Genomic DNA, 57,671 nt, shown 5'->3' on the forward strand with positions numbered 1-57,671 from the left:
GAAGGAATCAGCTTATGTACAGGACGGGGGATTTGGCACGTTGGCTGTCTGACGGATCAATCGAGTATGTCGGCCGACGTGATCACCAGGTGAAAATTCGGGGACACCGCGTGGAGCTAGGCGAAATCGAAGCGCAATTACGAGAGTATGGTGCCGTTAAAGACGCGGTCGTCCTTGTGCGCGGCGAAGGGGAACATAAGTATCTGAGCGCTTACGTCGTCTTTGCTGGCGAGGCAAATGCCGCAGAGCTGCGCACGCAGCTCGCTAATGTTCTGCCCGATTATATGCTCCCGTCCAGGTTTATACCGCTTAATGCAATTCCTTTAACGGCCAATGGCAAAGTAAACAGAACTGCACTGACCGAACAGGAAGGCTTCGTGACGCTGGAGACGGAACATATCTCCCCGCGTAACGAAACAGAAGCAAGGCTCATTGAAATTTGGCAGGAGCTGCTAGGCATCGAAACGATTGGTATCAGCTCCAACTTCTTTGCGTTGGGTGGTCACTCGCTTAATGCGACTCTCTTGCTGACCCGCGTGCGGAAAGCGTTTGGGGTTGAATATGCCCTGCGCGAGTTTTTCGCCGGACCGACAATCAAGGAACAGGCCGAGAGAATTCGCCAAGCGGGAGGAAAAGGGCAGGCTTTAATACCGCAAATCGCTGCCAGCGATTATTATGAAGCATCTTCAGCCCAGAAGAGGCTGTATGCGATTACCCAATACGAGGGTGCTTCGACCAGCTACAACATGCCGTCCTTGTTCAAGATAGAAGGAGCGCTTAATGAGGACCGTTTGAGAAATGCGGTGCAGCGAATTGTTGATCGGCACGAAGTATTGCGCACCACATTCGTCATCCAAGATGGCGAATTAAAGCAGTGTATCCATCAGAACGCGGTCATTACAATCGAGAAGGAGCTTATTGAGAAGGAACAAGTTTCATCCTATGTAAGGGCACTCATACGTCCCTTTGATCTAAGCGAGGCTCCGCTGCTTAGGGTCGGACTGCTCGAGTGTGAAGACCGTACGCAGCTGTTATGGATTGACCGTCATCATATGGTGTTCGATGGGTTGTCCATGAATGTGTTTATGCAGGAACTGATTGACAATTACGACGAAGGCGCTGCACCCGACGCACTGCCGGTGCAATATAAGGATTTTGTAGCGTGGACCAACGGTCGAATGCAGGAATCGTTAGCGAAGGACGAGTCATATTGGAGCGAGCGTTTATCCGGTGAGCTGCCAGTTTTACAACTTCCTGTTGATTATCCCCGCCCGTTGACGAGATCGTTCGAGGGGGCGCGGCAGCCTTTCTCCGTTCATGGCGAACTAACCGGTATTTTGCGGAAATTGGCGGAACGGGAAGGGGCAACGCTGTATATGGTGCTATTGGCCGCCTTCAACATACTGCTTGCCAAGTACTCAGGACAAGAAGATGTGATCGTTGGTTCTCCAATTGCGGATCGCCCGCATACGGATCTTGAGCAATTAATCGGAATGTTCGTAAATACGCTGCCGATGCGCAATGCACCTTCGGCGGACAAGTCGTTCGTTTCTTTCTTGGCGGAGGTCAAGCACCATACGCTCGCGGCATTCGAGCATCAGAATTCACCCTTGGAAAGCCTGGTGAGCAATCTCGCGATTGAAAGGGATGTGAGCAGAAATCCGCTCTTTGATGCGATGCTTGTCTTTCAGAATTTGGCATCGTCGAAGTGGGCGTCGAAAGACGCGGCCTTTGCCGCATATCCGCTCGATTTCAGCGCGGCAAAGTTTGATCTGACGTTTGACGTGATGGAACAAGCGGAAGAATTGTACTTTGAAATTGAATATTCAATCCGATTGTTCGCGCCTGAGACGATTGAACGAATGGGGCGGCATTATATTCAACTGCTCGAATCCTTGGCAAATAGGCCAGATTGTCTCATCGGCGAGCTGGATATGGTCACGGAAAAGGAAAAGCAGCAGCTATTAACGGACTTTTGCGGCGTTCCGAATAAGTATTCGGTTAAAACCTTGCACGAGTTGTTTGTTGAGCGCGCTATGGCGTATCCGGACCGTGTAGCGATTGAGTTCGGAACGTGCTGTATGACGTATGGGGAGCTTGATGCCAAATCCAGTGCGCTCGCTCACAAGCTGCGTGAAAGCGGCATTGGATCCGATCAGATTGTGGCTATTATGGTAGAGCGGTCTTTTGAGATGATCATCTTTATTATTGCTGTCTTGAAAACGGGGGCTGCCTATCTCCCTGTTGATCCAGGGTTCCCAGCCGAACGCATCAGCTTCATATTGTCCGACAGTGGCGCGAGAATGCTGCTCGTTAAGGATAGACCGGCGATGGGCATATCTGCTCAGGTTCCGGTACTGGCCGTTCATGAATCTGAATTGACGGCAGTATACAGCGATTCGTTCGCAGCCCACCCTTCGTCCCAAGCTGCGGCTGCTTATGTGATGTATACATCGGGATCGACTGGAAATCCGAAGGGGGTAATCGTGAGGCATTCCGGCGTAGTTAATTTGCTCACGTATTTGGAGCAATGCTATCCGCTGCAGGAGTCCGATGCTTTTCTTTTGAAAACGACTTATACCTTCGATGTGTCCGTCACGGAAATATTCGGCTTTTTCTTCGGCCATGGGCGGCTGGTTATATTGGAGCAAGGGGCGGAGAAGGACCCGCAGCGGATTATGGAGGTTGTTAAGCGCTGTCGGATCACGCATATTAATTTCGTGCCTTCGATGCTCAGCATTTTTCCGTTTGAATCCGAACAGATACGGATGATGGAAACGTTGGACTATGTGTTCGTTGCCGGAGAAGCAATGCCGATGGATCTGGTTCGCCGGTTCTGTGGTGCGCTACCGGGCGTTTCACTGGAGAACTTGTACGGGCCTACAGAGGCGACTATTTACGCAACGGGATGTTCGCTTGACGCTACATGCCAGCATCACGTTTCCATCGGCAGGCCTGTAGCCAATACACAGACTTATATCATAAGCCCTTCTGGACAGCTTCAGCCGATCGGACTGCCTGGAGAATTGTGCATCGGTGGCGACGGTGTAGCGATAGGTTATTTGAATTACCCAGAGCTGACCGCTCGGAAGTTCGTGGCGAATCCATACACGAACGATGGGCTGCTATACTCTACCGGAGATCTTGCGCGCTGGTCGGCAGACGGCACGATCGAGTATCTGGGCCGAATGGATCATCAGGTCAAGATCAGAGGATATCGCATCGAGCTTGATGAGATTCGTCAACGGTTGATCGAGCTGGAGACGGTCGAAGATGCGGTTGTTGTAGCTCGTTCCACTGATAATGGGCAGTCTTATCTATGCGCGTATTATATTGCGAAGCAGCAGTGGACGGTGAAAGAGCTTCGGAGGAGATTGCTGGAATATCTTCCGGACTACATGGTTCCTGCTTTCTTTATATCAATGGAGCAGTTTCCTCAAACGAGCAGCGGCAAGATCGATCGCAAGCAGCTGCCCGACCCGGATGGCAGCTTGGATACAGGGGAGGATTATGTCGAGCCCCGCAGCGAACTCGAAAGGCTTCTGTGTGATTACTGGGAGGAAATTCTTGTATTGGACAATGTCGGTGTGCTGGATGATTTCTTCGCTCTCGGTGGGGATTCAATTAAAGCGATTCAAATCGCTTCCAAATTTAATGGAAACGAACGGGGGTGGCGACTAGGTGTCGGTGACGTGCTCACGCACCGCACGATAGAGCGAATCGCGTATCACGTCAAGACGAACCAAGAGCATGTTGGATATGAACAGGGGCTAATCGACGGCGATAAACAGCTGACGCCGATCGAGCACTGGTTCTTTGCAAGAAAACTGACTGAACCCCATCACTTTAATCAATCGATCATGCTGGAGTGGAGCAAGGAGTTTAATATCGTACGGCTGGAAGAGGCGTTCAAGCAGTTAATCGCTCATCATGACGGGCTGCGTCTCAATGCGGATTTACGCGCCCGCTCGCTCTTCTTCAATAACAATCATCTCCATGTACCGTTTAAGATTGCTTATTATGACTTATCCGGACAAGGAGATTCTGCACAGCTTGCCGTCGAAGAGGCTACGCAGGTGATCAAATCAAGCTTTCACATAGAACGGGATTTGTTGATCAAAGTTGCCGCATTCGATATGGGCCAGTCTGAGAGACGGTTGCTGATTACGGCGCATCATTTGCTGACCGACGGCATTACATGGCGTATTTTGCTTGAGGACTTGGCTTACGTTTATGGAGAGCTGGAGATGGGCAGGAAGCCGTCCCTGCCGGACAAGACAGCCTCCCTGCTCGATTGGCAGGCTTATGTAGAGGGAGTATCCGTAGCCGGCACTCATCGCGAGGAAAGGGCTTATTGGGAGGAAGCGCTGCTTCACTCGTTCAGTCTTCCTCTGGATGCGGAGACGGATGAATGGATAATTGCGAAGCAGCAGACGATACGGGGGGCATTGGATCCTGCCCGTACGCGCCTTCTTCGCGGCGAGTCCAACCGTGCTTTTAATACAGAAATTACCGACTTGCTTCTGACGGCGCTCGCATGCGCAGTTCATCAATGGACGGTAGCCACCGACCTCGTTGTTATGCTGGAAAATCACGGTCGTTATACGGAAGCTTTGGATGTCTCCCGGACGACGGGATGGTTTACGACAATGTATCCGATGCGATTGCAGTTGATAGGCGAAACGTTGAGCGAAAGGATAAAAGGAATTAAACAGCAGACGCGAATGCTGCCGCATGACGGAATTGGCTTTGGTATTTTGCAATATTTGGATAAGGCGCTCCCCGAAGACAACGGGAATTTGACGGAGCTTCGTTTCAACTACTTAGGGCAGTTTGACCAGGAATTCAACAATGGGCTTTTCGGCTTTACCAATATGAGTGCAGTCGGGGAAATCGGAGCAGGGAATCCAATGTCGGCCAAGGTTGATGTGAACTGCATGATCGTAGAGGGCATCTTCTCTTATGAAATTGCTTACCATGGTACAGCAATGAGGGAAGAGACGGTGCTTGTCTTCGCGGAATCATTCATGAATCATTTGGAACAAATCATTGAATATACGATGTCTCAGGAAGAAGTAGAGTTTACTCCGTCTGACTTTGAACAAGCCGATCTTGATCAGAACGCGCTTGACTTGTTATTTCAATAGACGGCCGGCTGCTAAAGGAGCTTCTCCTTTAGCAGCTTGCTAGCTCTAAAATTCTATATACGGAAAGATGAGATCCAACAGTTGATGCAATCAGGGGGACTTAAAGCCATGTCAGGCATGCAATTAGATAAGCGTAACGTGGAAGATATTTTATCATTGACTCCTATGCAGCAGGGGATGCTGTTTCATTATATTCAAAATCCGGAAAGTGACCTGCATTATCAGCAAATGAGCATGAAATTGCGTGGAAAAGCAGATGCAAGCACGATTGAACAGGCTTGGAACGCAGTCATCGCCTGGAATGAATCGCTGCGTACCGTATTTCGGTGGAAGAGGCTAGAAAGCCCGATTCAAATAATTTTAAAAGAGCGTCCCATCGAAATGCGCCAGCATGATTTAACGCGCCTTTCGATAGAGGAAAGGGAGGAGCAGCTAGAGCGAATAAGGGAAAAGGAGCTTCGCGAAAGGTTTAATTTGGAGGAAGTGGCTTTTCGTGTTACCTGGTGCAAGCTAGAACGTGATTTATGCGAGATGATTGTTAGCAATCATCATATTTTGTATGACGGCTGGAGCAATGCGATTCTTTTGAAGCAGTTTTTTTCGACGCACCGGGCGCTTGTAGCCGGAGAAACATTGCGGAAGCCAATGAAGAATCACTATAAAGAATACATTAAATATTTGCGCGGCCTCGATAAGGAGAGCCAGCATAAGTATTGGTCCGATACGCTAGCCGGTTGGGAGGGCGGCGTTGTACTGCCGCATTCCGATGTTGCCAAGGGACAAGAGACATTTCTGCCCGGCCATTATACCTTCAAGCTGGACAGCGGGATGGCCGCAGCGTTGGAAGCATTCGTAAAAACCCGGAAAATTACGCTTGCCTCCGCGCTCTACGGCGCATGGGGCCTCGTCTTGCAGCAATACAGCGACCTGGATGATGTCATTTTAGGCACGACGGTTTCCGGCAGGAACAACGACGTCAAAGATATTGTTGAAATGGTGGGTCTATTCATCAATACATTGCCTTTGCGGGTGAGAACGACTCCGGATATGTCATTAATTGATTATTTGGAAGCGATCGGTCGTACGATGACGGCGAATATCCTTCATGAAAGCAGCTCCCTGGCCGAGATCAAGCAGTGTGCGAACGTGAATGTAAATGAATCTTTGTTTAACTCCATTATGGTCATCGAAAATTTTCCGCTGACCGATGTGTTTAGCGACGATTATGCGTTACAGATGGTTTCCTTTACCGATTTTGAGATGACCGTATTTGATCTGACTTTAGCAGTAGCGGTTTACGACGGAATCGAGTTCAAGATCAAATTCAACCGTTGCGTAATCGATGAAGCGACTATAAAGCGTATTGTGGTCCATCTATACAATGCCATTGAATTGCTGATCACGGCTGCCGACCAACCAATCGGTCAAATCAGCTTAATCAATCAGGAAGAGGAGCGTATGCTCCTGCAGGCATGGAACGAAACGTCTACGCCGTATCCGCGCGAGCTGACGCTGCACGCGCTGTTCGAGCGTCAGGTCGAGAAATCGCCCGATTCAATTGCTGTACAATTTGGCAGTCAAACGGTCACCTTTCGAGAGTTGAATATGCAAGCGAACCGGTTGGCGAAGCGTCTCCGTAATGCCGGAGTACAGGTCAATGAAGCAGTAGCTTTGATGGCTGAACGTTCGATCGACATGATTGTGGGCATTCTCGGCATCTTGAAGGCTGGCGGGGCCTACATGCCGATTGATCCGGAATATCCGGAGGCCCGCATTGCTTACATGCTGGAGGATTCAATGGCCAAATGGATGGTCGCACAGTCGAAGCTTATGCAGGGGCGGTCGTTCGAAGGCGCCGTTTTGCTCATCGATGATCCTATCGAATCGACCGGCGCAGGCGAATCTATGAATGAGTCGTCAAATGTTCAGGCTTCTGATTCGCTGGCTTATATCATTTACACGTCAGGATCTACAGGCAGACCGAAAGGAACGCTGATTCGCCATTTCAATGTTAGCCGGGTCGTGCTTGACACCAATTATATCGATTTACGGCATGACGATGTCGTGCTGCAATTGTCCAACTATGCCTTTGATGGGTCGACATTTGATATTTTTGGCGCATTGCTGAACGGTTCGAAATTGGTTCTAGTGCCTAAAGAGACAGTGATCGACGCTGCCGCGCTGGCGGCTGTCATCACAGAGCAGCAGGTTACTGTGTTCTTCCTTACGACTGCCCTTTTCAACACATTGGTGGACATTCAGTTGGACGGTTTTAAGCATGTTCGCAAAGTGCTGTTTGGAGGCGAGCAGGTTTCTCTCAAGCATGTGCAACGCGCTTATGAAGTTCTCGGGGCTGGAAAAATTGTTCATGTATACGGGCCGACGGAAAGCACAGTATACGCGACGTATTACGTTCTGAACGAAATAGACCCGATGCTGGAAACAATCCCGATTGGACTGCCAATTAGCAATACGACTGCGTACGTGCTGGATAGCAAGCTGCGTCCCGTTCCGGTCGGTGTGCCGGGAGAGCTATATATTGGCGGCGATGGTTTGGCGGCGGGCTATTTGCATAATGAAGAGCTTACGAATGAGAAATTCGTCCATCATCCGTTCATCGCAGGGGAGAAGATATATCGCACCGGCGATTTGGTTCGCAGGCTGCCAGACGGCAATATCGTCTATATAGGGCGAATAGATCATCAGGTGAAAATTCGCGGCTTTCGCATTGAACCGGGCGAAATCGCCGATCGGCTTAACCGGCACGACTCTGTACAGGAGGCGATAGTGACAGCCTATAAAGATGAGCGGGGCGCCTCCTTGTTATGCGCTTATTTCGTTCCGTGCGGAGACTGGACAGCTGCTGAGTTCAAGCGCTATCTCGCGCAATCTTTGCCTGAGTATATGATACCGGCACAATTCATGCCGCTTGCTCATATGCCGCTGACGCCGAACGGCAAGGTAGACCGTAAAGCATTGCCCGTGCCGACAAGAAATGCATCCACTGACACCGCAGCAGCGCCGCAGACGGCTACCGAGAACAAGATGTATCTCATTTGGCAGCAGATTCTTGAGGTTGAAGCATTCAGTCCAACGGACAGTTTCTTTGATTTAGGCGGACACTCGCTTAAAGCGATGAGGCTTGCTGCGCGCGTATGGAATGAATTTAATCTGTCCGTGCCGCTGAAAGAGCTGTTCGAGCGACCGACCTTGCAGCAGTTCTCCGCTTGGATTGACAAGAGAGAAGCGGAGGATGCCTTTGTGTTCAAATCTGCGGAGGATGCCGACTATTACCCGGCCTCTTCCGCTCAGAAGCGACTATACGTCCTTCGACAATATGAAGGTGCAGATACGAGTTACAATATTCCGTTTGTGTATAAAGTGAAAGGTTTCCTGCATCAGGAGCGATTGTCCACAGCGGTTAGGCAGCTTGTACGGCGGCATGAATCGCTCCGCACCTCCTTCCAGATGATAGATGGCGATCTGGTCCAGTACATACATGAGGAAGCCGAAGCGGTGATCGAGTATAAGGAAGCGAATATCGAACAGGCTGACGAAATGTTGAGAAGCTTTATGAGGCCGTTTGATTTGGCAGCGGCTCCGCTCATGCGCCTACTGGTTATCAAACAAAGCGACGAACAATGGTACTTGGCTTTCGACATTCATCATATTGTAGCGGACGGTGCGTCCATTGAGCTGCTGCTGCAGGAGCTGTTTGCCCTATATGAAGATCGGGATCTTCATAAGCTAAACCTGCAATACAAAGATTATGCGGTATGGCAGCATGAATGGAGGAAATCCGTCCATTATCAAAAGGAAGAGCAATTCTGGCTGAAGACGCTTGGCGGTGAAGTTCCGGTGCTTCAGCTAGCAACCGATTATGCCAGACCACGCACACAAAAGTTCGAGGGCAAGCGGTTACGGTTTGAAATTGGGGAACATTTAGTAAGCCAGTTAGAACGAGTTTCGGTCCAGCACGGGGCTACTATGTACATGACGCTATTGTCCGTATTCAAAGTGCTGCTGCACAAATACTCGGATCAAGAAGACATTATTGTCGGTACACCGGTAACAGGCAGAATTCATCCAGATTTGCATTCGGTATCGGGCATGTTCGTCAACACGCTGCCAATTCGCAGCTTCCCGCGCGGAGGCAGCACCTTTGTCCAACTGCTTGATAACGTGAAGGAGCAGGTTATCCAAGCTTACGATCATCAGAGCTATCCACTGGAGGAATTAGTCGAGCATCTTGGGATTCAGAAGGATCTAAGCCGCAATTTCTTATTCGATGTTATGTTCTCCTATCTCAATAACGATGTAATGGATATTCGAGTGAAGGATCTGGAGCTAACGGCTTGTTTCTTTGAAACGTATACAGCGAAAGTCGATCTTACGCTCACCGTATTGGAACGTTCCGATTGTCTAGCCTGCGAATTCGAATACAGCACGGACTTGTTCGCTGAAGAAACGATACTGCGCATGCAAACCCATTTCCTGAAGCTGATTCAACAGCTTACAGAAAACGCGGAGGCTGAATTATCAGAAATTTATGCGGTTACCGATTCGGAAATCAGCGAACAGTTGGAGCAGCTGACGCAAACGCGGACTGCTTATGGGAAAGAGCGGACGCTGGCGGAAATGTTCGAGGAGCAGGTGCAGCGCAATGCGGGCAAGACGGCTCTTGTCTTCAAGGGAAGGGAGCTAAGCTACGGGGAGCTTAATGCGCTGGCCAACCGGGCGGCTCATCGCTTGCGTGAGCGCGGGGTCAGGGCAAACACAATCGTGGGGGTGCTGAGCGACAGGTCGCCGGAGATGATCGTCTCGCTGCTGGCGGTGCTGAAGGCAGGCGGAGCGTACTTGCCGATTGATCCTGAGTATCCGGAGGAGCGAATCCGGTACATGCTGACGGATAGCGGAGCCGCCTGGCTGGTGAGCCGAAGGCATCTGGCGGATCGCGTGAAGAAGAATATCTCGCTGATTACGATAGAGGAGGCTGTGGCGGATGACGGCTCGCTGGATACGAATCCGGAGCCGGTGAACGGCTCGGAAGACGTAGCCTGTGTCATCTACACGTCCGGCTCCACAGGCAAGCCGAAGGGGACGTTGGCGAAGCACGCAAACATTAGCCGTGTCGTGAAAGCGACGAACTACATCGAGCTGACAGAGGAGGACAAGCTGCTGCAGCTGTCGAACTACGCGTTCGACGGCTCGACCTTCGATATATATGGCGCGCTGCTGAACGGTGCGACCTTGGTGCTGCTGGAGCGGGAAGCGCTACTGGACATGCGCAAGCTGACGAGCGTGATCCGCGAGCAGGGCATTACCGTGTTTTTCATCACAACGGCGCTATTCAACGTGCTGACGGATGTGGACCCGTCCTGCCTAGCCGGCGTTCGGAAGGTGCTGTTCGGAGGAGAGAAAGTATCGGTTCCGCATGTGAGACAGGCGCTGAAGGTTATGGGAGCCAGCAAGCTGATTCATGTATATGGTCCGACGGAAAGTACCGTATTCGCGACGGCGTATCCCGTTGCAGCAATAGAAGAAGGCGCGGCAACAGTGCCGATTGGCAAGCCGATCTCGAATACGGAGGCTTACGTGCTGGACAGCAGACTGCGGATACAACCGCGGGGTGTGCCCGGGGAGCTGTGTCTGTCGGGAGCGGGACTGGCGAAGGGATATTTGAACCAGCCGGAGTTGACGGCGGAGGGGTTCGTGGACCATCCGTATGCGCCTGGCGAGAAGCTGTACCGGACAGGGGACCTGGTCCGACTGCTGGAGGACGGCAATATCGAGTATATCGGGCGGATGGACCAGCAGGTCAAAATCCGCGGCTTCCGCATTGAGCTGGGAGAGATCGCCGCTTGTTTGCGGGAGCACCCGTCTGTACTGGAAGCCTATGTGAGTGCAATTGCTGATGAGGCAGATCAATCGTATTTGTGCGCTTATTATACGCTCGGGTCCGAGTGCACACATAGAGAGCTTCAAAGCTATTTGCGTAACAATGTGCCGGATTATATGGTTCCGGCACGTATGGTGGAGCTCGACCAGTTCCCGTTAACCTCGAATGGCAAGGTAGATCGCAAACGGCTGCCTGTTCCTGATGTGCTGCAAGGGCAGGAGGAGCTCTATCAGGCTGCGAGCAACGATACCGAAAGAACGATTACCGCTATATGGGAAAAAATGTTTAACATCAACAAGGTTGGAGTTCATAATAACTTCTTCGAACTTGGGGGCAATTCCCTGAAGGCGGTCGTTCTGTCGTCGCACTTGTTCAAGGAATTTGGTACGGAAGTGTCGATTCAAGCGATTTTCCAGCGTCCGACCGTTTGCGAGCAGGCCGCATATATCAACAGCTTGGAAACCAGTACGTTCGAGCCTATACGACCGGCTGCCCTTGACCCTAACGGCCTGTATCCTGCGACCTCGAGCCAGAAGAGGCTGTATGCTGTTCATCAGCTCGAAGGAAATTTATTAAGCTACAACATGCCGGTAGCATTGAGCTGGAACGGGAGTCTTGACCCTGATACGTTGAATCGGGCGTTCCTCCTCTTAATCAATCGGCATGAATCATTGCGGACTTCCTTTGAGTGGCAGGACGATGAACTGATGCAGCGCGTACATGACAATGTGTCCTGGAATTTGCCTGTATGGGACGCCGATGGGAAGGATTGGCGCGAGCTTGTAGCAGCCTTTGTGCAGCCCTTTGACCTGGAACAAGCCCCTCTGTTGCGTGCAGGTGTGATTCGGCTTCATTCAGAGCGTCATGTCCTGCTGCTGGACATGCATCATAGCATCTCGGACGGGGTTTCCTTGCAGATTTTCGTCCAGGAGCTAATGCAGCTTTATTATGGCAAGCCGTTGTCTGACTTGCCGATACAGTTCAAGGACTTCGCGATATGGCAGGAGCAGCGGCAGGATGGCGAAGCGATGAAGCTGGCGGAGTCCTACTGGCTGGAATCTTTCCATGGAGATATCCCGCTCTTGGAGTTGCCGACGGATCATCCGCGCCCAGTAGTGAAGCGGCATAGAGGAGAGCGGATTCGGTTCAATCTGGAGCAAGCGCATTCGGACCGGCTGAGGAGCATCGGGCTGAAGCAAGGTACCACTCTAAATATGATCCTTTTGGCAGCCTATAGTCTGTTTATTGCCAAGTACACCGGGCAAGAAGATATTGTAATCGGCACCCCGTGGGAAGGAAGAGATTACCCGGGGCTGAACGGTACGCTGGGCATGTTTGTTCAGACCCTGCCGATACGAACCTATCCTCGCTCGGCAATGACGTTCAACGGATTTCTTGAAGAAATTCGCAGTCAGGTACTGCAGGCGGCCGAGCATCGCGCGTTCTCTCTGGATCAGTTAATTGAGAAGCTGAAGCTTCAGCGGGATACGGGACGCAACCCTCTGTTCGACACGATGTTTGCGCTGCAAAGCGTGAATATGGAGAAGCTGGAGACATGCGGGGAAGCGATTGAATGGTTGGATTTGGAAACCGGCATAGCTAAGTTCGATCTCTTGCTTACAGCGAATGAGCATGACGGCGGCATCGCATTTGAACTGGAGTTTGATACGGATTTGTTTTATCGCGCAACCGCAGAACGGATGTCGGCACATTTGCTGCAGCTATTCCAAGACATTGCAGTCAAATCCGACTGCAAATTAAGCGAGATTACGATGCTTGGCGATGTTGAAAAGGAGCGATTGTTGACAGATTTCCAGCCGGTAGGCGGGCAATATCCAGCACAGCAAACGCTCCAAGAGCTGTTTGAGATGCAGGCTGCCCTTCTGCCTGACTCGATCGCCGTCCAACATGGAGGCAGCAGGATTACGTATGCCGAGTTGAATGCCAAGGCTAACCGGCTGGCTCTGGCTATACAGGCTCGGGGCCTGCAAAGGCAAGCGGTCGTAGGTTTGATGCTAGACAGATCGATTGATATGGTCGTAGCTATTCTCGGCGTGTTGAAGGCTGGCGGCGTTTATTTGCCGATTGACCCCGAATATCCTGCGGAGCGAATCGAATACATGTTGGCGGACAGCGGGTCCCAATGGCTATTGACGGAACGGTGCCAGTCAGTACCGGCTAGCTTCGCCGGACTGTGCTTCTATTTAGACGAAGAGGAGCTTGCTCATGGGGATGCGGCGAACTTGCCCGTTAGCAGCACGTCTGATGACCTGGCATATATTATTTATACCTCCGGGTCTACAGGAAGAGCGAAGGGGAATATGGCGACGCACGCTAACATTAGCCGTGTAGTTTGCGAAACGAATTACATTGAGCTGACATCCGACGACAAAATTTTGCAGTTGTCCAACTATGCTTTCGACGGCTCGACCTTTGATATTTACGGCGCCTTACTGAACGGAGCGGAATTGGTGCTTATCGATCGCGACGACTTGCTGAATTTGCAAAATCTGTCGGCGATTATCCGGCGTCAGGAGATTTCGGTGTTTTTCGTCACGACGGCTTTATTCAATACGTTGGCGGACCATGCGCTTGATTGCTTCGTTCGTGTGCGGAAGATTTTATTCGGGGGAGAGCGAGTATCCGTCCCGCATGTGAAAAAAGTGCTGGAGTGGATCGGACCGGGAAAATTGATCCATGTGTACGGTCCGACGGAAAGCACCGTATTCGCTACTTATTATCCGGTTGATTCCGTGTCAGATGATGTGACGACAATTCCGATCGGCAAACCAATTGCGCAGACGGAAGCTTACATTATGGATGCAGATTTGAATCTGCTGCCGGTTGGTGTTAAGGGACAGCTTTGTCTCTCTGGTGAAGGTCTTGTAAAAGGATACTTGAACAACCCGGAGTTAACTGCGCAAAAATTCGTCAATCATCCGTATAAGCCGGGTTCCAAGCTATATTTGACAGGGGATACGGCGAAATGGCTGCCAGACGGCTGCCTAGAGTATATCGGCCGGATGGACCACCAAGTGAAAATAAGAGGTTATCGGATCGAGCCCGGGGAGATTACGGAAAGGCTGCTTCAGCACGAAGATATCAAAGAGGCCATTGTGCTGTCTCGTGCCGATGAAAGGGACGAGTTGTATCTATGCGCCTATTACGCAACCCGGCAGCCTATTCGACAAGTCGATCTGCAGGCATTCCTTCGTGCGACTTTGCCTTCTTATATGATACCGGCGGTTATGATGGAGCTGGAGCGCTTCCCATTAACAGCCAACGGCAAAATCGATCATCGCGCGCTGTCTATTCCAGAGCGGGGGAACAGCGATGATTATGCGACTCCTTCAACGGTCACCGAGCTGCGCCTTGCTGGAATGATTCAGGATATATTGAGAATCGAGCGGATCGGGCTGCATGACAACTTCTTTGAAGCAGGCGGCCAATCCTTGAAAGCGATGGTTCTTGCGTCTCGCGTACAGCAGGCGTTTCAAGTGTCATTATCGCTGAAACATATATTCAAGCATCCGACACTGCAGGAAATGGCTGCGCATATCGATGCCGCCGCGGAGACGGAGTATCATTCCATTCCGAAAGCGGACAAGGCGCTGGATTACCCGGTTTCCTCGGCTCAGAAGCGAATGTTCATCATTCATCAAATGAATCCGGACAGTATTCTTTATAATATGCCGGTTGTATATGAAGTCAAAGGGAGTATGGATGCTTCGCGGCTGCAGGAAGCGTTCCATCAGTTGACCATGCGCCATGAAAGTCTGCGGACGTCCTTCCGAATGTCAGGGCAAGAGATCGTGCAGCAGATCGATTCATGCGCAAGCTTTCAGCTGGAGCTGGTGGATGCGGTGGACGAAGAAGAATCAAGCCTTCGAGCGAGGATCGCGGAGTGGGTTCGCCCCTTCGGTTTAGGCCAGGCTCCGCTTGTGCGTGGATTCGTCATCCGTATCGCACAAGACAGACATTTGCTAGTTCTCGATATGCATCACATTATTTCGGATGGTCTTTCGTTTAACTTGTATGTGAACGATTTGCAAAAGCTGTATCGCGGCGAAACATTACCGGAACAACGGCTTCAATATAAAGACTATGCGGTATGGCAGCATAATCGTATCGGCAGTAAGGAGCAAAGACGCGAGCAATCGTTCTGGCTGGAGACCTTGGCAGGTGAGCTGCCTGTGCTTGAATTGCAAGAGGACTTGCCTCGTCCTCAAATCCAGCGCTTCCGCGGCAGCCGGATCCGAACGACCCTCTCTTCACGGCAAACGAAGCAGCTCACAATGCTGGCGAGCCGGCAAGGTCTTACTCCTTTTATTGCGTTATTTGCAATGTATAACATCCTATTGCACAAATATTCGGGGCAAGAGGACATCATCATCGGAACGCCTGTAGCCGGTCGTGTTCATCCGGATTTGGAAAATATAGCCGGAATGTTCGTCAATACTTTGCCGTTAAGAAATTATCCTGTACCGGATAAAACGTTCGCTCAATTCGTGGATGAGGTCAAGGCTCGGGTGTTGGACGCATTTGCCCACCAGCATTACCCGCTGGAGGAGCTGATAGAGAAGATAGGCGTTCACCGCGATCTTAGCCGCAATCCTTTATTTACGACGATGTTCGTGTGGCAAAATATGGACAGGATTGCGGCCGCTCTGGATGATGCGGCGCTGACGCCATATTCGATTGATAATCAAACGGCTAAATTCGACCTGACTTTGGGGATCACTGAGCAAGACGGAGAGCTTGGCTTGGAATGGGAGTACAACAGCGATATTTTCGTCCAAGAGACGATAACCCGCCTTGCCCGCAATTTCGAGCACTTGGTGGATGCTGTGCTGCAAGACCCAGAACAACGGATAGCGGAAGTTGAATGGGTGTGCGATGAGCAGCGCAGTCAAATTATAGAGACGTTTAATGGAAATAAAGGCGATTTTCCTACGGATCAAACCATTCAGCAGTTCATGGAACAGTCAGCGGCCCTTGATCCGCATCGTATTGTACTCGTTGATGGGGAGCTCAGCTATACCTGCGGCGCTCTTAACGAACGCGCCAACCGTCTTGCCCATTTGATTCGCAGCAACGGTGTCGGCCCGAACGATATCATAGCGATTATGGCGGGCCGTTCTGCCGAAATGGTTGTCGCCATCTTGGCTGTTCTAAAGGCGGGCGGAGCCTACCTTCCGATAGACCCGGTTTCACCGGTTGAGCGAACGGCTTTCATGCTCCAGGATAGCTGTGCATCGTTGCTGCTCATACAAGAAGCATACAGGAGCATGATTCTGGACCACGGCAAGCCGGTGATTGTGCTGGACCCTGAATCCGGCTATTCTGACCAGGCAGGCAATCCAGTGGCGATCAACAGCTCTGAGGATTTAGCGTATATTATCTATACTTCGGGCTCCACAGGCAAACCGAAAGGCGTAATGGTCAAACATCGCAGCGTCGTCAACACGATGCTTGCACTTGAGGCCGATTATCCGCTCAGGAGCGGTGACTCATATATGTTCAAAACAACGTACACCTTTGACGTATCCGTTGCTGAGCTATTTGGTTGGATATTCGGACAAGGGCGGCTCGTCGTACTGCCGGAGGGCGATGAGAAGGATCCGGGTGCAATTCTGAATGCCATTCAGAAGTATTGCATTACGCATATCAACTTCGTGCCGTCGATGCTGCAGTTGTTTCTGCGCAATGCAAGCCAGGTGAAAATTTTTAACATGCTGACGTACGTATTTGCTGCCGGGGAGGCGCTGCCGAAAGAATTGGTTGAGAAGCTCTATGCGCAATCGGATCATGTCATGCTTGTTAATTTATACGGACCTACCGAATCGACGATTTATGCGACGCAATACACCGTTGAACGGAATTTGCAGGGAAGGGTGCCAATAGGCAAGCAGCTTCGGAATGTAACGGCCTGCATTATGAACAAACATAACCAGCTTGTGCCAATCGGTGTGCCGGGCGAGCTCTGCCTGGCGGGTGAAGGTCTTGCTATCGGATATCTCAACAATACGGAGCTAACGGACGAGAAATTTACGCCCCATCCATTCATGCGAGGCGAACGGTTGTATCGAACCGGAGATATGGCAGTATGGCGAACGGATGGGATGATCGAATGTTTGGGAAGAATCGATCATCAGGTCAAAGTCCGGGGCTACCGAATCGAGCTTGAAGAAATACAGTCCAGGCTTATGGAGGCCGAAGGAATCTCCGATGCCATCGTAATGGCATATTTGGATGAGCATAAGGAGTCTTATCTATGCGGCTATGTAGTGGCGAGCCGTGAATGGACGCAATCGGAGCTGCGCATGCAACTGATAACCCGTCTGCCAGCGTATATGATTCCGTCTTATTTCGTGCAGATGGATAAGATGCCGTTGACGTCAAGCGGCAAAGTCAATCGTAAAGCCTTGCCGCCAGCGAACAGGGCTCACGTCCGGAACGATGGTCCGCAAGCCGATTTTGCAACGGAAACTGAAAAGCGGCTGGCAATGCTCTGGTCGGAAATTCTTTCAGTAGAAGTCGCAGGGGCTTATGACGACTTCTTCGAGCTTGGCGGGCACTCCTTGAAGGCGGCTTTACTCACGGCCCGCATCTCGGAAACGATGGGGCTGTCGCTGCCGCTGCGCGTTATATTCGAAAAGCCGAAGCTAAAGCAGTTGGCTGAATGGATTGACGAATCGGAGCGGCAGGTGCAGGAACGAATTGTCCCGGCGCCGCCGAGCGAGTTGTACCCGGCAACGTACAGTCAGACCCGATTATTTGTCCTGAACCAGTTTAATCCGCTCAATATGAGCTACAACATGCCTTGTATCATGCTGGTGAAGGACGTGCTGGATCAGGAGCGCATATATAAAGCCTATGCCGCTTTGATCGAGCGTCACGAAATTTTGCGCACCTCCTTCGAGATGGACGGTGCACGCTTGATGCAGCGGATACACGCGGATATAGAGCCTGACTATCGTTACGTGATTGCAGCGAATGGCGTAGAGCCGGAATCACATATTAGATCCTTTATCCGTCCGTTCGAATTCAATCGAGACTCGTATGTACGCTTGGAAGTGATCCGGCTTTCGCAGGCAGAGCATTTGCTGATGATCGACATGCATCATATAATCTCGGATGGCATCTCGCTGAACGTTTTTGTACAGGAACTATTCGATCTTTATGAGGGTCGGGAGCTGCCGCCTGTTGCATTGCAGTTCAAAGATTATGCGGTTTGGCAGCAGCGGAGGTTGGACGGCGACGATTACGCTCTGCAGGAAAGCTATTGGGCCGCGCTCTTCCAGGACGAGGTTCCGCTACTTCAATTGCCGACCGATTATGCGAGGTCTGCCGTACAGCAATTTGATGGGGGACGGCTGTTCGTCAAGCTGAACGAATCGTTAAGCCATGCGGTCAATCGTCTGGCTATCGACGAGAATGTGACGCTGTTCATGCTGCTGCTGTCGGTCTACTACACCCTGTTGCACAAATACAGCGGACAAGAAGATATAGTCGTTGGCGTTCCTTCCTCCAGCCGACCTGACAGCGAGCTTCAGCGAACAATAGGAATGTTCGTTAACACGTTGGCTATTCGGGCAATGCCGGAGGATCATAAAACATTTAGGACGCTGTTGGCCGAAGTGAAGGAGGCAGTCGTTCAAGCGCACGAGCATCGGGAATATCCGTTGGAGAAGCTGATCGAGCGTCTTGGTTTGCAGCGCGATATGGGCAGAAGTCCATTGTTTGACACCATGTTCACGATTCAAAGCGCGGAATCGGACGTGAGAACGGCATCGACGATAACATGCGAGTCATTCGAGTTCCAACACGATTATTCCAAATTCGATCTTACGGTCGGCGTTATGTACAAGGACGGTATGTTGACAATGGAATGGGAATACAACACGGCACTGTTCAAGCGGAGCACGGTTGCGCGCATGGCGGGGCATTTTGTCCGCCTGCTTGAACAGATCGTGCACTGCCCGGAGCTGCGGTTGAGCGAGGCCGATATCGTGACGGAGCAAGAGCGGGAGCAACTGCTGCGGACGTTTAACGATACAAGCATCGCCCACCCGACCGAATCCATGGTCCACGAGCAATTTGAACAGCAGGCGGAGCGTGTGCCTAATCGGCCGGCGGTCGTCTGGCGGGAGGAGATGTGGACATACCGCGAGCTGAACGAACGGTCAAACCGGATCGCGCACGCGCTTCGTCGACGGGGAGCGGCGCCGGATGCGATTGTCGGCATTTTGATGGAGCGCTCACCGGACATGATAGCGGGGATGCTCGGCATCTTGAAGTCGGGAGCGGCGTATATGCCGATTGACCCGGAATACCCGGCAGAGCGGATCGCCCACATGCTGAGCGACAGCGGAACGAAGCTGGTGCTAACGCACCGGGGACTGATGGAGAGACAGATGTTCGTCGGAACGACGCTGGATCTGACGGCCGAGGAGCTGAATGAAGAATCAGCAGCCAATACGGCTCCGCTGGGCGGCACGGAACGGCGGGCATACGTCATCTACACATCCGGGTCGACGGGGCAGCCGAAAGGCGTAGCGGTGGCGCATCGTTCTCTGACCAACCTGGCATGCTGGCACAACCGGGCATTTGAGGTGACGGAAGCGGATCGCAGCACCAAGTTTGCGGGGTTCGGCTTCGACGCATCGGTGTGGGAGGTATTCCCTTACCTGATCGCGGGCGCATCGCTTTATGTCATTCATGATGAGATCCGGCTGGACGTCCGGGAGTTGAATGCGTACTACGAGCGCAATGGCATTACGCTCAGCTTCCTTCCGACGCAATTTTGCGAGCAGTTCATGGAGCTGGATAATCGCTCGCTACGGGTGCTGCTGACGGGAGGAGACAAGCTGAAGACGTACCGGAAGCGGAATTACCGGCTGGTGAACAACTATGGCCCGACGGAAAATACGGTAGTCGCGACCAGCAGTCCAGTGGAGAAGCTGGAGTGGAACTTGCCGATTGGCAGGCCGATTGACAATGTGAGGGCGTATATCGTCGGCCGTACAGGGGGGCTTCAACCGATCGGAGTACCCGGAGAGCTGTGCCTGGCGGGAGACGGGCTGGCGCAAGGCTATTTGAACCGTGAGGAGCTGACGGGCGAGAAGTTTATCGACAATCCGTTCGAGGCGGGGGGAAGGATGTATCGGACGGGCGATCTGGCCAAGTGGCTGGAGGACGGAAATATAGCGTATATGGGAAGGATCGACAGCCAGATCAAGATACGGGGCTACCGGATTGAACCAGGCGAGATTGCGCAGCGGCTGCTGGAGCATGAAGCGGTAGACGAGGCGGCGGTGGTAGCGAAGGAGCAGGCTGGAGGAGAAAAGCAGCTGGTAGCCTATATTGCAGCACGGCAGGAATGGAGCGCAGCCGAGCTGCGCAACTGGCTGGCCCAGACGCTGCCGGACTATATGATTCCGCGGCATATGATCGCTATCGAGAGAATGCCGGTTACCGCCAACGGCAAAATCAACGAGCTCGCTCTACCTGAGCCGAATGAAGTCTTGACGGACCTCGAACCTTATTTGCCTCCTCGAAATGAGATAGAAGCGTTATTGGTTCAGTGTTGGCAGGACGTTCTCGGGCGCGAGTCCGTAGGCATCCGCGATAATTTCTTCGAGCTCGGCGGCGATTCGATCAAAGCAATTCAAATTGCGGCCCGATTAAACAGCTCTGGCTTAAAGATGGAAATTAAAGATCTGTTCCAGCAGCTCACGATTGAACAGCTTAGCGGGTTCATTAAACTAACCGCCAACAATGTTGATCAGGGAGTCGTCTCAGGTCCGGTAACGCTGACACCGATTCAAGCATGGTTCTTTGAACAGGGCTTCCGCAACAGGAATCACTGGAACCAGGCCATGATTCTGTATCGTAAGAAAAGGTTCCTTCCAGAGCTGCTGCGACGGACATTAGACACGCTTGTTGAGCATCACGATGCACTGCGTATGAGCTTCGAACAGCAGCAAGCAGGTGTTGCGCAAGTTAATCGAGCGATTGAAGGCAAGCTATATTCGCTGGATGTGTACGACATGATTGACCGGAGCAGTCCAAGCGATGCCATTGCGAAGCTAGCTGCGGAATTGCACCGGGGCATTGATGTGGTGAATGGGCCGCTGGTCAAGGCGGGATTGTTCCAGACGGCAGAAGGGGATCATCTTCTGCTTGTTATCCACCACCTTGTCGTGGATGGCGTATCGTGGAGAATCTTGCTGGAGGATTTGGCGCATATATACCGAGACCTGCTGGCGCACGGAGAGCTGGCAGTGCCATTGCCAGACAAAACGAATTCGTATCAGGCATGGTCTAACTATTTGCACGATTACGCCAACAGCCCGAAATTGTTAAAGGAGCTTCCTTATTGGGAGGTGTTAAACAATCGGCCTTCGCATGCGCTTCCTCGGGACTTTGATACGGATCGCAATGAGTGGCTCGAGGCTGAAAGCGTAACAGCGCTTTTGACGGAGAAGGAGACGTTTGACTTACTCAATGGGACGCATCACGCGTACCACACTGAAATAAATGATTTGATGCTGTCGGCGTTAGGGCTCGCAATTCAGGAGTGGACCGGACAATCGCATATGCTTGTTCAATTGGAAGGACACGGCCGCGAAGAGCTGTTCGGCCCGATGGATATGAATCGGACTGTCGGATGGTTCACCTCAATGTTTCCGGTTCATCTGGACCTGTCGGTCTCCGGGGACTTGGGCTACCAGATCAAGTCAATGAAAGAGATGCTGCGTAACGTTCCGAATAAAGGCATTGGCTATGGCATTCTATCCCATCTTACGGATAAGGAGCGAAGCGCGAGCATTGCCGGCGGCATGCGTCCACAAATAAGCTTTAACTATTTAGGGCAGTTTGAATCGGTCTCGCTTGGCGAATTTGTTTTCTCGATGATGCCAACCGGAGCTGCAATGGCGACGGAGCGATCGCATTTGCTCGATTTCACGGGGGTTGTGCAGGACAAGCAATTGCGAATTCATTTGACGTATTCACCGCATCAGTTCCGCAAGTCAACGATGGAAAGATTAATGGAATCCTATAAAAAGCATTTGCTGGACTGCGTAAAGCATTGCATGACCCGTTCTGCGACAGATCTGACGCCTAGCGATTACGGAGATGCAGAGTTGACACTGGAAGAGCTCGATGCCATTGGAGAATTAATTGACTTGATTTAATACAGCAACAGACATGGAAAGAGACCACGGTTTCTTTCCATGCTGCCAGCCGAATGTGGGAGGAACTTCGTGAACAAGAAAGAGATAGACAAAATTTATCCTCTCTCCTCCATGCAGGAAGGGATGTTGTTCCATAGTTTGCTTGACAACAATGGGACGTATTTTGAGCAAATTACGATCCGGCTGACTGGCGACTTTCATGTGGAGCAGTTTGAGAAAAGCGCCCAGTATATCGTAGATCGATATGATATATTCCGCACGATATTTATTCATCAGAAAGTGCAAAAACCGCGCCAGGTCGTACTGAAGCAGCTTGCAATCAACGTTCATCACGAAGATATTTGCCATTTGTCCGTAGAACTGACACAGCAGCATATTCGGAGATATGCATGGGAGGAACGGAAGAGAGGCTTCAGCTTATCCAAGGATGTTCTGATGCGGTTCGCTGTTTTTAGAACCAGAGAGGACCAATACGAGATTGTATGGAGTTACCACCATATACTGATGGATGGCTGGTGTACCTCGATCGTTTTGGGTGAGTTGTTTGATGTATACAGGTGTTTCGAGCAAGGACTCCCTGTTCAGATGGAGAAGGCTATGCCTTACAGCCAATACATTCAATGGCTCAAGCGATGGGACCAAGATGAGGCGCAACTGTATTGGAATTCCTATTTGAGCGGATATGAACAGATAGCAACGCTCCCTTCGAGAAGACCTTCTGCGGCAGGAACTGCTTATGAAAATGCCGAATTGCTGCTATCCCTTGATGAAAGCAGTACGGAAGCTTTTTATGAATTGGCAAAAACGTTTCAAGTGACTTCCAACTGTCTATTTCAAGCGCTATGGGGCGTATTATTACAGCGTTATAACCGTACGGACGACGTTGTCTTCGGGGCGGTTGTATCCGGACGTCCGTCCGAGATTGCCGGAATTGAGAAAATGGTGGGGCTCTTTATTAATACCGTCCCCGTTCGGGTGAAGGCCGACTCCAGCAGTAGCCTGGCTTCCATTGCGCGCCAGCTGCAGGAAGATTCGCTTTTGTCGGAACGCCACGCTTACCTTTCATTGGCCGAAATTCAGGCGGGAAGTCCGCTGCAGGGCAATTTGCTTAAAACGATTGTCACTTATCAGAACTTCGGGGCAGCATCCTTTGATGGAACAGCATCGATAGGAAATAATCTTCCCTTTGTCATCCAGGATGTCGAGACGTTCGAACAATCCAACTATGACTTTAATCTGATGATCGTGCCAAAACAGGAGCTTGTATTTAAATTTATGTTTAACAAAGCGGTATATGATGCTCCTTTCATGCACCGCATACTATCGCATTTCCGTAACCTGCTTCATCAGGTTGCCGATAACCCTTCTGTTGCACTGCAGGAGCTAAATGTTACCGGAGCCTCGGAAATCAGCGAACAGCTGGAGCAGCTGACGCAAACGCGGACTGCGTATGGGAAAGAGCGGACGCTGGCGGAACTGTTCGAGGAGCAGGTGCAGCGCAATGCGGGCAAGACGGCTCTTGTCTTCAAGGGAAGGGAGCTAAGCTACGGGGAGCTTAATGTGCTGGCCAACCGGGCGGCTCATCGCTTGCGTGAGCGCGGGGTCAGGGCAAACACAATCGTGGGGGTGCTGAGCGACAGGTCACCGGAGATGATCGTCTCGCTGCTGGCGGTGCTGAAGGCAGGCGGAGCGTACTTGCCGATTGATCCTGAGTATCCGGAGGAGCGAATCCGGTACATGCTGACGGATAGCGGAGCCGCCTGGCTGGTGAGCCGAAGGCATCTGGCGGATCGCGTGAAGAAGAATATCTCGCTGATTACGATAGAGGAGGCTGTGGCGGATGACGGCTCGCTGGATACGAATCCGGAGCCGGTGAACGGCTCGGAAGACGTAGCCTGTGTCATCTACACGTCTGGCTCCACAGGCAAGCCGAAGGGGACGTTGGCGAAGCACGCAAACATTAGCCGTGTCGTGAAAGCGACGAACTACATCGAGCTGACAGAGGAGGACAAGCTGCTGCAGCTGTCCAACTACGCGTTCGACGGCTCGACCTTCGATATATATGGCGCGCTGTTGAACGGTGCGACCTTGGTGCTGCTGGAGCAGGAAGCGCTACTGGACATGCGCAAGCTGACGAGCGTGATCCGCGAGCAGGGCATTACCGTGTTTTTCATCACAACGGCGCTATTCAACGTGCTGACGGATGTGGACCCGTCCTGCCTGGCCGGCGTTCGGAAGGTGCTGTTCGGAGGAGAGAAAGTATCGGTTCCGCATGTGAGACAGGCGCTGAAGGTTATGGGAGCCAGCAAGCTGATTCATGTATATGGTCCGACGGAAAGTACCGTATTCGCGACGGCGTATCCCGTTGCAGCAATAGAAGAAGGCACGGCAACAGTGCCGATTGGCAAGCCGATCTCGAATACGGAGGCTTACGTGCTGGACAGCAGACTGCAGATACAACCGCGGGGTGTGCCCGGGGAGCTGTGTCTGTCGGGAGCGGGACTGGCGAAGGGATATTTGAAGCAGCCGGAGTTGACGGCGGAGAGGTTCGTGGACCATCCATATGTGCCTGGCGAGAAGCTGTACCGGACAGGGGACCTGGTCCGACTGCTGGAGGACGGCAATATCGAGTATATCGGGCGGATGGACCAGCAGGTCAAAATCCGCGGCTTCCGCATTGAGCCGGGAGAGATCGCCGCTCGTTTGCGGGAGCACCCGTCCATACAGGATGCGACAGTCGTTGCCCTGCAAGAAAATGATCAAGGAGCACACTTCCTATGCGCCTACTATACCGTGCAGCGTCCGGTCACTACGTCCCAGCTCCGGGTACATCTGGAGACAGAACTGCCCGATTATATGGTACCGTCTTATTTTTGCGAGCTTGAGCAGCTAGCGTTGAATGCGAACGGCAAAGTAGATAAGGCAGCGCTGCCGCTGCCAGATTTTGCGCAATTGAGCGAGGTTCCTTACATAGCGCCGCGCAACACCGTAGAATCGGCTTTGGTCGGCATTTGGGAAGAAATACTCGGTGTCCGGGGGATCGGCGTCGTCGACAATTTTTTTCAGCGCGGAGGTCATTCGTTGAAAGTGACGATGCTTGTATCCCGGATACAGGCGGAATTACAGGTTGAGCTTCTTCTGCGGGAGGTGTTCCAATATCCTACAATTGAAGGTCTCGCCAAGCGAATAATGAACGATTCCGGGTCCAATAAGCAGAGTATTCCGATTGCAGGCGAACGTAAGGTATACCCGGCTTCTTCCGCTCAGAAGAGGCTGTATATTATGAACCAGTTCCACGAATCGGGGACGACTTATAATTTGCCATGCATGACGCACATTCGCGGCTCGCTTGACTTCGAGCGAATAAGCCAGGCTCTGCGTGCTCTCGTGGAGAGGCACGAGGCGCTTCGCACTTCTTTCTATACCGTTGACGACGAGGTGGTTCAGCGAGTTCATCAGCAAATTGACTTGCACGTTGAGCTGATTGATATGCAAGCGGAGAACGTTCGTTCATATGTACAGCAGTTTATAAAGCCTTTTAATTTGCAACAGGCTCCGTTAATGCGGGCAGAGGTGCTGCGGCTTGCCGATGAAGAGTTCGTTCTTATGCTCGATTTTCACCATATCGTATCGGATGGAGTCTCGATTAATTTGTTCATGAAAGAGCTTAAAGCGATATATGCCGGAGCATCGTTGGAACAGTCGAGAATTCAATACAAGGACTACGCCGTATGGCAGCAGGAGCGCTCGAATTCGGAAGCGATGATGAAACAGGAGGAGTACTGGCTGTCGCGATTTGACGGCAATATTCCTACGCTTGAACTGCCCGCGGACTATCCGAGACCGGCTGCGAAAAACTTTGAAGGCGACCGTCTCTCATTCCTGCTTGAGCGCAGCGTAGTTGAGCAATTGGAGCTGCTCTGCAAGCAGCAAGGTACGACGATGTTCATGACGCTGCTTGCCGCCTATCATGTATTCCTATGCCGATATACCGGACAAACGGACATTGTGGTCGGGACTCCGATAGCCGGGAGGCTGCAAATTGAGCTGGAATCAATGATGGGGATGTTCGTGAATACGCTGCCGCTTCGCATTAACCCGGCGCGCTCCGCAAGGTTTGCAGAGTTTCTTCAGGATATCAAGATGAATACGCTGCAAGCCTTCGAGAACCAAGCATATCCACTCGAACAATTGATTGCGAAGCTTGAGCTGGAGCGCGATGTCAGCCGAAACCCGTTATTCGACACGATGTTCACTTTGCAAAACATGGATATGGAGAAAATGGATATGGAGGGATTGTCTTTATCGCCGTATCCTTATGAGATGAATATTGCCAAATTCGATTTGCTGTTGGCTGCGATAGAAACCGACGACGGTTTGCTGCTCGAAATGGAATTTGCGACGAGCCTGTTTTCGCATGATACGGTGCAGCGTATGAGCCGCTATTTCACGGAGCTGCTTCGGAACATTGCTCGGAACCCGAATTTGCCGATCAGCGAGTACCCGTTATTGACGGAGCCGGAGCAGCACACGCTCCTTCATGCGTGGAACGATACGGGGACTAGTTATCCGAAGAGCCGGATATTATCCCAACTGTTCGAAGCCCAGACGGAACGATCACCGGGCCGTCCCGCTTTAGCATTCGAGGATCGGACGTTGACGTACCAAGAGCTTAATGAGCAAGCTAACCGGTTCGCCTGCCTTTTGCGCGAGAAGGGGATTGGGGCCAACACAGTTGTCAGCCTGCTGTTCAATCGCTCTGTCGACATGATTATCGCCATTCTCGGGGTGTTGAAGGCGGGAGGGGCTTATCTCCCAATCGACCCTGATTATCCGTCTGACCGTATTGAATATATGCTTCAGGACAGTCACGCCAGGCTGCTTATTACGGACGGGAGCGTAAGTGACGAATTTGCGTTTGCTGGGGAAACGTGCGTTTGGCGTGACCTTGAGCTTGCCCGATTCCCGGAAACCAATCTGGAGCCGGGCTGCACAACGGAAGATGTGGCATGCGTGATGTATACTTCCGGATCAACCGGGCGGCCGAAAGGAATCTTGACCGCTCATTACAGCATTAGCCGTGTCGTCATGAATACAAATTATATCGCGATTCAGCCGGAAGACCGAATGCTTCAACTGTCCAATTATGTATTTGACGGTTCTTTATTTGATATATTCGGCGCTCTGTTGAACGGTGCGCAGCTGAGGCTCTTAACGAAGGAAACGTTATTAGATATCGAGGCGTTATCCGAATGTATTCATCGAGAGCAAATCACCATATTTTTTATAACGACTGCGCTGTTCAACACCCTAGTCGATATTAACGCTGACGCTTTGCGGAATGTGCGCCGGATTTTGTTCGGAGGGGAGAAAGTATCGGTACGGCACGTTCGCCAAGCGTTATCGAGTATAGGGGCCAATAAGCTGATCCATGTATATGGTCCGACCGAATCAACGGTCTTTGCTACGTTCCACCCTATTAATGAAATAGAGGAAACGGCGGCAACAGTTCCCATAGGACGTCCGATTGCGAACACGGGTGCTTATGTTTTGAGTCCCGACCGACAGCTGAGTCCCATTGGCGTGCCGGGCGAGCTCTATTTATCGGGTGATGGCTTATCGCAAGGATACCTGAACAATCCGGTACTTACTGCCGAGAAGTTCGTCCCTCATCCGTTTGTGCCGGGCGAGCGTCTATATCGGACGGGAGACAGGGTGAAGCTGCTCCCGAGCGGGGATATCGAATATATGGAAAGAATCGATCATATGGTCAAAATTCGCGGGTTCCGCATCGAGCTCGGCGAAATTGCGGATCGTCTGCTTGCCTGTGAGGCGGTGAAAGAAGCGATCGTAGTGACGCAGAACGATGACAGCGGACAGCCTTGTATATGTGCCTACTTCGTTGCAACCGGACCATGGTCAACTGCCGAGCTCCGCGAGCAATTAGCCTGTTCTTTGCCAAGCTATATGATACCCGATCATTTTAGGCCAATGGACGAATTGCCGCTTACACCTAACGGGAAAGTCGATCGTAAAAAGCTGCCTATGCCGGATTTCTCGGAAGCAGCATCGAAGGCGTATGAAGCGCCGATCACGTCAGTTGAAAAACGCTTGTCCCAAATGTTTGGCGAACTGTTTGGTCTGGAGATGGTGGGCAGAAATGCAGACTTCTTTGCACTAGGTGGCCATTCTCTTAAGGCCAGTTTATTGTTATCCCGTATTCGCACCGAGTTTCAAATGACGATATCACTGAGCGACATATTCCGGCGACCTGTAATCCGGGATTTGGCGACGGTAATTGAAGCTGGAACAGATGAGCCAGCGTTTGTCATTGAGCCTGCGGATTTCCGCAAGGAATATCCTGCTTCGTATGCGCAGAAACGTATTTATTTCGTTCATGAGCTGGACAAAGGCAATGTTGCTTACAATATGCCGATATGGCTGAGGAGCGAAACCGCATTGGATTTCGCTCGGCTCCAGCATAGCTTTCAACAGCTCATTGACCGGCATGAGTCGTTGCGCACCATTTTCCGAATGGTAGAAGGAGAGCTCGTTCAGCAAATTTGTGAGCGTGTGGAATTCACTATTCAGAAGTTAAATGTTGGCAGCGGTAACAGCACGGCGGATGTCAATTTGATAAAACCGTTCGATCTGGGGCATGCGCCGCTGATCCGTGCCGTGCTGTTCCATGAGGCTGGCGGCGGACAGGTGCTAATGATCGACATCCATCATATTGTGTCAGACGGCGTTTCAGTGGGTGTTCTGCTTCGAGAGCTTCGCGCATTGTACGAGTGCCGGGAACTATCGCCTCTTGCGCTGCAATATAAGGATTTCAGTGTTTGGCAGCAGCAATACGCGCAGACGGAAGCGTGGGCGCTATCCGAGCATTACTGGCTTGAGATGTTCCAAGGAGAAGTTCCGCTGCTGCAGCTGCCAACGGATTACCCAAGGCCATTGATCCAGAGATTTGAGGGAAGTCGAGTGTCTTTACACGTGGATGGTCGCATCGGATTGAACATTCGGATGCTCAGTTCGCAATGGCAGATGACGCCATTCATCCTGTATATGAGTGCTTATACTTGGCTAGTCTCTCTTTATTCCGGTCAGGATGACATGGTTATTGGGACGCCGACCACAGGCCGGAAGCATCTTTCATTGGATGGAGTCGTCGGCATGTTCGCCAATGTATTGCCTCTTCGCATGTTCCCGGGGAAGGAGCAGTCGTTCCATGCATTTGCGCAGCAAGTCAAGGAACGGGTCATATCCGCTCATACGCATCAGGAGTATGCCCTGCAGAACCTTCTTGAGAAGGCTCAATTGCGCCGGGACATGAGCCGTAATCCTTTGTTTGACACGGTTCTTACTTATCAACAACGGCTAGATAACGAGTATCGTCTGGGGAATCATCGTATGACGGAGAAGGACGGTGGCGGCAATACTTCCAAGTTCGATCTCACGTTAAGTGTCAGCGAAAGCGAAAATGGCGAGCTGTTTCTTGATCTGGAATACAGCACAGCGCTGTTCAAACGGAGCACGGTTGAGCGCATGGCGGGGCATTTCGTCCGTCTGCTGGAACAGATCGTGCACCGCCCGGAGCTGCGGTTGAGCGAGGCCGATATCGTGACGGAGCAAGAGCGGGAGCAGCTGCTGCGGACGTTCAACGATACAAGCGTTGATCACCCGACCGAATCCATGGTCCACGAGCAATTTGAACAGCAGGCGGAGCGTGTGCCTAATCGGCCGGCGGTCGTCTGGCGGGAGGAGATGTGGACATACCGCGAGCTGAACGAACGGTCAAACCGGATCGCGCACGCGCTTCGTCGACGGGGAGCGGCGCCGGATGCGATTGTCGGCATTTTGATGGAGCGCTCACCGGACATGATAGCGGGGATGCTCGGCATCTTGAAGTCGGGAGCGGCGTATATGCCGATCGACCCGGAATACCCGGCAGAGCGGATCGCCCACATGCTGCGCGACAGCGGAACGAAGCTGGTGCTAACGCACCGGGGACTGATGGAGAGACGGATGTTCGTCGGAACGACGCTGGATCTGACGGCCGAGGAGCTGAATGAAGAATCAGCAGCCAATCCGGCTCCGCTGGGCGGCACGGAACGGCGAGCATACGTCATCTACACATCCGGGTCGACGGGGCAGCCGAAAGGCGTAGCGGTGGCGCATCGTTCTCTGACCAACCTGGCATGCTGGCACAACCGGGCATTTGAGGTGACGGAAGCGGATCGCAGCACCAAGTTTGCTGGGTTCGGCTTCGACGCATCGGTGTGGGAGGTATTCCCTTACCTGATCGCGGGCGCATCGCTCTATGTCATTCATGACGAGATCCGGCTGGACGTCCGGGAGTTGAATGCGTACTACGAGCGTAATGGCATTACGATCAGCTTCCTTCCGACGCAATTTTGCGAGCAGTTCATGGAGCTGGATAATCGCTCGCTACGGTTGCTGCTGACGGGAGGAGACAAGCTGAAGACGTACCGGAAGCGGAATTACCGGCTGGTGAACAACTATGGCCCGACGGAAAATACGGTAGTCGCGACCAGCAGTCCAGTGGAGAAGCTGGAGTGGAACTTGCCGATTGGTAGGCCGATTGACAATGTGAGGGCGTATATCGTCGGCCGTACAGGGGGGCTTCAACCGATCGGAGTACCCGGAGAGCTGTGTTTGTCGGGAGACGGGCTGGCGCAAGGCTATTTGAACCGTGAGGAGCTGACGGGCGAGAAGTTTATCGACAACCCGTTCGAGGCGGAGGGAAGGATGTATCGGACGGGCGATCTGGCCAAGTGGCTGGAGGACGGAAATATAGCGTATATGGGAAGGATCGACAGCCAGATCAAGATACGGGGCTACCGGATTGAACCAGGCGAGATTGCGCAGCGGCTGCTGGAGCATGAAGCGGTAGACGAGGCGGCGGTGGTAGCGAAGGAGCAGGCTGGAGGAGAAAAGCAGCTGGTAGCCTATATTGCAGCGCGGCAGGAATGGAGCGCAGCCGAGCTGCGCAACTGGCTGGCCCAGACGCTGCCGGACTATATGATTCCGCGGCATATGGTCGCTATCGAGAGAATACCGGTTACCGCCAACGGCAAAATCAACGAGCTCGCTCTTCCTGAGCCGAATGACATGCCGGCTGTTTCGTATAAGGCCCCTGCTACGCTCACAGAATGCAAGCTTGCAGCTATATGGGAGGACGTATTGGGCGTTCAGAATGTCGGTATATTCGACAATTTTTTCGAATGCGGAGGCCATTCGCTGAAAGCAACACAAGCGGTCTCGAGGATTAATGAAGAGATGGGAATCAGCCTTTCGCTGCGGGAATTTTTTGAAGCACCTACCGTCTACGGACAGTCTCGTTTATTGGATGCTGCTGTCGTCAATAAGTTCGAGCAGATTCAGCCCCTTGAGAAGAGGGAGCTATATCCTGCTACCTCATATCAAGCCTACACTTATAAGGTAGCTATGAATAATACGGCATATAACATCCCCCAAATGCTGTTAATAAAAGGGGAGCTTGATGTTGAGCGCTTGAGTAACTGCTTCCGACAGATGATTGCTCGTCACGAAGTGCTCCGCACATCATTCGAGAAAGTTAACGACGAGCTGATGATGCGTATTCATGACGGGGTTCCGTTTGCACTTAACGTTGAGCCTGCCCGGGAAGAAGAACTGCCTAGATTGGCTAATGCGCATATTCGACCGTTTGATCTTGGACAGGCACCGCTCCTTCACGTGAAGCTTCTTCAAGTGGAGGAACAAAAGCACTTGTTGATGTTTGATATGCACCACATTTTGTCAGACGGCACTTCATTTACTGTATTCTTTAATGAGTTAATGACGCTGTATGCCGGCAAGGTGGAACTTCCTGAGATCCGTATTCACTACAAGGACTATGTTGCTTGGAAATTCGATCAAATCCGAGACGGTCATTTGAAACGCGAAGAAGATTACTGGATCAACAAGCTCTCAGGAGAGCTTACGGTCTTGCAAGTGCCAACGGATTATCCTCGACCGGGAACTCATCAGATGGTAGGAACGCAATATAAATTCGAAATCGGGGAGCAGCTGACGCAGCGTCTCAGGCAGTACAGCCTGCAGCAAAATACGACGCTGTATATGACGCTGTTAGCGGCGTATAACGCGTTCTTGATGAAGTATTCCAGAGGTCAGGAGGACATTATCGTTGGAACGTGGGCCGCAGCGCGCACGTCGCAGGAGCTGGAGAGAATGATCGGCTTGTTTATCAACTCCATACCGTTACGAAATTATCCGAAGCCGGATAAAACCTACTGCCAGCTGCTGAAGGAAGTAAAAGTGACGTTATTGGAAGCGTATGATCATCAGAATTATCCGTTCGAGCTGCTGGTCGACAAGCTGAACGCTCCCCAGGATCCGAGTAGAAGCGCAATCTATGACACGGCCTTCTCCTTCCTCAATATTGAACTGCCTGATATCCAGGCGGAAGGTTTAAGCATAACGGGATATCCGTTCGATTGGAACGTGGCCGAATATGATTTTTATTTGGCAGCGGCGGAAGGAGAGCATACGCTCTATATGGAACTCGCCTATAGCACGCTACTGTTTACAGAGGATACGATTGTAACGATGGCTGACGATTTTGTTGCCGTTCTGCAGCAGGTGATGGACGATCCAGAGCTGAAGCTGGGGGAGCTTCAGCTCCCTGGACTCCAGTCTTCCGCAAGTACGTTGACGGGGCTACAAGCATAGCAGTACGAAGTTGCTGTAAGGATTGGTGACGGTAAAATTATTGGATTTTGGGGTGATTAGTTGCGTTACTCAGACGATTTAGTCAAAAAGCACGAGCACAAGGGTGGAGTAAGAAATGGCGGAGCAATCCTTTTTATCGTAATGACCGTTTTGTTGGCTGGATGCCTGTTTTTCTTTCTTCGGCAAATGGATGTGGGCGCGTATACCATTAACGCATCGATTGTGACCGTTATCGTGTTTATTCCTCTGCTTTTTTATTTTCTTTGCATGAAGTCGGGTTCTCGGCCAAAGGAATTTGTTTATGTCGTATTTGTAGTGTCGGTAGGACTCGTATATTGGTTAACTCCTGTAGAGCAAAGAGGTTTCCTGCAGTCGATCCTACGATGGATGGTTCCCGTTCTTGAGATCATTCTCGTACCATACCTCATTTATCGGATATATACGATCGTTAAACGCTACAAAGCGGTAGATCGCAAAGAACAGCTGCAGCCGATTGATATTATGCGGGAAGCTTTGCTTCCCGTATTGGGTAATGGTGTTGTTCTGGAGATCGTATTGTCCGAGATGAGCGTCTTCTATTATTCGTTAGTCGTCTGGTTTAAGAAACCGAAAATGCCCGAATCGGGTTACTATACGTATCATAAAGAATCACAAGTGAAAACGACCGTAGTCGTCTTTGTAATTCTCATCGCCTTAGAGGCGATAGGCTTACATTTTCTCTTGAGCCGATGGAACGAAGTGCTGGCCTGGATTTTGCTTGTTCTTAATGTATACGGTATTTTGTACATGATCGCCCTGCATAATTCGGTTCGTTATCTTCCGATTACATTGAACGAAGATCATCTTGCCATACGTCTAGGTTTTCAAAGCAGCATTATTATACCAATAAGCAGCATTGAGTCCATTGGCAAGGCGAAGGGGCTTAATTTCGGAGATAAAGTATCGAAGGATACTTATCTTGCTTACATGCGAGTAGACGATCCCCAATTCGAAATTCGGTTGAAGCAGCAAATTCCGATGAGAGGCTCCTACGGAATAATGAAGAACATCATGGTAGTGGTAGTACGTGTCGATATTCCGCATGAATTCTCTGCCGAATTAGAACGTTTAATCAATCGGGAGCAGGCCTAATCATGCAGTCAAAGGGGAAGTGAAATGTCAATATTTGAACAATTCGAATCGAATGTGCGGTTCTACTGCCGTTCCTTTCCGCTCGTATTTGAACGGGCAAAGGGAGCAATGATGTACTCGGAATGCGGAAAAGCTTTTATCGATTTTTTTGCAGGAGCAGGGGCATTAAATTACGGACACAACAATGACTATATCAAGAACCGGATTGTGGATTATATCAACAACGACGGTCTGACGCATGGTTTGGATATGTACACGGTAGCCAAGAGAGAATTCATGGAAACGTTCGTCGAGAACGTGTTGAAGCCTCGCAAGCTTGACTACAAAATTCAGTTCTCTGGCCCGACAGGAACGAATGCGGTAGAAAGTGCATTAAAGCTGGCTCGAAAAATAAAAAAGCGTCCTGAGGTGTTCTCCTTCATGGGAGGGTTCCACGGCATGTCGCTCGGAAGCCTGTCGGCTACAAGCAATCGGCAGAAACGCGAAGGAGCGGGGGTCCCATTGCACAATGTTACGTTTATGCCCTTCCCATTTGGATTTTTCGAATCCTTTGATACGCTAGCTTATTTAGAGCATGTACTATCAGATAGCCATTCTGGCATTGATAAGCCTGCGGCGATCATTGTTGAAACGATCCAAGCTGAAGGTGGGGTCGTCGTGGCATCTGCTTCTTGGCTGCAAGGGCTTCGTGAAATATGTGACAAACACGATATTTTGCTTATTTGTGATGAGATACAGGTAGGGTGTGGACGAACGGGTACTTTTTTTTCATTCGAGCAGGCAGGGATTGTACCAGATATCGTTGTGATGTCTAAATCGATAAGCGGATTTGGAATTCCGATGTCGCTCGTGTTGATGAAATCCGAGCTGGATATATGGAAGCCAGGTGAACATAATGGTACGTTCAGAGGACATCAATTAGCTTTCGTTGGAGCTACGGCTGCGCTGGAATATCGTGCGATGATAGATTTGGAGGGTGCTGTGGCAAGCAAGGAGCAATATGTCAGGCGCTATCTAGAGGAGCAGGTGAAGCCGCTGCACCCCGGTATTAAGATTCGCGGCGCAGGATTGATCTGGGGAATCGATCTGACAGAGGTGGTTGCTCCCAGTGCAGTCGAAGAAATCCAACAGCAGTGCTTCCGCCAAGGATTAATCGTAGAGACAGCAGGTCGTGCGGACAGCGTGTTGAAAATATTGCCTCCGTTGAATATCGAAATGGAGTTGCTAGAGAAGGGATGTTCGATTATACGGGATGCAATAAGCTTGCATATGTATGCCGAGACTGTCATCTAGAGTCAGGGATTCACATCGAAAAAGAAGGAGTCCACAACAGACATGGCCAATAAAGCTCCGAAATTTACGGATCAGCTAGATACTATTTTTTTGACTCCCGCTGCTTCCAGCCAAACGCAATATTTGTATTCGATGGAACAGGCGAATGAGCAGATCCTGTCTCGCTTTGCTTGTCAAGAGAAGCCGTATAGCGGACAATCACCACGAGCGTTGAAGCAGCTTGTTAATGACCGATTGAAGTTATTCGCCGACGATGGCGAGGATATCGCGAGTATTTTGAATCAGGTAGGCGAACTCGTTATGCAGCATTCTGTCAATGTGTCCCATCCCGCCTGCTTAGCACATTTGCAATGCCCGCCGTTTATCTCGTCCCTGGCCGCCGAGGCGATTATTAATGCGATGAACCAGTCCATGGATTCGTGGGATCAAAGTCCGGCTGCGACTTTCGTAGAAGAGCGAGTGATCGAATGGCTTTGTCGTGAGTTCGGGTATCCCAAAGAAGCGGACGGGGTGTTTACAGGTGGGGGAACCATGTCCAATTTTATGGGACTGCTGATTGCCCGAGATCGCTTTGCAGCCGAACGATGGGGTTGGAATGTACAGGAGAAGGGTCTCCCGCCAGAAGCGTCAAAGATGCGCATCTTTTGCTCCAAGGCAGCACATTTTACTATTGTGAAATCTTGTGCCTTGCTAGGTTTGGGGGAAAAAGCCGTTATTGCTCTGGATGTTGATAATAACGGAAATATCAGCGTTGATCAACTTGAGGAGGTTATCAAGCGCACGACTTCGGAAGGGATGTATCCTTTTGCCGTCGTGGCTACGGCAGGAACGACTGATTTTGGCTGTATCGACCCGCTGGAAGACATCGCATCTATTTCGGAGCAATATCAATTATGGTTTCATGTGGATGCCGCTTATGGAGGGGCATTAGTGCTTAGTCGCCAGCACCGTGCACGTCTTCGAGGAATCGAGAAGGCTGACTCCATAACTGTAGATTTTCATAAAATGTTCTATCAATCGATAAGCTGTGGCGTATTTCTTCTGAATGAACGATCCCATTTTAATTTGTTAAAAATTCATGCTGATTACCTGAACCCGGAGGAGGATGAGGCTGCGGGGGTACCTAATCTCGTGCTCAAATCCGTACAGACTACACGCCGATTTGACGCATTGAAGCTGTACGTATCATTAAAGGCGGTAGGCCTTCGTACGATGGGCGAGATTGTGGACTATACAATTGAATTGGCTGAGCAAACAGCCTCGATTATCTCAAACCATCCATCGCTTCAACTGATCAATCAGCCGGTTCTAAATGCGATTGTTTTCCGTTACTGGTCACAATCAGGTATAGCTGAAAGAGAAGACTCGATTAACCTTGCAATTCGTGACATCCTTCTAAATAAGGGGGAAGTTGTGTTGGCTCGAACCCGTTTTAAAGGGAGAAACTGTTTAAAGTTCACCTTGTTAAACCCTAGAACGACCATTGAGGATATCAAGGCCATATTGAATCAAGTCCAAATCGTTGGACTAAATCTGGAACAGACACTAGATGAAAGGCCTGAAAAGGTGAGACATGAATAGAACCAAGCTATTTACTATCCCGTATGCAGGAGGATCTGCTGCAATATATACTCGATGGAAAAAAGAATTACAGCCTTTCATTGATGTGATACCGTTAGAGCTTGCGGGCAAAGGGGCACGCTTCGGAGAGCCTCCATACTTGAACATAGAGTCAGCTGTTGATGATTTATATCATATGGTGATTTCTAAGACAGGCAATAGTCCATACGCCATATTCGGCCATAGTATGGGAGGAATACTGGCATTTGAATTAGCTCATAAAATTCAGAGAAAGGGCTTCTACAAGCCAGAGCATGTATTTCTGTCAGGAATGTCAATGCCAACTTCGAATAGGAAAAAGATATACAGCGCTCTGGATGATGATCATTTGATTCATGAGTTGGTTATGCTAGGTGCGACTCCCAAAGAGTTCGCCGAAAACAAAGAATTACTCGAGTTATTTTTACCGATTATTCGATCTGATTTTTCTCTCATAGAGAACAGATCTTATCCTCATGAGTATCCCGCATTAACGATCAATGTTTCTATACTGTCTGGAACTGCAGATTTAACGATCGATCAAGCTAGTTCTATGGAATGGTCGAAGCTTTGTGGAAGGGAATGCTCTTTTTATCCCATTAATGGAGGACACTTCTTTATTCATTCTGAAGAAGATTCTTTATTGAATATTATTAATCGTACACTTCAATATCAATCGGAATAGCAAAGTGAATCATAACCACGCCCTACCAACAAATAGGTAGAGAGAACGAAGGAGCAATAACAAGGCTGTCCCGAGGGATGGAAATTTCTGTACGCGTCGCAGTTCAAGACGACATTAGCCTGTTAAGAAATTGATGCAAAACCAGATCGACTGTGATGTGGTTCCCATTTATATTTTTGTGGATTCGGTTAGTGTAAAGGAGAGCAAGCTGGCGTGCGGATATGTCCACCATATCAGTTCGAAATCGGTACTCTGCTGAAAAAAGGAAAAAATAAGCTTGTCATTGAAGTAGCGAATACGCTGGTGAAGGAGCAACGCGACTATTTGTCGGCGTTCTCGCAGCAGGAACCGAGCGGGTTCATTGGGCCTGTACGGGTTGAAAAAGGCTTTCTGTCTGAGGAGTAACTTATTGTATGAAGGAATCCATATTCTTGTAGCAGGAGTCGCCTGAGATAACAGGCGGCTTCTGCTCTTTTTTAATGAAAGCATGGCTCGGGATTCTGTAATCACGATCAGAATATAGTAATCTGCGTTCACCCGAACGAAGATGATGAATGCGATAATTAAATGGATAAAAAAAGAGAAACAAAAAGAGATCCAGCTTATGATAGCGGATCTCTTTTTGTTGTTGTTGAACGCTTAGACGAAGCGATAGAGGCGTACGCCGTGCGGCTGTATCGTGCCTTGCAGCGAGCCTGCTTGTAGCTCGGCAGCTTCTCCGCTCCACAGCTCAGTACCGTCGGCAGCGCCCGTCAGGCCGATTTGTTCAATGGCCAGATTCAGTGGTAGCGGGTTATCGCCAACGTTGAATATGGCAGCATAGCGGGCGCCATCGGTGTGTTCGGCTGTCCAGACGATGAGATCTCCCTGGCAGAGGGCTTCCTTGGCGCCATAGCTCTCCCGGTGCATGCGCAGAACCTCGCGGTTGGTAAGCAGCGAAAGCGTCCAGTCGTCGTTGTCACACAATTCACCGCCGAAGATCAGTGGCGAGCGGAAAATGCTCCAGAGCGACATCATTGTCAGCTGCTCATTACGCGTGAATCTGGTCCAGCGGTCTGCCCCGCCGCCATCCACCGAGCGGATGCCGATGTGCCCGAGGGGCAGCATGTCGCAGTCTGGCCAACAGCCAGCCTCCGGGACGCCTTGCCATTTTCGGCAGCGGTCGAACATATCCAGCAGCAGCGGCCACAGATCCCAGAAGTCGTCCGTAACCCGCCACATGTTGGCATGCTCGGTGAAGAACTCCGCGTATTCTACCGGAGCAGGTCCAGGAGACAGGCTCAGCACCATAGGCCGGCCGCAGCGCTCAATCGCCTTGGAGATTAGAGCTATCTCCGGCTGGTGGGTATCATATAGTCTAGAAGCAGCGATGTCGTCTACCTTTATGAGGTCGACACCCCACTCTGCGTACAATTGAAAGAGAGAGTCGTAGTAGGCCTGAGCGCCTTCCTTAGACGCATCTATGCCGTACATATCCGTATTCCATGGACAGATGGAGTTCGTATGCGCAATATCGCGTGCTGTCGCAGCTGTGCCTAAGATAGGGGTAGCGGCGTGAGCGGCCTGCCGCGGAATGCCGCGCATAATGTGAATGCCGAATTGCAGCCCAAGACTATGGACATAATCGGCTAAAGGCTTGAAGCCCTGCCCGCCCGCTGCGGAAGGAAAACGGTTCTCGGCAGGCATCAGCCGGGAATGCTCATCCATCACCAGCGGAACGAATGGACGATATTGTGAAGAATTTGCAAAGGGCTCGTACCATTGAATATCAACGGTAATGTAGCTCCAGCCGAAGTCTTTGAGATGTTCTGCCATATATTCGGCATTGCCGCGGATTTCGTCTTCTGTGACGGCCGCGCCGTAGCAATCCCAGCTGTTCCAGCCAAGCGGCGGAGTTGGTGCTATAAGCTTATGATTCATGGTAAAGCTCCTTTACTATTTAATTATTGCTCTTCCTAAATTCATCATAATAAAGGAGATTAGCGATATCTATAGTAATCTTGCGTGCATAATAGCACTATATTGCGGTTCAGTCGAAAAATAGCCTTTGGTAGCTTAGGCTTTCGCTGCCGCTCCGGAATTCTCCCGGAGTAAGCCCAGTCAGGCTGCGGAACGCCTTAATGAAATAGCTCCCGCTGGAGTAGCCAATCCGTTCAGCTATCGCTTCAATGCTCAGGCTGGTTCCCCGCAGTAGCTCCATCGCCTTCTCCGTACGCACGCGGGTCAAATAAGCACCGGGAGTCAGGCCCGTACTAGCCGAGAAGCGGCGAATCAGATGATATTTGGACAGGGAGACATGCTCGGAAAGCTGATCCATACTGACCATCCGGGAATAGTTGTGCTCTATAAATTCGGCTGCGAGCCTAATATTCATTGACCAGTTGTCCCTGTCTCGCAGTGTGGTTACCTGCATTCTGGCGAGCTCTGTCACGAATTGATAGACGCAGGAGGAAGCAATCAGCGGATCTGTGATTCTTCCTGCTCCCGCATCAGCCACAATCATCCGCGACAGCCGGACTGGCGCACAGTCTGCGGGCAAATGGGGGACTTCCCCCGCAGCACGCAAAAACTTGCGCCAATGGGGCAAAATCAAGTTGGGCCGGAACAGCAAAAACAGGAACCGCCATGGTTCTTTTGCATCCGGATGGTAGTAATAACGGTGCGGTCCGGGAATTTCAGCGAGAAAAGCTTGCCTCGCAGTAACCCGGTAAGTCCGGTTTTCCGACTCAAACACGCCTTCACCGGAGATGGTGTATTGGAACAACAGAAGAGGACCATCATTCCGCTCCAGGCCGTCCCAGCAGTAAGCGGGATCGGTGATAGCGTCATATCCGGCCGCATATAATACGCACAACTGCAGCTCCTTATCTTCAGCAAACCGGAAGCCGTAGGTGCCTCTGGGAATATTCATAAATGTCCTCCTTGTCGTGAAAATTTTGCTTGTCTGCCAGCAGTTCATCGATTATTACCACATGCTGCCTTGCCCCTGCTGCCTCCACCTCAAACCCACCCCGTAAACTCCAAAATCGACGCCTTTGCCGATTGTGCTTCGGATTTAGCTCCCTTGCGCCATTCTTTTGGGGATACTCCCATAAGCTTAGAGAAGCCGCGATTGAAGCTGGAAATGGAATGAAAGCCGACCTGCTCGGAGATGGAGAGGATGGAAGCATCCGAGCTTTTCAGCTGCTTGCAGGCTTCCTCGATCCGGGTGCTGTTCAGAAAATCAAGAGGGGCGCTGCCCATAATTTCATGAAATTTTCTGCGGAAATGGGTGGTGCTTAAGTGGCATAGCTCAGCCAAAAAATCGATAGTAATAGGGGTCATATAGTTTGTCGTTATATATTCTAGTGCTGAAGAGATGACAAAATCGCTCTTCAGACTATGCTCCGCTTCTTGTTCAGCCAGCAATTCATTCGTGGAATGAATTCTAATGAGCTCTATGTAGAGGGATAGCAATTGGCCATAGGCGCTTTCCTGATAATAAGGCTTCTGCTGCTTCAATTCCTCTACAATGGACGTAGCAAGGGAATAAACCTTGGGATACTGCTCCTTGTTTAAAATACAGTTCTTTCCCTGCATCCTCCACAGGTTCGGCTCGAAGCTGCTGTAAGCGCTTTTAAAGGAATTCTGAAATAGATCCTCAGGTGAAAAAAAGAGATAGGACCATAGACTGGCTGTGTGAGGCGAGCTATACGTGGTGTGGGGAAGATATCTAGGAAGGAAAGTCACATCGCCTGCCTTGAAAGGGACCGTTTCTCCTTTAATCTCCATCATGCCGCTATCCGAATAGCAGATACCGATTTCCAAATGGTTGTGGAAATGAAGATGCTCGCTTTTGACATCCGAAATCCGCCAGCGTTCCCCGCTTAACAGCAAGACTGGGAAGCTGATAGGCAAGCTGTAGTGGCGGTATTCAATGATGGGCTTCTTTTTTCTAGGCATATTCCACACTCCCATTCCCATTACGTTAATTTGAGTTGATTATAGGTGAAAGTCCTGCCAAATTCAATGAGTGAACAAGAATAAATGATTGAAATTGCACATTTTTTCTGCGAATATGCTTAGAAATAGACCATTTTACTGCTTACAATAGAGATTATAAAGCGTTTACAATCAGTCAGATGGCTCTCAGGCGCCTTTGGGAGACATGTGCGAAGGAGAGGGGTATTTATAATGCTTCAAATTACTTATGACAGGGAAGAGATCTTAAGCGTTATCGACAAAGTTACGAGAAAAACACTAGCCATGGATTTAACATGGGACTGGCCTTGCGGAGTAGCCTATTATGGTGTATCCAGAGCTTACCAGGCAACAGGAAATAAAGAGTATCTGGATGCGCTTATCGGTTGGGCGGATGAATATATTGAGCTGGGCCTGCCGAGCTGGACGGTCAACACCTGTGCGATGGGCCATGTGCTGATTACGTTGTATGAAGAAACGGGAAATCAGAAATATTGGGATATTGTGATGAGCAAGGTGGATTATCTCCAAAATAGTGCACTGAGATTCGGAGACAATGTGCTGCAGCATACCGTATCCGTTTCTAACGATTTTCCCGAGCAGGCTTGGGCGGACACGCTGTTTATGGCGGCTTTTTTCCTGCTGCGGGTCGGAAGCAAGCTGCAAGACCAGGCCATGATTCAGGATGCCCTAAATCAATATTACTGGCATATTAAATATCTGCAAAACCCTAGTACGGGGCTCTGGTACCATGGCTACAATAATGTGAAGCAGGACCACATGTCCGGGTTTTACTGGGCGAGAGCGAATGCATGGGGCGCTTATACAATGTCGCAGGTTAAGCCGCTGTTGAAGGAATGGTATTTGTATCCGCCGTGTATGGATGTGGAGTGCTCGCTGCGGGATCAGTTGGCCGCACTGAAGCTTGTGCAGACGGAGAACGGTTTGTGGCGTACCTTGCTTGATGACCTAGAATCTTATGAAGAGGTATCAGCGTCCTGCGGCATTGCGGCGGCCATGATCAATAACGGCAATCCGCTGCACACCAAATATGTACAGAAAGCCCTCAATGGCATCATGGATAACATTAGCGAGGATGGACGGGTATTGGCTGTATCTGGCGGAACGGCAGTCATGAAGGATCGGGAAGGGTACCGCAACATCCCAAAAGATTGGACACAGGGCTGGGGACAAGGCTTAGCACTCGCTTTTCTATCCGATATGCTCAAATAGGAGGGAATCCATTTGTCGAAAAAAACGACGGGGGCCTTTACCCTGCCGGGTGAAGCTGGTTATGAGGCACTGACTCTGGAATTAGCAGAGCGCTGGGGCGCCGATGTCATTCGTGACAGTGACGGCACGAAGTTGTCCGATGAGATTATTAACGCAGGGTACGGTATCTATTCTACGATCTGTATCGTAAGAGACCATAATGAGTGGGCGTCGCAAAATCTGGATAAGCTGCAGCAGTGTTTTTTAATTACGAATCCGAAGGTAGCGGTGCAGGATTATTTATCCGTTTATTTGATGGAGGACTTCTTCGCTGAGCAGTTCAGAGTAAATGATTCCAAAGAAGCGTTCAAGTATTGGCAAATTGTTGACCGGACGACCGGAGAAGAGGTTCCGAGAGAGCAGTGGAATTATGACCGCGAATCGGGGAATGTGGTCCTTACCGGCATTGTGCCTTGGCATAAATACACGGTCAGCTTCATGGCCTACCGAATCTGGGAAGAAATCTCCATGTACAATCACACCACGAATAACTGGAACAAAGAGCATTTGATGCAGATTGATCCGATGTATTCGGAAACGCAAGCGTATATGCTGGACTGGATGGAAAACTGGTGCGCCCAGCATAAGGAAACGACGGTCGTCCGGTTCACCTCCTTATTTTATAATTTCGCCTGGATCTGGGGCAGCAGTGAGCGCAACCGCCATCTGTTCTCGGATTGGGGCTCCTATGATTTCACGGTGAGCGCAAAAGCGCTTGATCTGTTCGCCAAGAAGTACGGCTATTCGCTGACGGCCGAGGATTTTGTAAATGGCGGCAAATATCGCGTTAGTCATATTCCGGCGGAGCAGCGCAAGCTAGACTGGATGGCATTTATTAATGATTTTGTCATCGGCTTCAGCAAACAGCTGATTGACATTGTGCATAACCACGGCAAGCTGGCGTACGTTTTCTATGATGATAGCTGGGTAGGCATGGAACCTTATAATGACCGCTTTCAGGAGTTTGGCTTCGACGGGATGATCAAATGCGTATTCTCGGGTTATGAAGCACGGATGTGTTCCGGAATAAAAGTGGACACGCATGAAATCCGGCTGCATCCTTATTTGTTCCCGGTCGGCTTAGGCGGACTGCCTACCTTCATGGAGGGCGGCGACCCTACGCTGGATGCTAAAAAGTACTGGATTAATATCCGCCGGGCTCTGCTAAGAGAGCCGATCGATCGAATTGGCTTGGGCGGCTACCTGCATCTGGTAGAGCCTTACCCGGATTTCTGCGATTATATCGAGAAGATTGCCAATGAATTCAGGGAGATCAAAGAGCTGCATCAGCAAGGCAAGCCTTATCAGATCAAGACGAAGGTTGCTGTTCTGCACAGCTGGGGCAAGCTGAGATCGTGGACGCTGTCTGGCCATTTTCATGAGACGTATATGCATGATTTGATTCATATTAATGAGGCGCTATCTGGCTTGCCGGTTGAGGTCGGATTCATCGATTTTGAGGATATTCGTCAGGGACAGCTGCAAAACTATGATGTGGTGATCAATGCCGGTTCGGCCGGTTCAGCCTGGAGCGGAGGACGGCACTGGAACGACAGCAAATGCGTGGACATGCTGACCAAATGGGTGTATGAGGGTGGAACGTTTATCGGAGTTAACCAGCCTTCGGCGGTTGAAGGGTATGACAGCTTTTTCAGAATGGCCCATATTCTCGGTCTGGATGAGGATACCGGCGCCCGAGTCGTTCATGGCAAATGGACTTATGAAGCCCGTGACGAGCACGGCCTGGTGCCTGTTGGGGCAAGCATTACAGCTAAAAAAGGCATTTATCTGACCGACGGTTCGGCTGCGGTAGCACAGGAAGTGGACGGGAAAATCACCCTGTCTACGCATGCTTTTGGCAAAGGAAAGGGGATCTACCTTCCTACGTTCGAATTCAGCTTAGAAAATACCCGATTGCTGCTGAACCTGATTCGCTATGCCGGTAATGAGCTGCATGATACAAAATACATGACCGATAACTTATATACGGAGTGTGCTTATTATCCGGAAAGTAAAATACTCGTTGTGATCAACAACAGCGACCAGCTTCAAAGCACGACAATTGATACGGAATACGGGCAGCAAACGTTGGAATTAGCTCCATTTGATACGGTGATTAAGACGATTGGCGGTTCATAAAAATAGAATACGATTGAATCCGCGAGGATATCAATGGTTATCAAAGATTATTGATGGTTATTAAATGCAGAAAGCCGCTCTCTAATGGAGCGGCTTTCTGCTTCCCAAACACGTCTCGTGCTTAGCACAATTGTATGGCGGGCAAGAGGGGAATCAATTAATCAATCTCTAGCCATGCCTCGAAAAAATTACGCAGTTCTTGTCCCTCTTCCTTGGTTGAAACAAGATATTTACAAATAATATGACCTGGCTTGTACCCCAAACGTTGTGAAGTGCTCCAAAATTCCTCTGCATTCATTTGCTTGTCTCGGTTCATCCAGATACAACTGCACCATTTCTTTATCCTGAAAATTAAAAGAGCGGACTGGTGATAGCTTGGCTTGTATTACGCGTAGTGGCTGAGCTTGCATATGCTGATATTTTTCCAGCTTTCGCTCTCTTGCTTCAATTCGTTCAGTCATTTGCTGTAAATAGGCGATTTTCTGTTCTAATTCAGTCTTTGTTTCTCTCAATGATTCCATTATTAATGGGGATTATTGCAAGCCAATTTGGAATGTTCATGGTACCCCTTATTTTGCTGATCCTATTTAGTATTATGTTTGTATCTTCAGAAATCGTTAATAGGGTTCACAAGCATAAGCTTGTATAACGCAGCACTAATTCAGCCAATATCATCATCCTACATACTTTTCATTAAAATTCGTTGCTGATCTGGCCTCCAGTTAATCCCCATTATTGTTCCTTCTCTTATCTGCGCATGATATCATCATTATGATTCGTAGTTTTTGAAGTAGAGAAGGCAAGGGGGCAAGCAATGAATGTGGGGTATTAAGCAATTCGTGCAGCAGCGCAAGTTATTGTTGAAAATGATCTTCTCTTATTTGATTGTCAGCTTTATATTAATCGGTATTTTTTCCTTTCTTGTCGTCGATAAAGTGACGGGAAATTTGACCGATGATATTTTCGACTCGGTGGAGACGATGAATAATCAATCCTTTAATACGGCCAATGTGCTGCTTTCATCGACCTATCATTATTTTTCATCCGTCTATATTGGCAACGAGCATATCATTAATGGGTTGTATGGGGAACAATTTTCCGTTCTGGATACATACCGAATAAATCAATATTTAATTGATTTAAAAGCAGCCAACCCCTTAATTGAATCGATATATATTTATAATTTTGAAAATGATACCGTTTTCTCGTCGGAGACGATGCTGCAAACCGTAGACGATTTTTACGATAAAGATATGACGCAAATTATTAAAAATACGAACACGTCCAAGCTGGGCATTTTTATACCGCGTCACTTGGCCGCCTTTAAATCAGATCTTAAAATAGACAAAAACCTGATCTCGCTTGTTTATTCCAAATATGCGACCAAAGAAATCGTGGATAGTACGTTTGTTGTAAACCTGGACCAGCAGACGCTGCAAAATCTAGTCACCAAAGGCATCGGCAACGAGTCCCTCCAATCGATGATCATTAACGAGGAAGGGACCGTTATCTCTCATTCTGATCCCAGCCTGATCAACCAAAATTGGGGGAGCGAGGCGCATATTAAGAAAGTGATTTTATCGAAATCCGGCAAAGGTGAATTGAGAGAAGAGATTAATGGCAAAAGCTATTTGATTTCATATATGAAAGCGGATTCTTTAGGCTGGAGCTTCATTGGCATGGCCGAGATAAACAGCCTGCTCACGAAGGTAGATAAATTAAAGCAATTTATTGTGTGGCTGACCGTTATTTTTATCACGATTGCGGCGCTGACGGTGCTGTTCTCCATTCGCTTAATTTACACCCCGATTCATCGGCTGATTAAACGAGTAGGCTCCTCTCTCGGAGAGCTGCGCGAAGGCGCACAGCTTAATGAATATGAGTTTTTAACCAAATCCTTTCAGCATTTGGAAAGCAAAGTGAGCGATTTACAGCATAATATTTCGGGTTATAGGCCTGCGAGAAGGAAGGAACTGCTGACCTTCGTCGTGAAAGGCGGTTACGTTCCTCATGTGCACGACAAGCAGCTTTCAGAGCTGGGCATTCGCTTTAAGGGCGACCGGTTTCAGGTGTGCATGCTGCGCTTGGACGGTTACGAGCGGCATTTTGGACGGATGGATTTAATGGATGTGTCCTTAATTAAATATGCTGCGGCCAATATTGCCGAGGAAATTATTGCAGGCCAGCTTCAAGCCTCCGTGTTTGACGATCAGGATGATGGCATTGTCATGCTGCTGCATTGGGCATCCGAAAGCGAGCTCACGCAGCAGGATATTTTGAAAATGATTCAGGATGTTCAGGCTAGCATTTCCTCGTATTTAAAAATCAGCGTGACGGCTGCGGTTGGCAGCGTCGTTCATACGATAGAAGAAATTCCGCATTCCTGGAATTTGACCTATCATGCGTCCCGCTATCGTTTGATTTACGGTCATCATGCTTTCATCACATTTGAGGATATTCGCGCTAATGAGCAGAAGGAGCATGAATACCCTAGCGCTTTCGAGAAAGCGATAACGGACAGCCTGAAGATGGGGGAGCGGGAGAAGCTCCAGCAGGCGATTGGCGATTTTTTTCATGAATTAAAGGGTTATCCTTATGATGAAATTATGTTCTTCCTATCCCAGCTTTGCGGAAGCATGATCAGAATTTTTAAAGGTATGCTGAACGAAGAGGATTTAATGTACAATGGCATCTCGGCCCTGCCGGAGAAAATCAGAAAGCAAGAAACGATTGAGCAAATGGAAATCGAATTTCAAGCGGTATGCGAGCAAATAATGGAGCGGAGAGATCAAAATTCATCGCAGAAAAATGTGAAGGTCGTTTTGATCATTACGGACCTCATTCAGCAAGAATACACTAATCCCAATTTGTCGGTGGAAGGGTTGGCGGAGCAAGTAGGCTTATCTACCAATTATGCCCGCAAAATATTTAAAGATCAGACAGGAAAATCCATCACCCAATATGTGACCGATTATCGTTTTGAGAAGGCAAAGCAGCTCTTGCTGGAAACGGATCATTTGGCAGGAACGATATGTGAAATGATCGGTTTGACCAGTAAAAATCATTTTTATGCCGCGTTTAAAAAGTATACCGGAAAGTCGCCGATTCATTTTCGCAAGGAATACCAATTGGTCGACAAATTGAAGGATATACAAACTCAAGAAGGCTGATGCAGCCATTTATTTCGCATGGAATAGGGGGAATTAATCGTGAAGGCAAGTGGCCTATCCAATTGTAGATTAGGTCTTATACTCGTGTTGGTCTGCCTTCTTCTTGCAGCGGGCTGCCAAGGAGGCTCTGCCAAAAGCCTAAAGAGTGCGGCGACAAAGCAAGGAGAGAAAGCGAGTGAGCCTGTCACCTTAAAGGTGATGTTCTTTGGGAGCAAGCCAGCCGATATGGACAAAATTTTGGCGGAATTCGAGCGTTTAACGAAAGATACCCTTCACATCAAGCTGGACATTTCCTGGGATGTCGCCGATACCTACAATCAGAAGATGAGATTGAAAATGGCTGCAGGCGAGCAAATTGATATGCTGTTTGACGCTTCCTGGATGAATTTGGAGCAGAACATCGGACAAGGCTATTACCAGCCCTTGGATGATTATTTTCTGAATGAGAAGTATCCGAGCTTGAAGCAGGCGTTTCCGCAGGCGATTTTGGATGCCAATCGGATCAATGGGCGCCTGTATACGATTCCATTGACGAGCAATTATACGGATTTTGGCACGATTTTCATTCGGAAGGATTTACGGGAGAAATACGGGCTACCTCCTATTCAAAATATGGAGCAGTTTCAAGTCTTTTTGGAAAAGGTCGAGCAAAACAATCCGGAAATCATTCCGTTCGGAATTGGCAATCGCGGATTTTTTGATATGTTTTATAATTTCAACGACAAGCAGACTCATTTTCGAGCGGTGCCTCATGTTATTTATGGGACGGGTGTTGAATTTAATTTAGTTTTATCTGACGATGGCAAGCAGGTTCTAGGCGCAACAACAATAGGAGACCCAGAGTCCGACTACGCCAAGCTGCCGGCACCGTTTAATCAATCCGATTATTTCTACAGCCACAATGATAAGAGGGTAGAATTTAGCCGTTTCATTCCGAGGGATGTGCTGAGCAATGTAGAGGATCTGGTCGTTACGGGGAAAGCGGCTGCGGGAGAAGGGGCGATAAGCGGCATTTCAAAAATCAAGCAGCGGCTGAAGGGCGCTATTCCTGAAGCAGATTTGGAGGTTTTTATTTATAATGATGCGGCCCGCACGTTGCAGCCGCAGGCGATAGGAACCTCCTATAAAGCGTGGAATAATATCGTCATCCCGATCTTTTCCAGGCATAAGGAAGAGTCGATGAAATTTATAAATTGGCTGTACGAGAGTCAAGACAATCATGATTTATTCGAGCTCGGTATTGAAGGGCTGCACTGGAACAAGAAGGGCGATCATATGTACGAGATGACGCCGTATGCGAAGGATTATTTATTTCCCGCCTACGAATTGACGCTTAACCCGTCATTATCCCGTCTGAATGCCGATCATGACGAGCAGACGCTGCAATATTTGAAATATCAGGCAAGCGAGGATTCTTATTATCGGGTAGCGCTAAGCGGCTTTACCTTTAATCCCGAACCGGTGAAAATTGAAATCGCGAAGGTGCAGCCGCGCTTTGAGGCTTTCAATCTCATTACTCAGGCTGGGCTTGAGCCTAACTGGCGAGAAGAGGCAAGCAAGCTGAATGCCGAGCTTCGCAGGCTGGGACTGGAGAAGATCCGGGCAGAGTTTATAAAACAGGTACAGGCTTATATCGATAGCGGTGGCCATTAGATAAGGGCTAGCCCACAAAGTCATTTCATGACGGCGGGGGCGGCCCTTTTTTGTGCGTTTTCGGTAGAAAAAGTGAGATTTGATAGTCCATAAATGGTAATAAACATGGTTTTGCCTAGATTGAATTCTAGCCTCCGACAGCCCGAAACGAAATAATAAAGGAGTCAGTTGGAGCTTATATAGTCAACGATCAGATAAGGAGGTTCAGCATGGAAAATTCCATAGCGCATCAAGACCAAGCAATAAAGCGGATCACACTGAACAAAAAGCCCTCTTTTTTTAAGGAGATTCGAAAAAATCACTTGCTGTATTTGTTAACACTGCCCGGCATTTTGCTGCTGTTTGTCTTTTCCTATTTGCCGATGTTCGGGATTGTCATTGCCTTTCAAAATTACAATCCGGTGAAGGGGATTTTGAAAAGCGAATTCGTTGGCTTTAAAAACTTTCAGTTTTTTCTGGAATCCAGCGATGTGTATCGTGTTGTCTTTAATACGCTGTTTCTAAATTTCCTATTTATCGGCTTCGGCACTCTTGCTTCATTAATCATCGCCATCATCTTCTCCGAGCTGAAAGGGAAATATTTCAAACGAATCGCACAAACGATTGTGACCCTGCCGAACTTTTTATCCTGGACGGTGGTCGCGACCTTTGCAACCTCGTTCCTCTTGTACAAAGAGGGGCTGATCAACCAAATCCTGAGGGATTTTGGTTTAGAAGGTTTCGCCTTCTATAACACAGCTGCGTATTGGCCGCTTATTCTCGTTATCATCAAGCTGTGGCATGCCGCAGGCTTTGGTTCAATCGTGTATTTGGCCACGATATCGGGCATTAATCCGGAGATTTATGAAGCGGCTTCCATGGACGGCGCCACGCGCTGGGGCAAGATTCGCCATATTACGCTGCCGATGGTGAAGCCAACAGTCATGCTGCTGCTGCTGCTTGCTATGGGGAACATTTTCTACGGTGATTTCGGCATGATTTATGCGATCGTAGGAAAAAATGCGCTGCTCTATCCGACAACGGATGTCATCGACACCTATGTGTATCGGGCGCTGGTGGATTTGGGCAATGTGAGCATGGCCGCCTCCGTTGGTCTGATTCAATCGATCGTCGGCTTCGTGCTGGTCGTAACGGTTAACCAATTGGCACGGAAATTTTCGCCTGATTCGGCGCTCTTTTAATAAATCTATCAGAAAAGGTGAGGCGTAGCATGATAAAAGAAAGCGCTGGAGACCGGCTGCTCCTATCGCTCATGTATGTCGGAATAACGGTATTTGCTCTCGTATGCCTGATTCCGTTTATGACCGTCATTAGCGGTTCATTATCCACGGAGGGCTCCATCATTAGAAACGGATTTACGCTGCTTCCTAAGGAATTTTCCCTTGAAGCTTATAAGCTTTTGCTTAAGGACAGCACGATTTATAAATCCTATGGCGTGACGTTTTTTGTGACGGTCGTCGGAACCGTATTGGCAATGATTGTAACTTGTGCCCTTGCGTATCCGCTGTCTGTCAAATCGCTCAGATATCGCAATTCGATTAACTTTTATGTGTTTTTTACGATGCTGTTTCATGGCGGGCTGGTGGCTACATACCTGCTCATTTCCAAATATTTAGGGCTTAAGGATACGATCTGGGTACTGATTATTCCCGCCCTTATTAACCCATGGAATATGTTCCTTATGCGTAATTTCTTCAATTCCATTGATGAATCAATTGGCGAATCGGCCAAAATTGACGGGGCCAATGATGTCTATATTATGTTTCGCATTATGATTCCGATTTCATTGCCAGCCATTGCCACGATCAGCCTGTTTTACGCGCTCGCCTTTTGGAACAAATGGTTTGAGGCGATGCTCTACATTTCGAATGAGGATTTGTTTCCGCTGCAATATTTGATCAAACGGATTTTGGATAATGCGGCATTTGCCAACAATCTTGCTTCAGGCGTAACGGCTCCGGGCTATATTGTCCCTACCTTGACCTCAAGGCTTGCAACGACAGTCGTGACTATTGGCCCGATTATATTCCTCTATCCGTTCCTGCAAAAATATTTTGTAAAAGGGCTGCTCGTTGGCTCAGTCAAAGGCTAATCTCATCGCAGGATGATTTTAGATAGATGTAGATAAATTCAGCAGCACAAAAAAGGGAGGAAAAACAATGAAAGCAAAAATGTTTATGGCGGCAACGCTGGTTATGGTGCTATTTTTAATGGCGGCATGCAGTGGAAACAACGGCGGCACCGGAACTAACGGCAATATTAGTGGGAAGCCATCCCCAAGCAGCAGCGAGACAGAGGGGACGGTTAACCCAGATGCGGCAGTACCTGATCCGGTGACCTTGAAGTTCATGCTATTCGGCGATAAACCTGCGGATATGGATAAGGTTCTCGCTAAGTTCGAGGAAGTTAGCAAGGATTCGATTAATACGAAACTTGAATTTGAATATAACACGCCTCAGGATCATCGGCAAAAAATGCAATTGAAGATGTCGACAGGCGAAGCCGTTGACGTCATGTTCGATGCGGGCTGGATGAATTTGTACAATCATGTCAGCCTCGGCTATTATGCAGAGCTCGATAAATATTTTAACAATGATGACTATCCAGGGCTGAAAGCGGCATTCCCTGCGGAGTTTGTTGAAGCGAACAAAATTAACGGCCATCTTTATACGATTCCGCTTACGTATTACTATACCGATCTTAACGTCATCAGTATTCGCAAAGATATACGCGAGGAGTTGGGACTTGGCCCGATTACAACGTTGGAGGAACTAGAAGTTTATCTTCAGCAGGTTCAAGAAAAGAAGCCGGACTATACGCCACTCTCCTTAGGAGGCCGAGGCTTTCATAAGCTGTTCACGCCATCTGAGAATGGACGGACCGATATTCGCCTAGCTGCCATTGGAAGCGATTCCTTCACCGGAGGCATTCCATTCAGTGTTGCGCTATCGGAGGATGGCAAGAAGGTAATTGGCGCGGCAACGTTGGGTGATCCGGATTCGGAATTCGCGAGCTTCCCTGCGCCCTTCAACACGCATGCTTCGATTTACGGCCACTTCCAGAAGCGAGTGGACTGGAGCAAGTACATTAACAAGGATGCTCTAGCTCCAGCAACGGGTGTCGTCTCAGATAAGGGCGGCGCTGGAGAAGGCACGATTGGCGGCATATCAAGAGATCGGCAAAAGCTGCAAGAGGCATACGGTACGGGGCTGGATATCGAACCGTTCGTATATGAGAGCGACGATGCTCGCAATATGAAACCAGGCGCTATTCGAACGGATTTCCGCGCGAACAACAGCGTCGTTATTCCAGCAAGCTCCAAAAACATTGATCGCACGATGAAGTTTTTTGATTGGCTGTTCAGCAGCAAGGCCAACCATGATTTATTCGAGCTTGGCATTGAGGGCGAGCACTGGGTAGCCGATGGCGACAATGGCTACAAAACAACGGCAAATACGACGAAATACCAGTTCCAGCCGTACGAGCTTACCTGGAATCCGAGCTTATCGAGGCTGAATTCGGATCAGGACCCGGCTACGATGAACTATTTGCAGTATGCGCTTGATAATAACAACTACTTCCAAATTGCGCTTTCGGGCTTTATCTTCGATTCCAAGCCGGTGGCGACAGAGCTTGCCAAAATCAAGCCGAAATTTGATGAGGTCGAGCAAATTCTCAAGGTAGGATACGAGAAAAACTGGCTGGAAATGGCCCAAAGCTTAAACAAACAAATGCGTGATTCCGGACTTGAGACCGTACGTGCGGAAGTGCTTAAGCAAGTACAGGCATATTTGGATGCAGGCGGTAAATAAGAAAAGCGAGGAATGCTGCGGATAGCGGTAGAGTGCACGATGTAACAGGAAATAAAGCACAAATAACAGCCCCTTCCGTCTTTTGGTGACGAAGGGGCTGCTTCTTATGAATTGGACAAAAACGTAATGTTTCTGGCAAATGGATTGATGTGAAAATGGCCCTCTGACGCATCACTAATCCATTGGTTATTGATGCGGAGGTTAACAAAAGTAATATTTTCAACAGGTCTTTGTTCATCAAATCCGTAAATTCGATTGGGATTGCTATTCTCTCCGCTATAGGTGACATTGCGGAACGTAATATTTTCGATACGGTTGCCAGGAACTGGATTATAATCGGCATTGTGGACGACCCGAATATCAACCAGCTGTCCTTGCTCGAACGGCTCGACGCGGATATGATCGTACAGCACATGGCGAACTGTATTTTTATCCCCCGCATTAATGGCTAGCACCCCCCAATAATTTCCTTGGGGCTCGTGATGCTCAAGAATGTCCAGATTCTCAAAGATAATATCCTCAATCGTATCTCCGTCATGATGGTGATCGCCATGGGTCCCAATCATTAGCGGGTGAGCGACGTCCGCCCATAGCACCGAATTGCGGACACGCACGCGGCGCGTATCTCCTTTATAATCCCAGCGAGTGCCATAAATAGCGATACAATCATCCGATGTGCGCAGAAAAACATCATCAATGTCTATATCGGAGCTAGCCATCATATCGATGCCATCCGACCAGCCTCTTGTGCTGAAGGATTTGAAGTTGCTAATGCTTATATGAGACGATTTTCCAATATAAATGCTGTAATGGGGCGGATCGAGCAAAATAAGCCCCTCAACCTGAATATTTTGTGAGAATACAATTCGTACGCCACGAAAAGCCGAATAGCGATGGAAATCGGATAGGTATAAGATGCCTCTTCCTCTTATGGTTACATCCTCAACATACTCGCAGACGAGCGAACCAACGACGATGGCGCCTCCGGCAATATAAACCGTCTTGCCAGAAGGAATACGGAGTATCGTTTCTTCCAAATAATGCATCCCGGGCGCAAAATAAATCACATCGGGCGTCAGACCCGTCTTGACTGTCGGGGTTGCGGCTAATTTTAAAATATCCTCAGTTCGGTGAATAGCGGGCTTTCCAGCTCTCTCCAGCACCAGCACGCCAGGATCACCGGGTCTAGGTGCATGCTGCTCCAGCTTGCTGGCAAAGAGATGCAGATTGCGGAAGCGCTCGTCATTAACCTCAATTGATAATTTTTCAGGGCGATCTAATGTGAAGCGAATGGCATCGCTGCTATATTCAGCCTGAATGCCCGTTGATAGTGGGCGTACGATGACGCTGCTTATGGGCGTGAAGCAGCAGTCGATTTCTACCTCTACCGTGCCCTCCATATCGAAATAGGCCATGGAAGCTTTCCGAACGTTATGCATATCCACCTTGACCTCGTACACGAACAGTTCTTGCCAGTCGCCTCCGTTGTGTCGAACGCGTACGCGATAGTTATCTGAACCAATGGCACCTTCCGGTGCTGAATAAATGATCGTCTGACTCATGTGGACCCCCCAAATACAAAATAGTGATTGCCTGTACTCAGGTTAATATAATGGGGCGGCCGCTAACAATTGCATAAGTTAATGATAACAATGGATATTAATCATTTTGTATTTATGATGCTGTCTTCCAAAGGAAGTGTCAGCTTAAACTTGAAAATATTGGTTGTATGATCGAGTGTTAAGGTTCCGCCATGAAGTTCAATAATGTTTCTGGCAATCGAAAGGCCTAGCCCAGCACCAGATTGTATGCCGTCGCTGCTTCTGGAATCATCCACTTTATAAAAGCGGTCGAAGAGTTTAAGTTGTTGCTCCAAAGTGAGAGGCTGTCCTTTATTTTCTATTACAATCGTAATATGATTCTTATCCGTTTTCATAAAAATGCGGATGGTTCCCGGCTTTAAGGAGTATTTTAGAGCGTTCATCAATAAATTATCAATCGCTCTGGCAATTTTTTCGCTGTCTATGCGAGCCAGAAGGGGAGTGTCACCAATCTCTTTTTCAATATGGATATCATTCTCTAGGGCAATAGGCTCAAATTCAAAAAGCAATTGATAGAGCAGTTGATGCACATCAATCATCTTTAAACCCAGTTGATTGTCGATAGAGCTAAGCCGGGTATATTCGAATAAGTCATCCAGCAGCTTTTTCAAATGAATCGCTTTATTATAAGTGTTTTGAACAAAGCGCGAATATTCTTCTTTATCTTGAAATGATTCAGATTTTAAAAGCTCGATATAGCCGATGATACTTGTCAGAGGCGTACGCAAGTCATGTGAAATACCTGTGATCATCTCCATCTTGGATTTTTCCAAATCACGTTCTTTCACAATCTGCTGCTCTAAGCGTTCCGTCATTCGATTGATGTTATGGGCAACCCGCCCAAGTTCATCCTGACGATCAACGGATACCCGATAACTCAAATCCCCTTCGGAAATAATTTGCAGTCCACGTTCCAAGTTGATTAAGTCTTTAACGAGGCGTCTTGTCAAAATCAAAAAAGTGAAAATAAATATAAGCATAAATAATGGGGTAATCAGATAAGGAAAGAAATTGTGCAACCAAGTCGATTCCATGACTGTACTAATTTTCAAGAAAAGCATAATAAGAAGATTGTTTATACAAATGGATATGATTATACTTAGTGCTATTCTGCTCAAAATATGAACCTGAATCTTTTTTTTACGTTTTGGTTTTTTGATAGGTTCATTCAATTTTATAGCCTACTCCCCATACGGTTTTAATATATTGAGGCTCTCTTGGGAACTCCTCCAATTTTTCACGTAAATTACGGATATGGACCATCACAGTATTATCTGAATATCCGTAGGGCTCCTTCCATACGCTTTCGTAAATTTTATCAGCGCCGAATACCTGCCCGGGGTGGCTTGCAAGCAGCACCAGAATAGCAAACTCCAGAGGGGTGAGCGAAATATCGTTTCCTTTCAGCTTTACGGAATGCTTGCTCTTATCAATGACAAGATCCTTGATAAGGATAAGCGAATGATATTCTTCTTTGCCAATTAAGGATTGCCGTCGCAGTTGGGCTTTAACGCGAGCAAGCAGCTCTAACGGATTAAAGGGTTTTATCATGTAGTCATCAGCACCCGTAGTAAGGCCTGTGATTTTATCGATATCTTCTTCCTTGGCCGACAGCATAATAATCGGAGTGTTCGATATTTCCCTGATTTTAAAGCAGGCTTTGATCCCATCCATTTGAGGCATCATCACGTCCAAAATGACAAGCTGGATTGAGGATGTTTTTATGACATTTAAGGCTTCCAGACCATCTGCCGCTTCAACGACACGATATCCTTCATTTCGCAAATATACATGAATGACATCTCTAATTTCCGAGTCATCATCAACAACAAGCACGGTATGCATGGCATGAGGCTCCTTCTTTAGTTATAGCGTTTCTTTCCTACGACACGTATATACAAAAGCTGGAGGAAAATTGAATGGCACAAACTCGATTTTTTCAATAATAAATTTATCGGATAAATGCTTTTTCATTTGAAGGGAATACTGATAAGCAACAAAGATTCCTCCGGGCTTAAGTGAGTTCATGATCTGATAAAGCAGCCTTTCTCGCATTTCATTGGAAAAATTGAAAAAGGGCAATCCGCTAATAATACAATCCAACTGCCCGATTTCCTCTTGTTTTATTTTCTTAAGCAAATAGCAAGCGTTCGAATGGCCTACGAAATTCGGGTACTCTTTTTTTAGTTTATTTCTCATTTCCCTATCTCTTTCAAACAATAATACTTTAGTAGATTCCATTAGCTGTGTCTTCATGAAGCGTGTTACCGCACCTGTGCCTGACCCTAACTCAGCGACTGCCTGTACCTCATTCCAAGGTATGGGCTGGATCAGCTTGGCTGCTAGAAATCGCGAACTGGGCAGAACACTTCCTA

At 49.2% G+C, this 57,671-nt stretch carries 23 protein-coding genes (2 of these 23 cut by a window edge); 15 read left to right on the plus strand and 8 right to left on the minus strand.

Annotated elements, in window-relative coordinates:
* The 8 genes from AC50YG_RS27185 to AC50YG_RS27220 form a co-directional block, all read left to right on the plus strand.
* Nucleotides 1-5,147 carry the final stretch of a non-ribosomal peptide synthetase gene (locus AC50YG_RS27185; protein ID WP_494831505.1) on the plus strand. The gene continues 6,241 nt to the left of window position 1, outside the view, so only the last 5,147 of its 11,388 coding nucleotides appear in the window; its start codon lies beyond the left edge, outside the window; it ends in the stop codon at nt 5,145-5,147.
* Between the two features lie 108 nt (nt 5,148-5,255).
* A complete protein-coding gene (locus tag AC50YG_RS27190; RefSeq protein WP_494831507.1) occupies nt 5,256-22,247 on the plus strand; it encodes a non-ribosomal peptide synthetase in 16,992 nt (5,663 codons plus the stop codon).
* Between the two features lie 69 nt (nt 22,248-22,316).
* Nucleotides 22,317-32,981 (plus strand): non-ribosomal peptide synthetase, encoded by a 10,665-nt coding sequence (locus AC50YG_RS27195; RefSeq protein WP_494831509.1) that lies wholly within the window; start codon nt 22,317-22,319, stop codon nt 32,979-32,981.
* Between the two features lie 60 nt (nt 32,982-33,041).
* A complete protein-coding gene (locus tag AC50YG_RS27200) occupies nt 33,042-34,112 on the plus strand; it encodes a hypothetical protein (RefSeq protein ID WP_494831511.1) in 1,071 nt (356 codons plus the stop codon).
* A 24-nt stretch (nt 34,113-34,136) separates the two neighbouring features.
* Complete coding sequence (gene ectB / locus AC50YG_RS27205) at nt 34,137-35,405, plus strand: diaminobutyrate--2-oxoglutarate transaminase (protein ID WP_494831513.1); 1,269 nt, start codon at nt 34,137-34,139, stop codon at nt 35,403-35,405.
* 42 nt (nt 35,406-35,447) lie between these two features.
* The gene (locus AC50YG_RS27210; protein WP_494831515.1) at nt 35,448-36,986 is read left to right on the plus strand and encodes a pyridoxal phosphate-dependent decarboxylase family protein; all 1,539 of its coding nucleotides are present in this window, start codon (nt 35,448-35,450) and stop codon (nt 36,984-36,986) included.
* Nucleotides 36,979-37,689 carry a thioesterase II family protein gene (locus AC50YG_RS27215; protein ID WP_494831517.1) on the plus strand — a complete coding sequence of 237 codons (711 nt, stop codon included), beginning with the start codon at nt 36,979-36,981 and terminating at the stop codon, nt 37,687-37,689. The genes AC50YG_RS27210 and AC50YG_RS27215 overlap by 8 nt, the downstream gene beginning before the upstream one ends.
* Before the next feature lie 213 nt (nt 37,690-37,902).
* The gene (locus AC50YG_RS27220; protein ID WP_494831519.1) at nt 37,903-38,094 is read left to right on the plus strand and encodes a hypothetical protein; all 192 of its coding nucleotides are present in this window, start codon (nt 37,903-37,905) and stop codon (nt 38,092-38,094) included.
* A gap of 234 nt (nt 38,095-38,328) precedes the next feature.
* Here the strand turns inward: AC50YG_RS27220 and AC50YG_RS27225 are convergent, their stop codons facing one another.
* From AC50YG_RS27225 to AC50YG_RS27235, 3 genes are all read right to left on the minus strand, one after another.
* The gene (locus AC50YG_RS27225) at nt 38,329-39,609 is read right to left on the minus strand and encodes a glycoside hydrolase family 27 protein (RefSeq protein ID WP_494831521.1); all 1,281 of its coding nucleotides are present in this window, start codon (nt 39,607-39,609) and stop codon (nt 38,329-38,331) included.
* Nucleotides 39,610-39,718: 109 nt separating this feature from the next.
* Nucleotides 39,719-40,600 (minus strand): AraC family transcriptional regulator, encoded by an 882-nt coding sequence (locus tag AC50YG_RS27230; RefSeq protein ID WP_341279192.1) that lies wholly within the window; start codon nt 40,598-40,600, stop codon nt 39,719-39,721.
* Between the two features lie 89 nt (nt 40,601-40,689).
* A complete protein-coding gene (locus tag AC50YG_RS27235; protein WP_494831523.1) occupies nt 40,690-41,631 on the minus strand; it encodes a helix-turn-helix domain-containing protein in 942 nt (313 codons plus the stop codon).
* 231 nt (nt 41,632-41,862) lie between these two features.
* On the opposite strand from AC50YG_RS27235, the gene AC50YG_RS27240 reads away from it, so the two are divergent.
* Together AC50YG_RS27240 and gnpA are read left to right on the plus strand one after the other, a co-directional pair.
* Nucleotides 41,863-42,882: a glycoside hydrolase family 88/105 protein gene (locus tag AC50YG_RS27240; protein WP_473761143.1), complete on the plus strand. Its 1,020-nt coding sequence runs from the start codon at nt 41,863-41,865 to the stop codon at nt 42,880-42,882.
* Between the two features lie 12 nt (nt 42,883-42,894).
* Nucleotides 42,895-45,060 carry a 1,3-beta-galactosyl-N-acetylhexosamine phosphorylase gene (gnpA, locus tag AC50YG_RS27245; RefSeq protein ID WP_494831525.1) on the plus strand — a complete coding sequence of 722 codons (2,166 nt, stop codon included), beginning with the start codon at nt 42,895-42,897 and terminating at the stop codon, nt 45,058-45,060.
* Nucleotides 45,061-45,290: 230 nt separating this feature from the next.
* Here the strand turns inward: gnpA and AC50YG_RS27250 are convergent, their stop codons facing one another.
* Entirely contained in the window at nt 45,291-45,572 is a 282-nt protein-coding gene (locus tag AC50YG_RS27250) for a hypothetical protein (RefSeq protein WP_494831527.1), read from the minus strand.
* Nucleotides 45,573-45,878: 306 nt separating this feature from the next.
* Here AC50YG_RS27250 and AC50YG_RS27255 point away from each other — a divergent pair, with 306 nt between their 5' ends.
* The 5 genes from AC50YG_RS27255 (at nt 45,879) to AC50YG_RS27275 (ending at nt 53,695) form a co-directional block, all read left to right on the plus strand.
* On the plus strand, nt 45,879-48,230 hold the full coding sequence (locus AC50YG_RS27255; protein ID WP_494831529.1) for an AraC family transcriptional regulator: 2,352 nt from the start codon (nt 45,879-45,881) through the stop codon (nt 48,228-48,230).
* Nucleotides 48,231-48,269: 39 nt separating this feature from the next.
* Nucleotides 48,270-49,883: an extracellular solute-binding protein gene (locus AC50YG_RS27260; protein ID WP_494831531.1), complete on the plus strand. Its 1,614-nt coding sequence runs from the start codon at nt 48,270-48,272 to the stop codon at nt 49,881-49,883.
* Between the two features lie 209 nt (nt 49,884-50,092).
* The gene (locus AC50YG_RS27265; protein ID WP_494831533.1) at nt 50,093-51,064 is read left to right on the plus strand and encodes an ABC transporter permease; all 972 of its coding nucleotides are present in this window, start codon (nt 50,093-50,095) and stop codon (nt 51,062-51,064) included.
* A 29-nt stretch (nt 51,065-51,093) separates the two neighbouring features.
* Complete coding sequence (locus tag AC50YG_RS27270; RefSeq protein ID WP_494831535.1) at nt 51,094-51,975, plus strand: carbohydrate ABC transporter permease; 882 nt, start codon at nt 51,094-51,096, stop codon at nt 51,973-51,975.
* 67 nt (nt 51,976-52,042) lie between these two features.
* Entirely contained in the window at nt 52,043-53,695 is a 1,653-nt protein-coding gene (locus tag AC50YG_RS27275; RefSeq protein ID WP_494831537.1) for an extracellular solute-binding protein, read from the plus strand.
* 104 nt (nt 53,696-53,799) lie between these two features.
* On the opposite strand, the gene AC50YG_RS27280 is transcribed toward AC50YG_RS27275, so the two are convergent.
* The 4 genes from AC50YG_RS27280 to AC50YG_RS27295 form a co-directional block, all read right to left on the minus strand.
* Nucleotides 53,800-55,257 (minus strand): glycosyl hydrolase family 28 protein, encoded by a 1,458-nt coding sequence (locus AC50YG_RS27280; protein WP_494831539.1) that lies wholly within the window; start codon nt 55,255-55,257, stop codon nt 53,800-53,802.
* 101 nt (nt 55,258-55,358) lie between these two features.
* A complete protein-coding gene (locus AC50YG_RS27285; RefSeq protein ID WP_494831541.1) occupies nt 55,359-56,468 on the minus strand; it encodes a sensor histidine kinase in 1,110 nt (369 codons plus the stop codon).
* Nucleotides 56,461-57,141, minus strand: a complete 681-nt coding sequence (locus AC50YG_RS27290) for a response regulator (protein ID WP_494831543.1) — start codon at nt 57,139-57,141, stop codon at nt 56,461-56,463. The genes AC50YG_RS27285 and AC50YG_RS27290 overlap by 8 nt, the downstream gene beginning before the upstream one ends.
* Nucleotides 57,142-57,162: 21 nt before the next feature.
* A protein-coding gene (locus AC50YG_RS27295) for a class I SAM-dependent methyltransferase (RefSeq protein WP_494831545.1) crosses the window boundary here: on the minus strand, nt 57,163-57,671 show its 3' portion. Its footprint extends 58 nt past the window's final position; only the last 509 of its 567 coding nucleotides appear in the window; its start codon lies beyond the right edge, outside the window; it ends in the stop codon at nt 57,163-57,165.

The sequence above is a fragment of the Paenibacillus sp. J31R34 genome (genome assembly GCF_059383715.1).

Excerpts from the sequence above, each read along its gene's own strand:
- AC50YG_RS27190 (WP_494831507.1), top strand. The coding sequence starts at position 5,256 with ATGTCAGGCATGCAATTAGATAAGCGTAACGTGGAAGATATTTTATCA.
- ectB (WP_494831513.1), top strand. The coding sequence starts at position 34,137 with ATGTCAATATTTGAACAATTCGAATCGAATGTGCGGTTCTACTGCCGT.
- AC50YG_RS27210 (WP_494831515.1), top strand. The coding sequence starts at position 35,448 with ATGGCCAATAAAGCTCCGAAATTTACGGATCAGCTAGATACTATTTTT.
- AC50YG_RS27215 (WP_494831517.1), top strand. The coding sequence starts at position 36,979 with ATGAATAGAACCAAGCTATTTACTATCCCGTATGCAGGAGGATCTGCT.
- AC50YG_RS27225 (WP_494831521.1), bottom strand. The coding sequence starts at position 39,609 with ATGAATCATAAGCTTATAGCACCAACTCCGCCGCTTGGCTGGAACAGC.
- AC50YG_RS27230 (WP_341279192.1), bottom strand. The coding sequence starts at position 40,600 with ATGAATATTCCCAGAGGCACCTACGGCTTCCGGTTTGCTGAAGATAAG.
- AC50YG_RS27235 (WP_494831523.1), bottom strand. The coding sequence starts at position 41,631 with ATGCCTAGAAAAAAGAAGCCCATCATTGAATACCGCCACTACAGCTTG.
- AC50YG_RS27240 (WP_473761143.1), top strand. The coding sequence starts at position 41,863 with ATGCTTCAAATTACTTATGACAGGGAAGAGATCTTAAGCGTTATCGAC.
- AC50YG_RS27255 (WP_494831529.1), top strand. The coding sequence starts at position 45,879 with ATGTGGGGTATTAAGCAATTCGTGCAGCAGCGCAAGTTATTGTTGAAA.
- AC50YG_RS27265 (WP_494831533.1), top strand. The coding sequence starts at position 50,093 with ATGGAAAATTCCATAGCGCATCAAGACCAAGCAATAAAGCGGATCACA.
- AC50YG_RS27270 (WP_494831535.1), top strand. The coding sequence starts at position 51,094 with ATGATAAAAGAAAGCGCTGGAGACCGGCTGCTCCTATCGCTCATGTAT.
- AC50YG_RS27275 (WP_494831537.1), top strand. The coding sequence starts at position 52,043 with ATGAAAGCAAAAATGTTTATGGCGGCAACGCTGGTTATGGTGCTATTT.
- AC50YG_RS27280 (WP_494831539.1), bottom strand. The coding sequence starts at position 55,257 with ATGAGTCAGACGATCATTTATTCAGCACCGGAAGGTGCCATTGGTTCA.
- AC50YG_RS27290 (WP_494831543.1), bottom strand. The coding sequence starts at position 57,141 with ATGCATACCGTGCTTGTTGTTGATGATGACTCGGAAATTAGAGATGTC.